This window comes from Flavobacterium subsaxonicum WB 4.1-42 = DSM 21790 (genome assembly GCF_000422725.1).
GTDB lineage: Bacteria > Bacteroidota > Bacteroidia > Flavobacteriales > Flavobacteriaceae > Flavobacterium > Flavobacterium subsaxonicum.
In genome coordinates this window covers 57,672-113,962 of the sequence record NZ_AUGP01000017.1, presented here as the reverse complement: position 1 = coordinate 113,962, position 56,291 = coordinate 57,672, and the positions used below count along the sequence as shown (strand labels likewise).

General features: G+C 42.0%; 57 protein-coding genes, 3 tRNA genes and 1 pseudogene (2 of these 61 cut by a window edge). 26 read left to right on the top strand and 35 right to left on the bottom strand.

The features are described from left to right. Both G509_RS0103220 and G509_RS22730 read right to left on the bottom strand, forming a co-directional pair. Positions 1 to 770 carry the 5' portion of an SRPBCC family protein gene (locus G509_RS0103220; RefSeq protein ID WP_081663232.1) on the bottom strand. It extends 28 nt beyond the left edge of the window, so 770 of the gene's 798 nt are visible here — the first part of the coding sequence; it begins with the start codon at positions 768 to 770; the stop codon falls past the left edge of the window. A 172-nt stretch (positions 771 to 942) separates the two neighbouring features. Further along, complete coding sequence (locus G509_RS22730; protein ID WP_026990206.1) at positions 943 to 2,976, bottom strand: GEVED domain-containing protein; 2,034 nt, start codon at positions 2,974 to 2,976, stop codon at positions 943 to 945. Between the two features lie 300 nt (positions 2,977 to 3,276). On the opposite strand from G509_RS22730, the gene G509_RS0103210 reads away from it, so the two are divergent. Then, positions 3,277 to 3,777 carry a hypothetical protein gene (locus G509_RS0103210; RefSeq protein WP_026990205.1) on the top strand — a complete coding sequence of 167 codons (501 nt, stop codon included), beginning with the start codon at positions 3,277 to 3,279 and terminating at the stop codon, positions 3,775 to 3,777. Positions 3,778 to 3,955: 178 nt separating this feature from the next. Here the strand turns inward: G509_RS0103210 and G509_RS23855 are convergent, their stop codons facing one another. From G509_RS23855 to G509_RS0103195, 4 genes and pseudogenes are all read right to left on the bottom strand, one after another. Then, positions 3,956 to 5,842: a vWA domain-containing protein gene (locus tag G509_RS23855; RefSeq protein WP_242604882.1), complete on the bottom strand. Its 1,887-nt coding sequence runs from the start codon at positions 5,840 to 5,842 to the stop codon at positions 3,956 to 3,958. A gap of 351 nt (positions 5,843 to 6,193) precedes the next feature. Next, positions 6,194 to 6,430 (bottom strand): annotated as a pseudogene (locus tag G509_RS23850) (carboxypeptidase-like regulatory domain-containing protein); the annotation flags it as partial. 568 nt (positions 6,431 to 6,998) lie between these two features. After that, positions 6,999 to 7,517, bottom strand: a complete 519-nt coding sequence (locus G509_RS0103200) for an RNA polymerase sigma factor (protein ID WP_035738440.1) — start codon at positions 7,515 to 7,517, stop codon at positions 6,999 to 7,001. A gap of 639 nt (positions 7,518 to 8,156) precedes the next feature. Further along, complete coding sequence (locus G509_RS0103195; protein WP_026990202.1) at positions 8,157 to 9,002, bottom strand: DUF6929 family protein; 846 nt, start codon at positions 9,000 to 9,002, stop codon at positions 8,157 to 8,159. Positions 9,003 to 9,073: 71 nt separating this feature from the next. Between G509_RS0103195 and G509_RS0103190 the strand changes: the two genes are divergently transcribed. Next, positions 9,074 to 9,955 carry a PPK2 family polyphosphate kinase gene (locus G509_RS0103190; protein WP_026990201.1) on the top strand — a complete coding sequence of 294 codons (882 nt, stop codon included), beginning with the start codon at positions 9,074 to 9,076 and terminating at the stop codon, positions 9,953 to 9,955. Positions 9,956 to 10,045: 90 nt separating this feature from the next. Here G509_RS0103190 and G509_RS23255 read toward each other — a convergent pair whose 3' ends face one another. The 3 genes from G509_RS23255 to G509_RS0103170 form a co-directional block, all read right to left on the bottom strand. Then, positions 10,046 to 10,603 (bottom strand): hypothetical protein, encoded by a 558-nt coding sequence (locus tag G509_RS23255; RefSeq protein WP_131450743.1) that lies wholly within the window; start codon positions 10,601 to 10,603, stop codon positions 10,046 to 10,048. A 43-nt stretch (positions 10,604 to 10,646) separates the two neighbouring features. Next, positions 10,647 to 10,982, bottom strand: a complete 336-nt coding sequence (locus G509_RS0103175) for a hypothetical protein (protein ID WP_026990199.1) — start codon at positions 10,980 to 10,982, stop codon at positions 10,647 to 10,649. A gap of 106 nt (positions 10,983 to 11,088) precedes the next feature. Further along, positions 11,089 to 11,631, bottom strand: a complete 543-nt coding sequence (locus tag G509_RS0103170; protein ID WP_244877495.1) for a hypothetical protein — start codon at positions 11,629 to 11,631, stop codon at positions 11,089 to 11,091. Between the two features lie 196 nt (positions 11,632 to 11,827). Here G509_RS0103170 and G509_RS0103165 point away from each other — a divergent pair, with 196 nt between their 5' ends. Both G509_RS0103165 and G509_RS0103160 read left to right on the top strand, forming a co-directional pair. After that, positions 11,828 to 13,225: an MATE family efflux transporter gene (locus G509_RS0103165; protein ID WP_035738542.1), complete on the top strand. Its 1,398-nt coding sequence runs from the start codon at positions 11,828 to 11,830 to the stop codon at positions 13,223 to 13,225. Between the two features lie 13 nt (positions 13,226 to 13,238). Next, on the top strand, positions 13,239 to 13,469 hold the full coding sequence (locus G509_RS0103160; protein ID WP_026990196.1) for a hypothetical protein: 231 nt from the start codon (positions 13,239 to 13,241) through the stop codon (positions 13,467 to 13,469). A 244-nt stretch (positions 13,470 to 13,713) separates the two neighbouring features. Here the strand turns inward: G509_RS0103160 and mtaB are convergent, their stop codons facing one another. Next, entirely contained in the window at positions 13,714 to 15,087 is a 1,374-nt protein-coding gene (gene mtaB / locus G509_RS0103155) for a tRNA (N(6)-L-threonylcarbamoyladenosine(37)-C(2))-methylthiotransferase MtaB (protein ID WP_026990195.1), read from the bottom strand. A gap of 381 nt (positions 15,088 to 15,468) precedes the next feature. Here mtaB and G509_RS0103150 point away from each other — a divergent pair, with 381 nt between their 5' ends. Both G509_RS0103150 and G509_RS0103140 read left to right on the top strand, forming a co-directional pair. Continuing rightward, positions 15,469 to 16,041 (top strand): hypothetical protein, encoded by a 573-nt coding sequence (locus tag G509_RS0103150; protein WP_026990194.1) that lies wholly within the window; start codon positions 15,469 to 15,471, stop codon positions 16,039 to 16,041. A gap of 337 nt (positions 16,042 to 16,378) precedes the next feature. Continuing rightward, positions 16,379 to 17,617 carry a cation:proton antiporter gene (locus G509_RS0103140; protein ID WP_026990193.1) on the top strand — a complete coding sequence of 413 codons (1,239 nt, stop codon included), beginning with the start codon at positions 16,379 to 16,381 and terminating at the stop codon, positions 17,615 to 17,617. Positions 17,618 to 17,802: 185 nt separating this feature from the next. On the opposite strand, the gene G509_RS0103135 is transcribed toward G509_RS0103140, so the two are convergent. Next, complete coding sequence (locus G509_RS0103135) at positions 17,803 to 19,212, bottom strand: FAD-binding oxidoreductase (RefSeq protein WP_035738438.1); 1,410 nt, start codon at positions 19,210 to 19,212, stop codon at positions 17,803 to 17,805. A gap of 143 nt (positions 19,213 to 19,355) precedes the next feature. On the opposite strand from G509_RS0103135, the gene G509_RS0103130 reads away from it, so the two are divergent. Beyond that, on the top strand, positions 19,356 to 20,807 hold the full coding sequence (locus G509_RS0103130) for a T9SS type A sorting domain-containing protein (RefSeq protein WP_026990191.1): 1,452 nt from the start codon (positions 19,356 to 19,358) through the stop codon (positions 20,805 to 20,807). A gap of 67 nt (positions 20,808 to 20,874) precedes the next feature. Here the strand turns inward: G509_RS0103130 and G509_RS0103125 are convergent, their stop codons facing one another. The 4 genes from G509_RS0103125 to G509_RS0103110 form a co-directional block, all read right to left on the bottom strand. Further along, positions 20,875 to 21,267 carry a DoxX family protein gene (locus G509_RS0103125; RefSeq protein ID WP_242604880.1) on the bottom strand — a complete coding sequence of 131 codons (393 nt, stop codon included), beginning with the start codon at positions 21,265 to 21,267 and terminating at the stop codon, positions 20,875 to 20,877. Between the two features lie 154 nt (positions 21,268 to 21,421). Then, on the bottom strand, positions 21,422 to 22,441 hold the full coding sequence (locus G509_RS0103120) for an App1 family protein phosphatidate phosphatase (RefSeq protein WP_026990189.1): 1,020 nt from the start codon (positions 22,439 to 22,441) through the stop codon (positions 21,422 to 21,424). Between the two features lie 52 nt (positions 22,442 to 22,493). Then, entirely contained in the window at positions 22,494 to 23,702 is a 1,209-nt protein-coding gene (locus G509_RS0103115) for an MFS transporter (RefSeq protein WP_026990188.1), read from the bottom strand. 194 nt (positions 23,703 to 23,896) lie between these two features. Then, positions 23,897 to 24,808 (bottom strand): AEC family transporter, encoded by a 912-nt coding sequence (locus G509_RS0103110; protein WP_026990187.1) that lies wholly within the window; start codon positions 24,806 to 24,808, stop codon positions 23,897 to 23,899. A gap of 136 nt (positions 24,809 to 24,944) precedes the next feature. Between G509_RS0103110 and G509_RS0103105 the strand changes: the two genes are divergently transcribed. From G509_RS0103105 to meaB, 3 genes are all read left to right on the top strand, one after another. Beyond that, a complete protein-coding gene (locus G509_RS0103105; RefSeq protein WP_026990186.1) occupies positions 24,945 to 25,352 on the top strand; it encodes an Rrf2 family transcriptional regulator in 408 nt (135 codons plus the stop codon). Positions 25,353 to 25,405: 53 nt separating this feature from the next. Further along, positions 25,406 to 26,053, top strand: coding sequence for an NAD(P)-dependent oxidoreductase (locus G509_RS0103100; RefSeq protein WP_026990185.1), 648 nt, complete (start codon positions 25,406 to 25,408; stop codon positions 26,051 to 26,053). A gap of 175 nt (positions 26,054 to 26,228) precedes the next feature. Next, positions 26,229 to 27,320: a methylmalonyl Co-A mutase-associated GTPase MeaB gene (meaB, locus tag G509_RS0103095; protein WP_026990184.1), complete on the top strand. Its 1,092-nt coding sequence runs from the start codon at positions 26,229 to 26,231 to the stop codon at positions 27,318 to 27,320. Between the two features lie 55 nt (positions 27,321 to 27,375). On the opposite strand, the gene G509_RS0103090 is transcribed toward meaB, so the two are convergent. The 3 genes from G509_RS0103090 to G509_RS0103080 are packed head-to-tail and all read right to left on the bottom strand — an operon-like array spanning position 27,376 to position 29,125. Further along, positions 27,376 to 28,092, bottom strand: a complete 717-nt coding sequence (locus G509_RS0103090) for a 3-ketoacyl-ACP reductase (protein WP_026990183.1) — start codon at positions 28,090 to 28,092, stop codon at positions 27,376 to 27,378. Positions 28,093 to 28,112: 20 nt separating this feature from the next. Further along, positions 28,113 to 28,397, bottom strand: coding sequence for a GNAT family N-acetyltransferase (locus G509_RS0103085; protein WP_026990182.1), 285 nt, complete (start codon positions 28,395 to 28,397; stop codon positions 28,113 to 28,115). A gap of 2 nt (positions 28,398 to 28,399) precedes the next feature. Continuing rightward, on the bottom strand, positions 28,400 to 29,125 hold the full coding sequence (locus G509_RS0103080) for a pirin family protein (protein WP_026990181.1): 726 nt from the start codon (positions 29,123 to 29,125) through the stop codon (positions 28,400 to 28,402). 117 nt (positions 29,126 to 29,242) lie between these two features. Between G509_RS0103080 and G509_RS0103075 the strand changes: the two genes are divergently transcribed. The 9 genes from G509_RS0103075 to ilvA all read left to right on the top strand — a co-directional run bounded on the left by G509_RS0103075 (position 29,243) and on the right by ilvA (position 39,883). Then, the gene (locus G509_RS0103075; protein ID WP_026990180.1) at positions 29,243 to 29,902 is read left to right on the top strand and encodes an alpha/beta hydrolase; all 660 of its coding nucleotides are present in this window, start codon (positions 29,243 to 29,245) and stop codon (positions 29,900 to 29,902) included. 40 nt (positions 29,903 to 29,942) lie between these two features. Next, the gene (locus tag G509_RS0103070; protein ID WP_026990179.1) at positions 29,943 to 30,833 is read left to right on the top strand and encodes a lytic transglycosylase domain-containing protein; all 891 of its coding nucleotides are present in this window, start codon (positions 29,943 to 29,945) and stop codon (positions 30,831 to 30,833) included. Positions 30,834 to 31,533: 700 nt separating this feature from the next. Beyond that, entirely contained in the window at positions 31,534 to 32,430 is an 897-nt protein-coding gene (locus G509_RS0103065; RefSeq protein WP_026990178.1) for a branched-chain amino acid transaminase, read from the top strand. Between the two features lie 138 nt (positions 32,431 to 32,568). Next, entirely contained in the window at positions 32,569 to 34,248 is a 1,680-nt protein-coding gene (gene ilvD / locus G509_RS0103060) for a dihydroxy-acid dehydratase (protein ID WP_026990177.1), read from the top strand. Between the two features lie 17 nt (positions 34,249 to 34,265). After that, on the top strand, positions 34,266 to 36,020 hold the full coding sequence (ilvB, locus tag G509_RS0103055; RefSeq protein WP_026990176.1) for a biosynthetic-type acetolactate synthase large subunit: 1,755 nt from the start codon (positions 34,266 to 34,268) through the stop codon (positions 36,018 to 36,020). A 192-nt stretch (positions 36,021 to 36,212) separates the two neighbouring features. After that, complete coding sequence (gene ilvN, locus G509_RS0103050; protein ID WP_207382710.1) at positions 36,213 to 36,800, top strand: acetolactate synthase small subunit; 588 nt, start codon at positions 36,213 to 36,215, stop codon at positions 36,798 to 36,800. 24 nt (positions 36,801 to 36,824) lie between these two features. After that, the gene (locus G509_RS0103045; protein ID WP_131450742.1) at positions 36,825 to 37,430 is read left to right on the top strand and encodes a hypothetical protein; all 606 of its coding nucleotides are present in this window, start codon (positions 36,825 to 36,827) and stop codon (positions 37,428 to 37,430) included. A 10-nt stretch (positions 37,431 to 37,440) separates the two neighbouring features. Further along, positions 37,441 to 38,487 (top strand): ketol-acid reductoisomerase, encoded by a 1,047-nt coding sequence (ilvC, locus tag G509_RS0103040; protein ID WP_026990173.1) that lies wholly within the window; start codon positions 37,441 to 37,443, stop codon positions 38,485 to 38,487. Between the two features lie 130 nt (positions 38,488 to 38,617). After that, the gene (ilvA, locus tag G509_RS0103035) at positions 38,618 to 39,883 is read left to right on the top strand and encodes a threonine ammonia-lyase IlvA (protein WP_026990172.1); all 1,266 of its coding nucleotides are present in this window, start codon (positions 38,618 to 38,620) and stop codon (positions 39,881 to 39,883) included. Positions 39,884 to 39,909: 26 nt separating this feature from the next. On the opposite strand, the gene G509_RS0103030 is transcribed toward ilvA, so the two are convergent. Together G509_RS0103030 and G509_RS0103025 are read right to left on the bottom strand one after the other, a co-directional pair. Next, complete coding sequence (locus G509_RS0103030) at positions 39,910 to 40,626, bottom strand: TlpA family protein disulfide reductase (protein WP_026990171.1); 717 nt, start codon at positions 40,624 to 40,626, stop codon at positions 39,910 to 39,912. Positions 40,627 to 40,930: 304 nt separating this feature from the next. Then, entirely contained in the window at positions 40,931 to 41,890 is a 960-nt protein-coding gene (locus G509_RS0103025; RefSeq protein ID WP_026990170.1) for a quinone oxidoreductase family protein, read from the bottom strand. Positions 41,891 to 42,013: 123 nt separating this feature from the next. Here G509_RS0103025 and G509_RS0103020 point away from each other — a divergent pair, with 123 nt between their 5' ends. Then, on the top strand, positions 42,014 to 42,226 hold the full coding sequence (locus G509_RS0103020) for a hypothetical protein (RefSeq protein WP_131450741.1): 213 nt from the start codon (positions 42,014 to 42,016) through the stop codon (positions 42,224 to 42,226). A gap of 2 nt (positions 42,227 to 42,228) precedes the next feature. Here the strand turns inward: G509_RS0103020 and G509_RS0103015 are convergent, their stop codons facing one another. Further along, positions 42,229 to 42,771, bottom strand: a complete 543-nt coding sequence (locus G509_RS0103015) for a Crp/Fnr family transcriptional regulator (RefSeq protein WP_207382709.1) — start codon at positions 42,769 to 42,771, stop codon at positions 42,229 to 42,231. A 126-nt stretch (positions 42,772 to 42,897) separates the two neighbouring features. Between G509_RS0103015 and G509_RS0103010 the strand changes: the two genes are divergently transcribed. Together G509_RS0103010 and G509_RS0103005 are read left to right on the top strand one after the other, a co-directional pair. Further along, positions 42,898 to 43,470: a Crp/Fnr family transcriptional regulator gene (locus G509_RS0103010; RefSeq protein ID WP_026990167.1), complete on the top strand. Its 573-nt coding sequence runs from the start codon at positions 42,898 to 42,900 to the stop codon at positions 43,468 to 43,470. A gap of 140 nt (positions 43,471 to 43,610) precedes the next feature. Beyond that, positions 43,611 to 44,000 carry a RidA family protein gene (locus G509_RS0103005; protein WP_026990166.1) on the top strand — a complete coding sequence of 130 codons (390 nt, stop codon included), beginning with the start codon at positions 43,611 to 43,613 and terminating at the stop codon, positions 43,998 to 44,000. Between the two features lie 58 nt (positions 44,001 to 44,058). On the opposite strand, the gene G509_RS0103000 is transcribed toward G509_RS0103005, so the two are convergent. The 4 genes from G509_RS0103000 to G509_RS0102985 form a co-directional block, all read right to left on the bottom strand. Beyond that, positions 44,059 to 44,970: a helix-turn-helix domain-containing protein gene (locus G509_RS0103000; RefSeq protein WP_026990165.1), complete on the bottom strand. Its 912-nt coding sequence runs from the start codon at positions 44,968 to 44,970 to the stop codon at positions 44,059 to 44,061. A 14-nt stretch (positions 44,971 to 44,984) separates the two neighbouring features. Further along, a complete protein-coding gene (locus G509_RS0102995; RefSeq protein WP_026990164.1) occupies positions 44,985 to 45,788 on the bottom strand; it encodes an SDR family oxidoreductase in 804 nt (267 codons plus the stop codon). A gap of 119 nt (positions 45,789 to 45,907) precedes the next feature. After that, a complete protein-coding gene (locus tag G509_RS0102990; RefSeq protein ID WP_026990163.1) occupies positions 45,908 to 46,501 on the bottom strand; it encodes a Crp/Fnr family transcriptional regulator in 594 nt (197 codons plus the stop codon). Positions 46,502 to 46,636: 135 nt separating this feature from the next. Next, a complete protein-coding gene (locus G509_RS0102985) occupies positions 46,637 to 47,404 on the bottom strand; it encodes an SDR family oxidoreductase (RefSeq protein ID WP_026990162.1) in 768 nt (255 codons plus the stop codon). A gap of 265 nt (positions 47,405 to 47,669) precedes the next feature. Here G509_RS0102985 and G509_RS0102980 point away from each other — a divergent pair, with 265 nt between their 5' ends. Beyond that, on the top strand, positions 47,670 to 48,230 hold the full coding sequence (locus G509_RS0102980) for a hypothetical protein (protein ID WP_026990161.1): 561 nt from the start codon (positions 47,670 to 47,672) through the stop codon (positions 48,228 to 48,230). 90 nt (positions 48,231 to 48,320) lie between these two features. Here the strand turns inward: G509_RS0102980 and G509_RS0102975 are convergent. From G509_RS0102975 to G509_RS0102965, 3 genes are all read right to left on the bottom strand, one after another. Continuing rightward, positions 48,321 to 48,402 (bottom strand) — tRNA-Leu (locus tag G509_RS0102975). A gap of 47 nt (positions 48,403 to 48,449) precedes the next feature. Continuing rightward, positions 48,450 to 48,522: transfer RNA gene (locus G509_RS0102970), tRNA-Lys, on the bottom strand. A 30-nt stretch (positions 48,523 to 48,552) separates the two neighbouring features. Beyond that, positions 48,553 to 48,625: transfer RNA gene (locus G509_RS0102965), tRNA-Lys, on the bottom strand. Between the two features lie 228 nt (positions 48,626 to 48,853). On the opposite strand from G509_RS0102965, the gene G509_RS0102960 reads away from it, so the two are divergent. Then, positions 48,854 to 49,369, top strand: a complete 516-nt coding sequence (locus G509_RS0102960; protein WP_026990160.1) for a shikimate kinase — start codon at positions 48,854 to 48,856, stop codon at positions 49,367 to 49,369. Here G509_RS0102960 and G509_RS0102955 read toward each other — a convergent pair. Together G509_RS0102955 and G509_RS0102950 are read right to left on the bottom strand one after the other, a co-directional pair. Beyond that, positions 49,366 to 49,860 carry a phosphoribosyltransferase family protein gene (locus G509_RS0102955; protein ID WP_026990159.1) on the bottom strand — a complete coding sequence of 165 codons (495 nt, stop codon included), beginning with the start codon at positions 49,858 to 49,860 and terminating at the stop codon, positions 49,366 to 49,368. The two genes, G509_RS0102960 and G509_RS0102955, sit on opposite strands and share 4 nt — an antisense overlap. Positions 49,861 to 49,904: 44 nt before the next feature. Beyond that, positions 49,905 to 50,294, bottom strand: coding sequence for an RNA-binding S4 domain-containing protein (locus G509_RS0102950; RefSeq protein ID WP_026990158.1), 390 nt, complete (start codon positions 50,292 to 50,294; stop codon positions 49,905 to 49,907). An 81-nt stretch (positions 50,295 to 50,375) separates the two neighbouring features. Here G509_RS0102950 and G509_RS21375 point away from each other — a divergent pair, with 81 nt between their 5' ends. Continuing rightward, a complete protein-coding gene (locus tag G509_RS21375) occupies positions 50,376 to 51,302 on the top strand; it encodes an EF-hand domain-containing protein (RefSeq protein ID WP_131450740.1) in 927 nt (308 codons plus the stop codon). An 87-nt stretch (positions 51,303 to 51,389) separates the two neighbouring features. Here the strand turns inward: G509_RS21375 and G509_RS0102940 are convergent, their stop codons facing one another. The 3 genes from G509_RS0102940 to G509_RS0102930 form a co-directional block, all read right to left on the bottom strand. Further along, complete coding sequence (locus tag G509_RS0102940; protein WP_026990157.1) at positions 51,390 to 51,968, bottom strand: hypothetical protein; 579 nt, start codon at positions 51,966 to 51,968, stop codon at positions 51,390 to 51,392. Positions 51,969 to 52,229: 261 nt separating this feature from the next. Beyond that, the gene (locus tag G509_RS0102935) at positions 52,230 to 53,186 is read right to left on the bottom strand and encodes a transketolase family protein (RefSeq protein ID WP_026990156.1); all 957 of its coding nucleotides are present in this window, start codon (positions 53,184 to 53,186) and stop codon (positions 52,230 to 52,232) included. A 100-nt stretch (positions 53,187 to 53,286) separates the two neighbouring features. Continuing rightward, complete coding sequence (locus G509_RS0102930; protein WP_026990155.1) at positions 53,287 to 54,135, bottom strand: transketolase; 849 nt, start codon at positions 54,133 to 54,135, stop codon at positions 53,287 to 53,289. Between the two features lie 240 nt (positions 54,136 to 54,375). On the opposite strand from G509_RS0102930, the gene G509_RS0102925 reads away from it, so the two are divergent. Next, positions 54,376 to 55,326, top strand: a complete 951-nt coding sequence (locus tag G509_RS0102925) for a hypothetical protein (RefSeq protein ID WP_026990154.1) — start codon at positions 54,376 to 54,378, stop codon at positions 55,324 to 55,326. 8 nt (positions 55,327 to 55,334) lie between these two features. Here G509_RS0102925 and G509_RS0102920 read toward each other — a convergent pair whose 3' ends face one another. Both G509_RS0102920 and G509_RS0102915 read right to left on the bottom strand, forming a co-directional pair. Beyond that, entirely contained in the window at positions 55,335 to 55,823 is a 489-nt protein-coding gene (locus tag G509_RS0102920; protein ID WP_026990153.1) for a hypothetical protein, read from the bottom strand. A 45-nt stretch (positions 55,824 to 55,868) separates the two neighbouring features. Beyond that, positions 55,869 to 56,291, bottom strand: the end of a protein-coding gene (locus G509_RS0102915) for a DUF6438 domain-containing protein (RefSeq protein WP_026990152.1). It continues 729 nt past the right edge of the window; the window shows 423 of its 1,152 coding nt (coding positions 730-1,152); its start codon lies beyond the right edge, outside the window — the gene reads right to left on this strand; its stop codon occupies positions 55,869 to 55,871.

Sequence of the window (56,291 nt, the reverse complement as noted above, 5' to 3'; positions counted from 1 at the left end):
ATATATTCTTTAAAATTCTGAATATCTTTTTCAAGCATTTTCTCAAATACCGGGGTAAACCATTTGGCTACCACTTCGCCGGGTTTTCCAAGCGGTGCATGGTACGATATGGTTACTTCAATCTCGGTAGCACTTCCGTTATCAATAAATTTAACCTTACCCGAGTTATCTATGGTAGAACCCGGCATTGAGTGCCAGCTTAGCAACTCGTTAGGCACATCCATTAATATTTCGGCAGTCCATTTAACGGTGCCAATCCCGGCAGGGCCTTTAGCCACCCAGTCCGATTTGTATTGGTCTATAGGTGTAACGCTGTCCAGGTGCATCATAAATTCAGGATGGTCTTCCAGCCTGCGCCATGCGGCATACACTTCCTCCACCGGCTTATTAATATGTAGCGATGCTGTTGCGGTTACGTTACTGCCTTTAAGCTTATCGGTACTGTTTATGGCAGCATAAGCAGGGCAGTAGCCGCTAATACCCCTAAAAAGCATGGTGCCGGCAGTAATGCCTTCGGCCACCTTTTTACTGTCTTTCTTTTTAAGTGCCCTGTATAACAGGTACGATCCGGCGGCTATCATAAGCAAACGCTCTGTAGTGCCTACATTAACCCTAAGCCCGGGAATAATACTTTTTTTGCCTTTATGTAAATAAGAGTCGGCCTCTTTGGTGTTAGATACCGAAGCATAACGGTTTGGATCTGTGCCCGATGCATCATACTTAGAAAAATTTCGTTTGTGGTTTCCTGTTGCAATTATTGTGTTATCCATGATTAGTTAATTTTAGTGTTTATGTATATTTTAAAATTACTCGTTATATGCCTAAGGTTCTTATAATTATATGGTAAAGTATTCTTAACAGACTTATAAAAAACGGTAATAAAAAAGCCACGCGATTGCGTGGCTTTCCTAAAAACTAAACACTTAACTAACTCATATAAAGCTAATTTTTAATGACTTTGTGTAAGGCTTCCGAACCGTTTTCAAAGTCAATTTTTATAAGATACAGGCCTGCTGCCAGGTTGCTAAAGTTTACCTGTGCGGCATTGGCTGTAGTAACCGTGCGGCCATCGGTAGTGTAAACCGTTACCTGTTTAACTGCAACAGCAGCATCTATAGTCAGTATATTGTTAACCGGGTTAGGGTATATGGTAAAGGCTGTTGCAGTAACGCCATTTGCGCCCGCAGTTGGGCCGGCAATTTGTAGCGAATAATCTTCTACCTGGCCGTAATAAGCGTTGGTACAGGCATCAAAATCGCCGGGCTCATATACATTCCATTGGTCTTTGGTAATCCTCATACGGGTTGTGCCTAAAGTGGCGGTTGCCGGAACAGTAATATCTAAAGTTGCGGTTACAGCATCATTGCCCGTTGTATTTTGTATAGACGTAGCATAATACTCGGTATCCATATCAAAAACCTCATTTTGGTTCCAGTCAATAAACACCCTTATGTCGTGCTCAAACAATCCAACCGTGTTACCTTTAACGGTAAGCGTATAGGTTTGGCCTTGCTGCACATTACCCGTAAGGTTAATAAAACTTTCGTAAGGCGGAGTAGCGTTAACTACAGCCGATGTCGCGTTGTCGATACCCGCAAACTGTACTAACGATATAGGCTCTACATCAAAATCTACAACAGCATCGCAATACGGTGCCGCCGAAGCCACATTCTGATTGGTAATTACAATATCTATAGTATCTAAAACCGTAGCATCTTGTACGCTTACGGCCTGTACTGTTACAGTGCCGTTGGCTGTGGCTGACACTAATCCGCTTTCGCTGATGGTTGCAAACGTGCCGCCAGTAATAATTGACCATGTAACGTTCTGGTTAGCTTCGGCAGGTAAAACAGTAGCCACTAATTGCAGTGTACCGTTAAAAAGGCTGATAGCAGCAGGCACATTGTTTAAAGTAGAAATTACAAGGCCTTCGGCAGGAATTATCTGTCCGGTTATAACCACGTCAATCGTATCTAAAACAGTAGCATCTTCTACACTTACCGCCTGTACGGTTACCGTACCGTTGGCAGAAGCAGTAACGAGTCCGCTTTCGCTGATGGTAGCAAACGTGCTGCCTGTGGTGATTGACCATGTTACGTTTTGGTTGGCCGTAGCCGGGGTAACAGCTGCGGTTAGTTGTAGCGTGCCTGCCGGAACTGTAATAGTAGCAGGTGCATTGTTTGCAGGAGTTATTAATAACCCTGTAGGCTGTGCCTGTGGCATTTTAATACAACGTACCGATGAGCCCTGGTCTCTGCCCGCACCTGCACCTGTATTTATAGTAAGGGGAGTAAAGTAAAAGTATTTAGAATAGCTGGGGTCGTTATCGCTAACAGTGCTGCTCCAGTAGTAGCCACGGGCACCCACGCTGCTTAAATTGCCGCTAAAGCCCGACCTGTTGCCGGCAATGGTAAGTTTAAGGTTGCTATCAAAAGCGGCCTGTATGCTGGTTATGTTTTCGGCAGCTACAATGGCTTCCCATTCGGCTTCGGTGGGTAGTCTCCATCCAAGGCCAATCAGGCGGCAAGGGTCGCAGCCATTAGTATCGGTAACGGCGGCAACGGTTGGCGCCTCCCACTTATCGGTAGCTTCGGCAAGGCTCCACCACTCGGCATCGCCAATGTAAAAGTCATCTATGCCGGTACCTAAACCCAATGGATTATTAGGAGTTGGTGCTGTAGCAGATGCTACAGAGGTACGTTTTTGGTGGCCATCGGCCCAACGGCCCCACTGGAAAAGGTCGCCGTAAGCACCATCATCTGTAGATAATACACCTATGTGGCTGCTGCCCAGGTTTTGCTGCATCCAGATGTTGCCATCGGCGGCACGCACGGTAGTATATTCTACAGCTACGCCATCATAAGTAAAAGTTACGCATCCGGTGTCGCCGGGGTTGGGTCCGGGTTCTGCTCCGGTGCATTGTGCTTTGCCAATACCAAAGGTAAGCAGGGCAAAAAACAGGTATAATTTGTTCATGTTTATTGGAATTTATTCGTAGCACAAATGTATTTATTTAGATTAATTAAAAATAGTGTAATAAGATTAATTAAGAAAAATTCATTGTATTTGTGAGTTATTGATGGCAATCAATAAATAATTAACATCTAAATTTTAGTTTGATTTAGCTTCAAATGCAAAAATTGTGTAGTTAACAAACTTTATGATTTTGTCATAAAATATTAATAAAAGAGGGTTAAAGTGTATTACGATACAATTTTAGGTACTAATTTTATCATAAATTAAAATGTGACTTACTACAATTAAAAATTGACTGTTATGAAAAAGATACTACTGCTATTACTGGTAACCCTGCCTGCCCTTGCCCAAAACGGCTTTAAGGTAGAAGGCAACGCCCTGGTTTGGGAGCGTGTTTTTCCGGCTGCGAATTCTGATATTGCCGCAGTGCTAAGCAGAGACCCTAACCTTAAGGTGGCGTCTTTTATGGATAACGTTTACAAAGGCCTTGGCTTTGATATTAAAAATACCTGCAACGGCGAAACCGCGCTTATGAAGAGCAACGTTAAGTTTCAGTTTTTAATTATGGTAAACCATGACAGCTATGTGGTTAAACTTAGGGAAGTGAAATTTTTAGAAAAATACGGACCTATGCAGGCGCGCACGCGTGCCAATGCCTACGAGCAGTATTTTTTAGACGGTACCAAAATTAAAGACGATGCCACCACGCAGCAAAACATGACGTGCCTGGATACGTTTTTAACATCGTTATTTTCGCCGGCACCGGCCACAACCGAATCTAAAGCTATGACATCTAACTAAAGTTAATTGTACTGATAAAGAAAAAGGCATAAGTGATTTTACTTATGCCTTTTTGGTTTAGGATTATTGGATTGTTAGATTTTTAGACTTTTAGAAAGTTCCACAGAGATGAACGACGAGTACTACTTTTAAAAATCTATTGCAGTCTAAAAATCTAATAATCCAACAATCTAATAATCTATTCTACTCGCTCTACCAGCCTTATAAACTCTGCCCTGTAGCCTTCGGGGTCGTTTTGCAGGCCTTGTTTTGCAAGCTCTTTAATGGCTTCGGTAGATTTGTTTGGAACCAGTTTGCTGTCTCTTAGCTTAAGGCCGAACCACGCCACAGCAGCGCTGAATTTAAAGTCGCCCGATGTGCTGGTAAACGGCAGGGCTATATTCGGGATAACTTTTACTATTTCTTTACTAACCTCTTCGTCCGGTTTTTTATGCCTGAATTTTATGGTAGCCAGCTCGTTGCTGTAATTGCCGTTGGCACTTTGCGGTGTGCTGTATTTAAGCTGCGGCGTGCTGTTAAAGTAATCGCTTTTTACGCCGGTAGGTATAATTTCGTAAAGCGCAGTAACGGTGTGGCCGCTGCCCAGTTCGCCGGCATCTATGGCATCATTGGCAAAATCTTCGTCGCGCAGCTTGCGGTTTTCGTAGCCAATTAATCGGTACGACTGCACGTAGTTGGGGTTGAACTCTATTTGTATCTTAACATCTTTGGCAATGGCATACATACTGCCTTTAAACTCTTTATTAAGGTAGCGGTCGGCTTCCTGCATGTTGTCAATGTAGGCGTAGTTGCCGTTGCCTTTATCGGCCAGGGTTTCCAGTTTAGAATCCTTGTAATTGCCCATACCGTAACCCAGGCAGGTAAGGAAAACACCGCTTTTGCGTTTCTCTTCAATCAACGTCTGCATATCAGTATTAGATGACGCCCCAACGTTAAAATCGCCATCGGTAGCCAGGATAACGCGGTTATTGCCTTTTTTTACAAAATTTTCCAAGGCAGTTTTATACGCCAGCTCTATACCGGCACCCCCTGCGGTACTGCCTCCCGATTCCAGCTCATCTAAAGCTGCAATTATTTTGTCTTTTTCGTCTCCGCCGGTAGAAGGCAATACCAGCCCTGCCGCACCGGCATAGACAACAATGGCAATCCTGTCCTGCTTGCGCATTTGTTTAACCAGCACCTTCATCGATTCTTTAAGTAAGGGCAGTTTGTTGCTATCGCTCATAGAACCCGACACATCAATTAAAAACACAAAGTTAGAGGCAGGTAATTCAGCAGCCTGAATATCTTTACCCTGAAGCCCTATTTTAAGCAGCTTATGGTTGGGGTTCCACGGGGCATCGCTGTACTCTGTATTAATAGAGAACGGATCTGACCCTGTGGGCTGCGGGTAATTGTATTTAAAGAAGTTGATCATTTCCTCAACCCTAACCGCATCTTTAGGCACTACCTCGCCATTGTTTAAAAAACGGCGGATGTTGGTGTACGATGCATTATCTACATCAATAGAAAAGGTTGATAGCGGGGTAGTAGCCGGGTTTTCGAACTTATTCTCGTCAAAGGCCTCATACTCTTCCTGGTCTATCTTAATTTTTTCCATCGGTACAAACTTACCGGTGGTGCTATCGGTATAACCCGCCTGTGCATCTTCTTTCAGTGCCTTTTTAAGTTCGCGTTTTTGCTTGCGGGTCAGCTTTTTGGTTTTGATGATGATAACGCCGTTAGCACCTCTGGCACCATAAACTGAATTGGTGGCTGCATCTTTAAGCATTTCGACCGATTTGATATTCTCGGGCTTTAAATTCTTGAGTTGTGCAAAATTAGAAGGTACACCATCTATAATGTACAATGGCTGATTACCGGTTTGTATGCTCGTTACACCCCTTATTGCTACTGTAGGTAATGCCCTGTAGAATATCCTTCCTCCTGAAAGCGTGTCATACTGCACGCCTGTATTTGGGATTATTGCTACCCCCGCAGCTTTGCCTTGTAATGCTTGTGAACCCGGTGCACCACTACCCGTAGTTACGCTTAAAGGAGGTACGTTTCCAGGTAGCGACTGCACAAAAGATTGGTTGGGCGCAGAAGCAACTTCTTTTTCGATATCAAGGTTATCAGATATACCATCTTTGTCGGTACTCTTTGGAACTGTAGCAACAGTTTTATCATTTGCTAGACCAGGAAGTATTTTTATTTTTTTTGCTTTAAAGTAATATTCCGGATTCTTGGTGCTCGTTGTAAAGCGGGCATTTTTCATAAAATATACTTCATCAGAACTCTGCGCAGGTGCCGATGCAACGTTAACAACTGCTGAATTAGCTTTAGCTGCCTTCTCGGCTTTGCGTTCTTCTTTTTTGGCCCTTCTTTCAGCAGCACGAGAACTTTTAATGGTTCCGTAGCCTACAACAACCACTTCTTCAAGGCTCTGTACATCATCCATCATAGCAATAGTCATGTTATTGTTAGATGGTTTAATATCTACTACCTGTTCTTTCATGCCAATATAGCTAATGCTTAATTTGTCTCCGGCTTTGGCTACAAGGCTAAACTTACCGTCAAAATCGGTTTGTGTACCCGTTGCAGTACCGTGAACAGTAACCGTAACCCCCGGTATGGGAAGGCCTGTTTGGTCGTTAACGGTACCCGTAACCATAGCAAAGCCTTTACTGTCTGTAAAAACAGGCAGGGTAGTGGTAACTATAGGTTGCTGGTTGGTAGTTACGGGTTCGCCATTTTTTGTTACTTCCCCAAAAACTGTAAATTCTCCTTTATCCGATATTTTATGCCATACTCTAAGTTTTTTAGTAGTGGGATTGAAGCTAATACTATCTGCCGTTAATAAAGAGGTTACTGCTTCTGGAGATAGCCGTGTGCTATTGGCAGCACCTTTTGGAGCTTCCTCTAAAACCACCTCTTCCTTAACCGTTTCCTTCTCCGGGCTAAAGGTTTCTTTTACCGCCTGTGTGTCTATGGTTGTTACAGTATTTTGAGGGACGGCATTGGGTGTAACAACAGGGGTATCTTGATTGTTCAGGAAAAATAATCCTACACCCATAAATAGCAGGAACAGGGCGGCAATGCCGGTATATTTCCACCACAGGGCAATGCGGCGTTGCTTTTTATTGTCCAGTTTATCTTCTACGCGGTTCCACACGGCTTCCATGCGGGCAAAGTCGGTGGTTTCGGCTTTGCGGGCTGCGTCTTTAAATTGATCGTATAATTTATCTTGATTTTCCATGGCTGCTCGTGTTTTGGTAATAAACATTGTTTACTAATTCCTTCAGTTTTGTGCGGGAGACGTTTAATTGTGATTTTGATGTTCCCTCGCTAATATTCAGCATGGTGGCAATTTCTTTGTGGCTGTAACCCTCTATGGCAAAAAGGTTAAATACGGTACGGCAGCCTTCGGGCAGGTATTCGAGCAGGTTGAGCAGGTCTTCTTCCTCCAGCCCCACGTGTTGGGCTTCCTGAGGTTCGGATGCGCGGCTCATATCCTCAATATAAATATTAAAGTTTACGTTGCGTTTAAGGCTAAGCAGGCAGTGGTTTACGGCAATTTTGCGCGCCCAGGCCTCAAAAGCCTTGCTTTCTTTTAGTTGGTCGAGCTTGGTGAATATAGTATAAAAGGCATCGGCCACAGCCTCTTCTATATGCTCTTCGCTTTTTAGGTACCGTTTGCAGGTATGGTACAGTTTAGGAGCTAAAAGCTCATACACCTGCCTCTGAGAGTCGCGGTGCATCTTTCTGCATGCTGTTATGAGTTTTTCTTCTATCACAATTGGTCTCTTTGTTTATATAGAGCAGAAAAACAAGTAAAAGGTTGGGAGGGGAGTGAAAAAAAGTTTACAGTCATCGGTTTGTAGTGGTCAGTTTTCAGTCTCAGTTTACAGTTAGTCCTCTCCCCAACCCCTCTCCGGAGGAGCGGGACAGCTACACTCGGCTGTTTTGGGTACGTTAATTATTGCTTTCAGGCTGGTTTCCGGTTTACAGTGGTCAGTTGGCAGTTTTTAGTTAGTCCTCTCCCTAACCCCTCTCCGAAGGAGAGGGGCAGCTACACTCGGCTGTTTTGATTATGTTAATTATCATACTAATTATTGCCGTCTAAAATTTACATACTGTGCCCGTTCCTGGCTCCCCTCTCCTTCGGAGAGGGGCCGGGGGAGAGGACTTTGTCAGTTTTCAGTCTCAGTTTACAGTTAGACCTCTCCCCAACCCCTCTCCAAGGGAGAGGGGCAGCTACACTCGATTATTTTAATTTGTGAATAAATTCCAGACTGTACCCGTTCCTGGCTCCCCTCTCCTTCGGAGAGGGGCCGGGGGAGAGGACTTTATGCCGATTTACAACTGTAAACTGAATACTGTAAACTGAACACTGTCAACTATTTACCAATGCTCAGCTTAAAAATATCCGATTGTTTGGCATCGTTATCTGTATCCTCGCACAATAAAAACTCCAGTGCGGTCTCGGTTTCTTTGTAGAGGGTAATGCCTTCAAACTTATTTTTTGTTGATATTATCTCGGTAAATTCCACCTCCATCGATTCGATGTCCAGGCGGCCAATGAGCGATCCTGCTACTTCGCCGTCTTCGTACGTTGAGCCCGATTTTTCGGCGGCAGCAATAAAATACAGCTTCTCGCCAATCTTAACCGCATCGGTAAAGCTGGCCTGTGCGCCATTTATTTTGGGCAGTTTAACTTCGTTGTAAATTATCTGAAAGGCCACATCGGTAATATCGCCATCAAGCGTAAACACGCCGTTCTGGGCTTTGGGGCCGTTGCCGCGGTTAAACAGGTACCAGGTGTCGCCATCGTTAACGGCGGCCTCTATATTGAAATTCTCGGAACTTATCTCGCCAAAGCCCTGCATAACCATGTAAAGGTCGGTTGCATCGATCTTGGGGTATACCAGTCCGGTCTTATAGTTAAGGTTGGTAATGGTGTTGCGGGCTTCGGTTGAGCCAGACCCAAACAGGTACAGGTTGTCTCCCTTGGCGGTAATACTCTCGTAATCGGGTTTGTCGGCCTTGGGTATGTTTTCCAACGGGCCGGTATAGTCTTTACTTTTAAGGGGTGTTTTTTCCAGCTTTTTACTCGTTATATCGTACTGGTACAGCATGTGGCTGCTATCGGATATCAGGTAAAGGGAATTGTTGTTGAAGAATAGTCCGGATGCCGACCCGATGCCGATGATACGGAACAGCAGTTCCAGGTGAAACTTTTGCATAATCTTATGGTTTTGCAGAAAACGCGGTACGCTTTTAATGGTTATATTTATATAAAGATAACGCATTTTTTATGAAGGATGTAAACACCGCCGATTTTAAAATTACCTCAAAATTTTCCATTACCGATACCCCAACTACTATAGATACCGGCTGCTCTGACCTTAAAACACACGATGCCCTTAAAAAGGTGAGCAAAAAGCTGGGCAAGCTTCAGGACAAGATGTATGCCAACAACCGCTATAGTGTGCTGGTGTGCCTACAGGGTATGGATACCAGCGGTAAAGACAGCCTTATACGCGAAGTTTTCAGGAGGTTTAACGCCCGTGGGGTTAACGTGTACAGCTTTAAAACACCATCGGGCGCAGAGCTGGAGCACGATTACCTGTGGCGCCACTACATTGCCCTGCCCGAAAGGGGTAAGTTCTCGGTATTTAACCGGTCGCATTACGAAAATGTGCTTATTACCCGCGTGCACCCCGAATATATTTTGAATGAGAACCTGCCGGGTATTAATTCGGTAGACGATATACCCAAGAACATCTGGAAGCAGCGTTTTGAGCAGATCAATAATTTTGAGAAGCACATTGCCCAGAATGGGGTGGTGGTGTTTAAGTTCTTTTTACATTTGAGTAAGGAGGAGCAGCGCCAACGCCTGTTGCGCCGCCTTAACAAACCGGAACACAATTGGAAATTTGCCCCGGCCGACCTGGAGGAGCGCGAATTGTGGGATGATTATCAAAAGTATTATGAGGATGCCATTAACCATACCTCTAAAGATGATGCCCCGTGGTATGTTATTCCGGCCGATAATAAAGAAACGGCCCGCTACCTTGTGGCTAAGACCATTTATGACGCGCTAAAAAAGTACGACGATATTAAAGAGCCCGAAGTTAACGAAGAAGTTTTGGAGCATATTAATGCGTATAAGAAAAAACTGAATGAGGAGGAGTAAATGGTTGTTGGTTGACGGTTGTTGATTTTTAGATATAGACAGTGTGCAAAAACGCGAATCTCAAAGTCCGAAAGTGAAATATTAAGCTGTTTATTGCACAATTTTCCATTCTTCAACCAAATAACGGTTCCAAATTCCGGGACGTAATTTTAGCTGTATGTTGTAAAAATTTTCTAACTCAAATCTTTCCAGTGATTTTTTATCTGTCTCTACATGTTCTTCCTCTCCTTCAAATTCAAACTTAATTTGGTAAGAAGCATTTTTGTTTCTGTCGTAAGCTTTAAATTCTGTTATGGGTACGGTTATAATTAAGGGTTTATTTTTCCTGGAAGCATTATAATTTACGCTATCAAATATAACAGATGTCATTAGACCCAAAGTAAGGTAAGATACTATTACTGATATAAATAGGTATGTGATTTTATGACCAATACTGTCTAAATGCTTGATATTTAGAAATCTTGATGCGATAAGTATGCCTGCCAAAACCGGAAGAATTAGTATAAAAAACGTGTACATGCCGCTTTCGCCTATAGTTTCTGGTGTCTCTAATGCCATTGCCGTTAGTAAGCAGATGATTACAGCTGCGGTTACTATTTTTATTCCGGATACACGATTGGGCTGTTCCTTAATTATTGGTTTGGCCATGTAACGCTCTTGTGATATTGTTTTAGTTATGATAATCAGGCAATTAGCTCTCCAACAAATCCCTGAACTCTTCTTCAGACAGGCAAATTCCGATGTTAGAAACAAGCTCGTTATCTTCTTCGTTACCGTTTATAAAATAGATTGGGATTGTAGCCGTAAGCTTGCGTTTGTGTATGCTATCGGCGGTCTGTTTGCCGTGCGATGGCTTGGCAGCATAGTTAACCACAATAGCATCGGGTTTTAAAATGCCGGTTTTACGGTAGGCTTCGGTACCGTCAAGTAGTTCAAAACCAATAACTTTGTGCGGAGGATGCTGCTTGCAAAGGTCCAGCAGCGGGGTAGTGGCATCTTTACTCCAGTCTATAACAAATAATTTCATGGGTTGGTTATTGGTGGTACAAATGTAAAAAAACCTGCGGCATAAAGCAGCAGGTTTCTCAAAGGTTAGTTTAGAACACTTAGGTTATATATATACAAAATGGCATTTATAATTTAAAAGCATAGGCAAGGCGCAATGCAATCTGGTCGGTATGAAAATCGTTCATACCCTCGTAGCGTACGCTAATATCTATAATATCAGTAGCATAGCCAATGCCCGGGGCCCATAAAAAGGTAGTCTCATCATAACCGTTGGTAACCGCAAAGCCGGCACCTACTTCGCCCAGTACATAAAACTGGTCTTCCCAAACAAAAGCTTTAAAGCCCGCCTTAGCCGGAATAAAGCCCAGGTCTTTGATGCCATCTTCGGCAAAAAGGTTTGTAAATCCGGTAGTTAGCGTTAACGATGTCTTTTTTGTAAGGTCGTATTGTAGCCTAACATCTCCGCCAAGCGACCAGTTAAAATAATCGCCGGTAGTAATACCACCATTAACACCAAAGCCCAGCCTAAAGCCCTGATTGTAGCTGTTAATAGCCTCGCTGTTAGTGCCTTCTATTTTTTGTGCAAACGCATTAGCGCCTAAAAATAATAATGCTCCCAGCATTACAGATTTTAATTTGTTTCCCAATTTCATGTTTCCCAATTTCATGTTTCCTCGTTTTATGTTAGTGGGGTAAAATTAGTATAATCAAATTGCCAACATTTGTAATTATATGTTAATTAATTACAAATGAAATAATAAAATTAAGAATCGGACTACTTATTATGATGATTTCTAAGTTTTTACGTCGGCTCATAGTACCGTCTGATTGCTTCTTTCTACCTTTGCAAAAAAATTGCGCACCGTGTTTTCTATCTATACCAAAGAATTTAGTACCAACATAAGGCTGGCCTACCCTGTAATACTGGGCATGCTTGGCCACACCCTAATTGGTGTTATAGACAACATTATGGTAGGCAGGCTGGGCGCTACAGAGCTGGCAGCCGTATCTTTAGGCAACAGTTTTGTGTTTATAGCCATGAGTGCCGGTATAGGCTTTAGCACAGCCATAACCTCTATCGTAGCGCAGGGTGATGCCGCTAAAGACAACAAGATGGTGCGTTCGGCATTTCACCACGGGTTGCTGTTGTGCACGGTGCTGGGGCTGTTTTTGTTTGGGGTGGTAAGCATTGCCAAGTCGCTAATGTCAGGCATGCACCAATCGCCAGAGGTTATAGCCCTTGCGGCACCTTATATCGACTGGGTGGCGTTTTCGCTGGTGCCTATGGTAATTTTTCAGGGCTACAAGCAGTTTGCCGATGGTATGTCGCTTACCAAATATGCTATGTATGCCGTGATTTTCAGCAATGTAATTCACGTATTCATTAACTACGTGCTTATTTACGGTGTGTGGTTCTTTCCAAAAATGGGAATGCTGGGCGCGGCATTAGGCACCGTTATATCAAGGCTTGCCATGCTGGCGTATATGCATTACGCGCTGTCGCACAATGCTAAGCTTAAACAATACTTTACCAATTTTAGCTTTGCCGAGATAAAAGCATCTATGCTTAAAAAAATATCGGCGTTAGGTTTGCCAAGCAGCATGCAGATGTTGTTTGAAGTAGCCCTTTTTACAGCCGCAGTATGGCTTTCGGGCTATCTTGGCAAAACCAACCAGGCTGCGAACCAGATAGCGTTAAGCCTTGCAAGCATGACGTTTATGTTTGCCATGGGTCTTAGCGTTGCCGCCATGGTACGCGTGGGTAACCAAAAAGGGTTGCGCGACTACGTACAGCTAAGGGTGGTTGCGCGCTCTATATTTTTGCTGGCCATTATTGTAGAAATTGTGTTTGCAATTTTGTTTATGGCGCTGCATAACTACCTGCCACACTGGTTTGTAAATGCCGATGATGCCCTGCAATTGCAGGATAATACCGAGGTTATTAAAATTGCCGCCACGCTGCTTATAGTTGCTGCGGTTTTCCAGATATCCGACGGTATACAGGTAGTAGTGCTGGGTGCACTGCGTGGTTTACAGGACGTTAAGATACCTACCGTTATTACCTTTGTGGCCTACTGGGTTATTGGTTTCCCTATCTCTTTTTACTTAGGTTTATACACCCCATTAAAAGCTACGGGAATATGGATAGGATTGCTGGCCGGCCTTACTGCGGCTGCATTATTTTTGTATCTTCGCTTTAATTATTTAACCAATAAGTTAATAGCAGGCCAGGAGCCGGCTTTAAAAACTGTAGACATTTAAACCTTTGACCAACATGGAATTACCAAAATTTGTACTGGCCGATAATACCGATTTTCCTGATGATATTTTTATAATTCACCTGGATTACCCACGCTTTATAATTAATCTTAGAGACGATGAGGTGGAAATTATGGAAGAGCCGGAAGACCTTGACGAAAACGAGCTTAATGCCGAAATGGAAAACCTTATTGTACTTGCTAACGAGTTTTACGATAGGGAAGTAGCACGCTACGAGAAGCAGTAATTTAAGTTACAGTGATCAGTTGCAGTTGGCAGGGAGCTGCATTTTAGAATGTAGAATATAGATTTGAGATTAGGTGCACTATATGTCAGTGTAGCGCACCGGAGCCGAAGAATCTCTATCCGATTTATAAAGTACACGAGATTCTTCCTTCGTCAGGATGGAATATAAACCACATTAAAAGATACCCTATACAAGAAAAAGAGAGCAGTAACGCTCTCTTTTTGTTTATATATAGATTTGATTATTAGGCTAATAATGTTTCAAAAGCATTAATAATCCCGGCATCAAATACTTCGGGTTTGTTTACAAATTCGGCTTTAACCATACCATCATCATCAATAGATATAAGGTTTACCTCGTGCAGGGTGTTAACCAGTTCGGGGTTCCAGTGCATTTTTACTTTTACATAGTTTTCTGTAAAGCCATGAATGTAGCCTTCCCTGTTTTCGCTTTCAAACAAAACAGTCCGGGTTGTGCCAAGCTGGCCTTCGTAAAAAGCACGGCGCTTTTTAACCGATAGTCCCCTAAGCATCTTGCTACGTTTAGCGCGCACATTATTAGGTACCGTGCCATCCATAGTAGCGGCGGGTGTATTATCACGCTCGCTGTACGTAAACACGTGTAGGTACGATATATCCATCTCATTTAGAAAGTTGTACGTTTCTAAGAAATGCGCATCGGTCTCGCCCGGAAAGCCCACAATAACATCTACGCCAATACAGGCATGGGGCATTACTTCGCGAATTTTATTAACACGCTCTGTATATACCTCGCGCAGGTAGCGGCGGCGCATTAGTTTTAAGATATCGTTACTGCCACTTTGCAGCGGAATATGAAAATGCGGTACAAAAGTGCGGCTCTTAGAAACAAACTCAATGGTCTCATTTTTAAGTAGGTTAGGCTCAATAGACGATATGCGCAAACGCTCAATACCTTCCACCTTGTCAAGCTCCTGAACCAGCTCGTAAAACGTGTGCTCGTGTTTTTTGTTGCCAAATTCGCCTTTACCGTAATCGCCAATATTAACGCCGGTAAGCACAATTTCGCGAATGTTTTGTGCCGATATCTCGGCAGCATTTTTAAGCACGTTCTCTAACGTATCGCTACGCGAAATACCACGCGCCAGCGGAATGGTACAATAGGTACACTTATAATCGCAGCCATCCTGAACCTTTAAAAAGGCACGGGTACGATCTCCAATAGAGTAGCTACCCACATAAAAGTCGGCTTCAGATATTTCGCACGAGTGTACCTCGCCCATATCGTTCTTACTCAGGTCGTTTATATAATCGGTAATCTTAAATTTTTCGGTAGCGCCAAGCACCAGGTCTACGCCATCTACAGCGGCAAGCTCTTCGGGCTTAAGCTGGGCATAGCATCCTACGGCAGCCACAAAAGCCTTATCGTTTTTTTTAAGCGCCTTTCTAACCATTTGCTTAAACTGCTTGTCGGCATTTTCTGTAACAGAGCAGGTATTAATAACATATATATCGGCCGGGTCTTCAAAATCAACACGGTCAAAACCTTCATCCTGAAAACTGCGCGCAATGGTAGATGTCTCCGAAAAATTCAGTTTACATCCCAGTGTATAAAAAGCGACTTTCTTTCTTGCTTCCATCATATTCCTTTTCTTTAGAAGGCGGGTTGCCCCGTAATCTCCTCCCGCGTACGCGAGCCTGCAAAGTTACAAACAAAAAGCGAGTAAAAAAATGCTGTTTTTTAGAGGATTAGTATTGTTCTCGATTAACTTAAGAGTAAGCAGGTCTGAGTGAAGCTAAGGCCTTAAACTTCGTTGCGTTAAGCAAAATAGAAGCTAAGGCGTTTAAAATCATTTGCTGTTTGAGCGCCAGCGAGTCTGCCTGCCGGCATAGGCAGGTTCAAATGATTTAGCCGAAGCTTTTATTTTGTAGCAAAAGAAGTTAGTGTCTTGAACTTTTGGTTCTTTTGTTTCAAGACAAAAGAACAATGCCTTATATTTGAAACCATTAAATTACCCCTAATGAAAACACCCCTTTTAATTGTAGCCTTTGTAATGGCAACATGCTTTAACGCCATTGCCCAGGATAAAAAGTCGCTGGAAACGCAAACAGCTAAAATGTACCAGAACACGGTAGATGCCAATTATACCGAGATGGTAGAGGATATGTACCCAAAATATTTTGACATTGCCCCTAAAGAGCAACTGGTTGAGGCTTACAAGAAAACCGACAACCCCAACTATAAAATGGACATTATTTACACAATGCCCAATTTTGAGTACGGCCCTATTAAAAAGGTTGGCGAAGGTAGTTACTGCATTATTAAGCACGATCTGCGCATGAAAATGACCTTTAAAACCATTTTGCCTGCCGGCGAAGAAGAGAAGTTAAAGGAGAGTTTTAAAACCAATTTGCAAGCCAATAGCGTTGTGTATAACCCTAAAGACAACTCGTTTACCATAACTAAGAGAGACGAAGTTATAGCTGTAGCCGATAAGCTGACTAAAAACCAATGGAAGTTTGTAAAAAAAGGCCCCACCAGCTTAATGGAAAAACTGCTGGATAAAAAAGTGGTAAAGGCATTAGGCCTCTAACTATTTACAACCCTGTTTTTGGTTTTGTAAGAATAAAGTAGTACCTTTAATACAAGTCACGATTACAAACAATTAAAACATACAGTTATGGCAAAAGGACAAGACGTTAAAAAAGCGGTTAAGAAGGAGCCCTTAAAGACCGCTAAAGAAAAGAAAGAAGAGAAACGCGACAAAAAGAACAGCAAAAAAGATTTTAGCTAATTCTTTATAATTACACAAAAAAGCCCTGTATTTACGGGGCTTTTTGCGTTTTAGGGCACATCCTGATTAGGATTTTAGGGTATTTTTTGTTATGTTTGTGCATATACGCTTACTAAATTATTGTTTTTACCCGCCCATGGAATTATACTATTCACTCTCCGTTCTTATAGTCCTGGCAAGCTTTTTTGCCTACTTAAATGTCCGTTTTTTAAAACTACCATCAACCATTGGTATCATGGTACTGGCTATGGCCGTATCTATATTCCTTGTAATTTTTGGCAATGTTTTCCCCAGTACCCTTAGCCGCATTTCAAGGCTTATACACAGTTTCGATTTTACCGAACTGCTAATGGGGGCCATGCTTAACTTTTTACTCTTTGCAGGGGCCATTCACATCAATATAAAAGATTTACGAGAGCAACGCGGCCCCATTGTGGTGTTCTCTACCGTTAGTGTTATTATATCCACCTTTGTGGTGGGCACAACGGTGTACTACATACCTATTACAGATTTAAACATACCTTATATTTACTGCCTGCTGTTTGGGGCGCTAATATCGCCAACAGATCCTGTAGCGGTTCTGAGTATCTTAAAACAGGCCAAGGTGCGAAAATCGCTGGAAACCAAAATTGCCGGCGAATCGTTGTTTAACGATGGTGTTGCTGTTGTGGTTTTTGCAGTATTGCTACAGCTTGCCCAGGGTACTGCCGAAGACCTTACACCGCTTAACATTGCCTGGCTCTTTATAAAAGAAGCCGGGGGTGCCTTTATACTGGGTATTATATTGGGGGTAACGGCATCGCGCGCCATGCGTAAAATAGACGACTACAAAGTGTCGGTTCTTATAACGCTGTCGGTGGTTATGGGGGGCTATTTAATAGCAAGGGGGCTGCACATATCGGGTCCGCTTACCATGGTAATTGCCGGTATTATAATAGGCAACTTTAAAAGGCGTTTCTCGATGTCGCCTACCACAAAAGACTACCTTGATAAGTTCTGGGAACTTAACGATGAGATACTTAACGCCATACTCTTCCTGTTTATAGGGTTTAACCTTTTGGTTATTAAAAACCTTGATAGCTACTGGTTTCCCGGCCTTGCGTGTATTGTATTAGTGCTGTTTTCGAGGTTTATATCCATCTGGCTGCCCACAAAATTTATACGCTTTCGCGAGAAATTTAGCCCCGGTACCATTAAAATATTAGTTTGGGGAGGCCTTCGTGGTGGGGTATCTATTGCACTGGCACTATCTATAGACGATGGCCCGTATACCAACACTATTATTGCCATTACCTATTTTGTGGTAGTGTTCTCTATTATAGTACAGGGGCTTACCATTGGTAACTTTGCACAAAAGGTTTTAGCGAAAGAATAAGAGCTATATCACAGAGATACACGGAGGGCACACAGAGATTCACAGAGATTTTTTTAAGATACACCTTTAGGTATGAGATCATAAAACTGTATATAAAGCTTTGTGGTCTCTCGCTTTAGCGAAAACTGAATTATTTCTCTGTGGATCTCTGTGCTCCCTCTGTGTATCTCTGTGGGATGTTCCTTTTACAAATTATCCGGCAATATCTTACCCGGATTCAATATATTATTAGGGTCGAATAGCTGCTTAATGCCCTTCATTAATTGCAGGTGTGTGTTGCTAAAGGCAATATCCATATAGTTTTTTTGAACGTAGCCAATGCCATGCTCTCCCGACAGCGTTCCTTTAAGCGATACCGTTAGTTCGAATATCTCGCGTATGCCTTTAGGTACTTCGTTTTTCCAGTTATCATCGGTCATATCGCCTTTAATAATGTTTACGTGCAGGTTGCCATCGCCGGCATGGCCGTAACAAACCGATTGGAATCCATACTTTTTGCCTATAATTTTAATGCCTTCTAACAATGTTGGCAGCTCATAGCGCGGCACAACAGTATCCTCCTCCTTATAAACCGAATTCGATTTTACGGCTTCGGCAACGGTGCGGCGCAGCTTCCAGAGGGCATTTTTTTGCTCCTCAGTATCGGCAAATAAAATCTCATCAACCTCAAAGCGCTCTACAACGCCCATAATTTTTTCGGCCTCGGCAAAAAGCACGTCGGGATAATTACCGTCTACTTCTACAAGCAAATGCGCCTGAACTTCATCTTTAATATCAAGGTTAACAGCATCAAGGTATTTAAGTCCCCAATCAATAGCGTCGCGTTCCATAAACTCCAGGGCGCTTGGCACAATGCCTGCCCTAAAAATTTCGGCAACAGCCTCGCATGCCTGCCCCGCCTTAAAAAACGGAATCAGCATCAATACATTATGGCTGTTTTTAGGCAGCAGCTTCATAACAATTTTGGTAATGATGCCAAGCGTACCCTCACTGCCCACCATAAGCTGGGTCAGGTTGTACCCGGTAGAGTTTTTAAGGGTGTTGGCACCCGTCCAGATAATTTCGCCGTTAGGCAAAACAACCTCAAGGTTAAGCACATAATCTTTAGTAACACCATATTTTACAGCCCTTGCGCCGCCGCTGTTCTCGGCAACGTTGCCACCAATGGTACAACTGCCCTGGCTGCTTGGGTCGGGTGGGTAAAACAGGCCTTTCTCGGCGGCAGCCTCTCTAAAAACCTGGGTTATAACGGCAGGTTCTAAAATAGCCTGCAGGTTTTTTTCGTCTATCTCAATTTTAGTAAAACGCTCCATGCTAAGGCCAATACCGCCATAAATGCTTAACGCACCGCCACTAAGGCCGGTACGCGCACCAATAGGCACTACGGGAATGGAATGTTGGTTTGCCAGCTTCATAATTTCAGCTATCTCCTGTGGCGTACCCGGCTTTACCACCACGCTTGGCGGAAAGTTGTAATCTTCGGTCTCATCGTGACCGTAGTGGGTGCGGGTCTGGATGTCTAAAAATATAAATTGAGCGCCTGTAATGGCTTCTAATCCTGTTACTATATCCTGAGATAGCGTTGTAGTCTGCATAATAAAGCTTGTGCTTGTGAGGCTTCAAAAATAGTGTTTTTAACAACGAAATAAAATAATTGCATTTTTAAAGAAGGTAAGTTGAATTAAATTATATTTACATTGAATTATTTATAAGTAAATTAACTAAATGTATTTTAAAAATGAGAAAAATTACAATTTTTTTTGCTTTATTATTTAATGTTTTTGTTTATGCCCAATCATTTTCATTAGATCCGACATTTAGTGATAATGGCGTTAAAATTAATAGCGATATTAGTTACACACCCAAAGATGTATTGCTAATTAATAATAATTATTACTTTATTTCTTATAACAAGGTTGCTAAGGTGAGTTATGGTGGCACACTTGATACCAATTTTGGTAACGATGGCTTTATAACCTTAGAAAATGGCGGTAATACTTTTGAAATTAAAGGATTTAAAAATATAGGAGATTATCTTTATGTTTTTGGACAAGCCACTAATACATCGGGTAACAAAAATATTTTTTTTTGTAAAATCGATATGGATGGTAGCTTTGATAGTTCTTTTGGAACTAATGGTTTTGCAATAATAGATTTTAACGAATCGGAAGTTTTAAACGATTTTACAACAGATGCCAGCGGCAATTTATTTTGCATTGGCCAAAATGGTAGCGCTACAATTTATTTTAAAATAATGCCTTCCGGAAGTTTGCTTACTACTTTTGATGCTTTAGGGTATAAAATAGCTGCCATCTCTTCAGGTAAGAAGATTTTTAGTTACGGGTTGAATTTTTTAATTGTAGGAACAAATTTTGATGAATTAGCTATCTCCCAAATAGACCCATCCGGTAATCTGGTAACCACTTATGGTACTAACGGAATTGTTACTTCGCCACTTATAACAAATTTTGTAAGTCAAGTTGTTCAGGCCGAGCTTATCGGTACAAATTTATATGTAAATTCTTTCCATAGTTGGTCTTTTAACGCCCAGGAAAGCAGATTGCAAAAATTTGATATAAATACAGGCAGTGTACTAAGCACCTTTACTAATAATTACAAAACTTATTTTCAAATAAAAAATAATAGTATTTATATAACCGGAGCAGATCGTTGCGATATAGGTACCTGTACAAGAGATTACAAGCTAACAAAGCAATCGCTTAACGGTAATAGCGAGCCTCAAAATACAATTAACTATTCGTATAACTTTCCGGCACTTCTATGGTCTGATGATGTATCCGGTACCGTTTTCGTAGATGATAATGGAAAGATATCTCTTGCCGGTACAGGTAAAAAGTCTTATTTTATTGAGGGCCAACCGGTGTATGAATGGGGCTTTGCAATGATACGCCTGGTTGAAGGGCCACTTAGCCTTAATGATGTTTCAACAAAAACGGCAAGCGTCTATCCAAACCCGTTTAACGATTTTGTTACTGTGGAAAGTGGTTCTCAAATTAAAGATATTCAGGTTATGGATGTTAGCGGAAGGGTAATCAGTAACCCAAACTTTACTACGGAAGGAGAAACTGCAAGGGTTAATCTTGAAACGCTACAGCAAAATGGTATGTATCTTATGCAGGTTACTACTACAGATGATAAAACATTTACAAAGAAAATTATAAAGCAATAATTTTAAGTATTATATGTAAACAAAAGCCGCCCCAATTGGGGCGGTTTTTTATATAGTGAAAAGGAGTTTAATACCTCCTTTTCTTTCTCTTATTAATTAAACCATCTATAGAATACCTGCCGCTACCCGTTATAAGCAACAGTACGTAGGCTGCTAAGTAAAGGGCGCCAAGCTCCTGCTTTTCGAGGCCGTCGGGCGCATGCACTATAAAAACTACCACCAGCATAGTTATTATAAGCGGTATAAGCACCAATCTTGTAGCCAGGCCAAGTATCAATAATGCCGAGCATACCACCTCTGCAAATATGGCAAGCATTAACGATGCCGTAGCGCCTAACCCAATCGGGTCAGGAAATTTTATAGGGCCTCCGGCAAGCAGCATATCAAACTTCATAAGTCCGTGGGTAAGCATTAAAACACCCATGACTGTACGAAGTATCAACAGGGCTAAACTGTTCATTTTTTTATCAATGGAGCTCGAAAAAATCCACATGGCGTATAAATTTAGTTGTTGTTACCTGTAAAGTTAAGAAAATAATTACATAACAGGCTTTTAGCTGTAATTGTTTAATGTTAATGTTGGGCAAAAACCATCTAAACAAAATGTGAAGTGCTTAAATAAACCCCTGTTCGCGGGCATGAATTTCGGCTTCCGCCGATGTTTCTACCAGCAATACAGGCGTAACCCTAAAGTTGTCTACAATGCTTTTTACAGTTTGCATACGGCGTTTATGTGTAACGCTGCGCAGGTAAATGCACAAAACCCTGTTAGGGAACTGCGCCGCAATATCGGTGTAGATAGTGGCATCGTGTTCGCCACTGTCGCCAATCAAAATAAAATTCAGGGTAGGGAAAGCATCCAGTATATTTAGTATCTCTTTTTGTTTGTGAGGCTTTTCAGATCCGGTCACTTTCTGGAAAATGCTGTTAAAGCTGCGTAGCAATACAGGCCCTTTCGGGAAACCGTTATGGCCTAAGAATAGCTTAAGGTACTGGTACATATTCCAAGGGCTGTTGCTCAGGTAAAAAACAGGGTTCTTTTCTTTATCGTCAATGCCCTTGTGCAGTTTGCGGTATAAATTGGGCGCACCTTCTAAAGGCATACGGCGGTAGGAATTTACAAACAGCGAATTGCGAATTACTTTCCACTTTAAAAAAGAGGTTACTCCGGTTGTAAGCAGCGTATCGTCAATATCTGTAATCACGCCATAATCGGCCTCGGCTTCGGGTATTAGTAATTCGCCCTGAAAAACCTCTGTAACGGCAACCCCTTCAGAATCCGGAATGCTCAAATCGTAATACAGCCAGCCCTCGGCATCCGATAATTCCCTTAAATTAAGGCCTACATTTATATCGAATAAAAAATATCCATTGGCATCGGTCTTAGCCGTAAAAATCAGGTTATTAACCTTTAACTGTACGCGTATACCGGGAATTTCGTAGGTGTCAAATTGTTTTATGGCATTTTTAATAGTAGCCACAAACGATGGGCTCTCGCTGTATTGCAGCGGAACATTATCCAGCACACGGCCCTTTACATACAGGTGGTTTTGGGTGCCGTAACTCCTGTAGGGCACAATGTGTATGGCGTCTATTTTGTAGTGCCCAAATAGTTTTTTTAACCGTTTTATCATACGTTATCTTCTATCTCTAAGATAGCTTAATGCGGCGTACTGTAAAATGGTTTTAACTTTTTTTCTTTAAATTGGGTAAGAACATGGCTATGATGCCAATAAGTGGCAGGTAAGCGCAAATATCATATACGTGCTCTATACTGGTATGATCGGCAAGGTTGCCCAAAAGAGCCGACCCTAAACCGCCCATGCCAAAGGCAAAGCCGTAAAAAAGCCCCGATACCATGCCCAGTTTTTTAGGAAGCAGCTCTTGTGCATACACTAATATAGCAGGGAATGCCGATGCCAGTAATAGGCCGATGATTACCGATAGTACACTTGTCCAGAACAAGCTGGCGTAGGGCAATAACAATGCGAACGGAGCTACACCTAACACCGAGAACCAGATTACATATTTACGTCCGAATTTATCACCCAGGGGGCCGCCTAAAAGCGTTCCGGCAGCTACCGATATTAAGAACACGAAAAGGTAAAACTGCGCGTCCTGTACTGTAACGCTAAATTTAGATATTAAGTAAAACGTAAAATAGCTTGATAAACTGGCAATATAAAAGTATTTGGAAAATATAAGCACCAAGAGTATTATTACCGAGACTACCACACGTGTTGGCGAAAGGTCGGGCATTTCTATAACCGGTTTCTTTTTAGCGGTAAGGTTCAGGTGGCTTTGGTACCACTTTGCTATACGCCATAAAACCCCCATAGCTATTAGTGCTATCCCTACAAATAAAACAATATATTCCTGGCCATGCGGTACGACAATCCAGGCTATTAATAGCGGGCCAATGGCTGTACCGGTGTTTCCACCGATCTGGAAGATGGACTGCGCTAAACCCCGCTTACCGCCCGATGCCAGGAACGATACCCTGGAAGATTCCGGGTGGAAAATAGACGACCCTATGCCTACAAGTACTACAGATAGTAATATAACTTCGAAATTAGCGGCGTATGCCAAAAGTATGATTCCTGATGTGGTAAACAGCATACCTATTATTTGCGAGTAGGGCTGGGGGTGCTTATCGGTATAAAAACCAACAAAGGGCTGTAATAATGATGCTGCCATTTGATAGGCAAAAGTTATAAGCCCTATTTGGGTAAAGTTTAGTGCGTATTTGTCTTTTAAGATAGGATATGCCGCCGGAATTACAGCCTGCAGCAAATCGTTAAGCAGGTGGGCAAAGGCAATGGAAAATAGTATGGAATATACGGTTTTCTGGGCATTATCTATAGTTAGTGGAGTTTTGGTTTGTGTAGTTTCCATGTAAAAAATTAAAGGTGCAAAAATACGGCACGCTTTTTTGTTATAGCCACGAATAAAATAAATTTTATAGTTTTTGGAGGTAGCCGTACTGAATCTTAGCCACTAATTACACTAATCTCACAAATTTTATTCGCAGTAAACGAAAATCCTGATTGAATAATTTGGGTAAATTAGTGTAATTAGTATCTAAAAATTCACCAAAATTTAAGGATAAAATACCACATTGCCAAGGTTATAAAAGAGAGGGGTATCCCCACGCCAATCATCATACCGGCAAGGCGTGGCTTAAGCCCGTGTGCCGATGCAAGTATGGCGGCGGTTATCATGGGGGCCATAGCGGCCTCCATAATTGATACATCGATAACCTGACCTTCGGCACCAAGAAGTATTTTGTAGAGTATAAAAAAGAAAAGCGGCATAAGCAGCAACTTAAAAAGTAGCCCAATGCCCAAAAAGCCCCAGTACTGGCTCTTACGTTCTATTTTTAACTGAAGACCCACAGCCACCAGCGCCACCGGTGTTACGGTGCTGCCCAGTTTGGTAAACATATTTTGAAGGGTAGATATAAAATCGTAACCAAAAACATTCATGCCCGCGGCAACCACAAAGGCTATAAAGGGTGGGAAGAGCAAAATCTTTCGGGCTATGCCACTACCGCCGCCCGATCCTTTAGAGTATGCCGCCGCCAGTAAAATCCCGAAAGTAGATACCACCACAAACGTGCCGGGCTGGTCTACAATAATGGCAGTTTTAAGTCCGCCTTTACCGTATAAAGCCTCTATAACAGGAAAGCCGATGAATGATGTGTTGGCAAACCCCGCTGTTATGGCAAGGCAGCCCACAAGTTTTTTAGGCCAGTTAAACGCTTTGCCCAGGCCTGCAAAAAACAGCCAGGAAAGTAAAAAGCCTATCCATGCAATGCCAATAGGGTAGAGCAAACCGGCATTGATTTGTATTTTAGGAATGTAGTATAATGATAACGCCGGCAGCGAAATGTAAATTACAAACTGGTTTAACGCGGTGTGTGCGTTGGCAGGAACGGTTTTTACGCGTTGCAGCCCCCATCCGGCAAGCAGGCAAATAAATATAAGGATAATGCTATCCATACTTGTAAAACGTGGTTAATACCCCAAAGATAGGGCATAGTTGCCAATGCCACAGTGCGCTGGCAATAAAATAAATGCTAAATAATTTCGCAATTGCAAAATTCTTATTACTTTCGTAACATATTTTATTACAGTAATGATCTCCGGTAAGTTTGCCATAACGCTCCACATCTTAACGCTTCTGTCTAAATTTCCTGATGAATTTCTTTCGTCTGATTTTTTAGCCGGTAGTATGAATATTAACCCTGTTTTGGTGCGTAAAGAAATTGGCAACCTTAAAAAACACAACATTGTAGAGAGCCGCGAGGGTAAATTTGGAGGCACACGCCTTGCAAAAGCTGCGAAAGATATTACACTTGAGGATATTTTTAAGATGACGTTCGAAAGCGTTTCGTTAGGCTACTCTAAAAACGACCCTAACCCGGCCTGCCCTGTAGGTAAAAAGATTAACCAAAACCTTGATGCATTGTATATGGATATTAACTCGCAAATTAGTTCTAAGCTTAAAGGCATATCGCTTTTAGAATTCAGTAGCGAGTTTTAGATTTTTTTTATCCAAAACTGTCACATTTTTTATTACATATAATTTTTTACATTATGAAAATTGCCATTATTGGAGCCACAGGATTTGTAGGCGCCGCTTTAGTAAACGAATTTGCAACCCGTAACCACACAGTTACTGCGATATCAAGAAATCCGGAGGCGGAAAATACTGATAACGTTAACTACACCAAAGCTGATGTGCTTGATGTTGATGCGCTTGCTAACGTGCTTAAAGGCCATGATGCTGTGGTTAATGCCTTTAACGCGGGGTGGACAAACCCTAACATTTACGACGATTTTATTGCGGGATCTAAAGCAGTACAGGCGGCTGTAAAACAGTCGGGTGTTAAGCGTTATATTACTATAGGTGGTGCGGGCAGCCTTTTTGTAGCTCCGGGCCTACAGGCGGTAGATACACCTGATTTTCCTGCCGAAATTAAAGCAGGTGCTACCGCAGCACGCGATTACCTAAACATCCTTAAAGAAGAAAAAGACCTGGACTGGGCATTTTTTAGCCCGGCTTTCGAGATGCACCAGGGCACTAAAACCAGGCGCACCGGGCAGTACCGCCTTGGCTTGGATAACCCTGTGTTTAACGATGAGCAACGCAGTATACTATCTGTAGAAGACTTAGCGGTTGTTATTGCCGATGAGGTTGAAACACCTAAGCACCACCAGGTACGTTTTACAGCGGCTTACTAATTGGTTGTTGGTTAACGGTTGTTAGTTGTTGGCAAAAGCCAGAATAAACGACAAAGTTATTGGGAGCAGCGGTTACTGCTCCTTTTTTTATTTGTGTAAACCTGCCTGCCGGTAGGCGGGTAATGTCTTCAGTTTAATAAAAAACACTTAATTTTACCCTACAAAGATTTTAATTGTGGATAAGCCCAAAATACCTAATACCGCCCTGCACGAACGCGATGGCATTGCTCAACCTCAAAGCATTAGCAATAAGGCTATTGCCCATGTAATACAGCTACGTAAAAAGCAGCCGTCGGCAATAGAGCTGGTTAACGGTATTTTAGCGGGCGATAAAACGGCACTAAGCAGGGCTATTACTTTGGTAGAAAGTACTAATCCATCGCATCTTGAAAAGGCTACCGCTGTTATAAACAGCTGCCTGCCACATGCTAATAAATCGGTTCGCATTGGTATTACCGGTGTGCCGGGGGTGGGCAAAAGTACCTTTATAGAGGCCTTTGGCAAACACTTAACCGGCCTTGGTAAAAAGGTTGCCGTACTGGCGGTCGACCCGAGTAGTTCGCTTTCGCACGGTAGTATTTTAGGAGACAAAACCCGTATGGAAGAACTGGTTAAAGATGCCAACGCTTACATACGCCCGTCGGCTTCCGGCGATACGCTGGGCGGTGTGGCACGCAAAACCCGCGAGGCCATTATTTTATGCGAAGCCTGTGGTTTTGATACCATTATTATTGAGACTGTTGGTGTGGGGCAAAGCGAAACCGCTGTGCACAGTATGGTCGACTTCTTTTTATTGCTAAAGATATCCGGGGCGGGCGATGAGCTTCAGGGTATTAAACGCGGCATTATGGAGATGGCCGACCTGATTGTTATCAATAAAGCCGATGGCGATAACATTAAAAGGGCTAAGCTTGCTAAGACTGAGTTTAACCGGGCGCTGCATTTATTTCCGGCTAAGGCATCGGGCTGGCAGCCAAAAGTTACCACGTGCAGCTCTATTACCCACGAGGGTATTGCTGAGACGTGGCAAACCATCAGCGAATTTTTTGATCTGACTAAGGCTAACGACTTTTTTGGCTTCCGCCGAAGCGAACAAAACAGCTACTGGCTTACCGAAACCATTAACGAGCAGCTTAAAGCCAACTTTTATAGCCGCGAAGATATTGCGGCACTATTAGAACAAAATAAAAAAGCGGTGCAAAACAACGAGTTATCGCCTTTTGCAGCCGCAAGTATTTTATTGGAAAAGTATTTTGGTTTGAAGTAGGTATAGTCTGTTTTTAGTGCTAACTGAAAACTGCGACTGCCAACTGAGCACTAACCTACGGATTGGTAGACCATATACCGCTATCTTTAATAAACACCCTTTTATTTAGCTTAAGCTGTGCCACAATAAGTTCGGCCACATCTTCGGGTTGCATAACTTTATCAGGATTACCATCGGTAAGGTTAAGGTCTTTAGCCATATCGGTAGCAACGGTGCTTGGTGTAAGCGCAGTAACACGGATGTTATGCTTGCGTACTTCCTGCATAAGCGATTCAGTCAATCCCATAACTGCAAATTTAGAGGCACTGTAAGCACTTGTAACAGCTGCACCCCTAAGCCCCGCGGTAGACGATATATTAATGATATCGCCACTTTGCTGCGCTACCATTCCCGGTAATACGGCACGGGTAGTATAATAAGTGCCCATAAGGTTAACTTTAATAATTTGTTCAAATTCTTCAGGTGTTAAGTCTAAGAATTTTCCAAACTTGCCCATACCGGCATTATTAATAAGTATGTCTATGGTTGTAAACTCAGCCAGGGCTTTTTCTACAGCACTGTTAACCGAAGCTATATCGGCAACATCGGCAGTAACCGCCAGGCATTTTACATTATGTGTTTTAATTTCGGTAGCCAATGCATCAATATCGGCAGCCGTACGGGCAAGCACTATAACATTAGTACCTTCGGCGGCAAGGGCAAGCGCAATGGCTTTACCAATACCTTTACCAGCGCCGGTAATCAGCGCGTTCTTTCCTTTTAAACTTTGCATTATTTATTCTATTGGGTTATTTATAGTCTAATTCCCGGTGGCAGCAGGTCTTTATAGCGTGGGTTTTTCCTAAAAAAAGCTGCTACTTTTGGGTGGGTGGGCACTACCCGAAAACGGCGCTCTTCGGCAATAGCTAAAATTTCTTTAAGCACATCGCTAACGTTAGGCTCTTCGTCCATGCCATCGGGTACATTAATTTTGGTAAGAAACAGCTTTCGCTCCTGTACGGAGTATTCTACTATCATTACTTTGCCATCAATAGTAATTTCAAACTGTCTCGAAAATTCGTTGTCTTTAATATCCATAACTAATCGTTAAATTGCATTGGTACTTCTATCAATAATATTTTGGCAGGCGCTTTAGTGGTAATGGCAAGGCTGTTAAACTCAACAGCGCCAAAAGCATCGCGCTGGTTAACGGTTTGCCCGTTAATGTCCAGCTCGCCTTTTATAACAAAAAGGTAAATTCCGTTACCTTCAATTTTAATATCATAATTAAATGTCCGGCTGGCATCAAACAAGCCCATGTGCAAAAATGCCTGCTGGTGTATCCAAAGAGCGTTGCCATCGTTCTTATCCTGCGGAGATACCACATTTACAAGGTTGTTGCGGTTAACCTCTAAGTCAAAACCTTTCTGGTCGTAACGTGGGGTTACATTCTGTCGTTCAGGAAATATCCACAACTGCAAGGTCTGGGCCTGCTCAGTCTGGCTTGCATTCATTTCGCTGTGCTGTACACCGGTGCCGGCACTCATAACCTGTACTTCGCCAAAGCTAACTGTAGCCTGGTTGCCCATGCTGTCGCGGTGCGTAAGGCCGCCTTCAAGCGGAATGGTAATAATTTCCATATTGTCGTGCGGGTGGTTGCCAAAGCCCATTCCTGCAGCAATGGTATCGTCGTTCAGTACACGCAGCATGCCAAACTGAACCATATCAGGGTTATGAAAGCCACCAAACGAAAACGAGAAGTTAGCCTGTAGCCAGCCGTGGTTAGCGGTGCCTCTTTGGCTTTTAGGGAATAGTCGTGTCCTCATAAATTTATTCATAAATTAAAGCCTGAAGCCCAGCGGTTGGGATAAAAACTTTAATTTTATACAAATTTCGGAATAAAAATTGATTATAAAACGCCGAAGCACGTTAAAACTCGCAGCATGCAAACAATACCGGTATACTTTATGCCCGGGCTGGCCGCCAGCCCGCTTATTTTTGAGAATATACACTTACCGGAACACCTGTACGAGTGCTTTTATTTAGAATGGCTGCTACCTGTTGGTAATGAACCACTGGCCGACTATGCCAAACGTATAGCGCAAAACATAAAGCACGATAACCCTATATTAATAGGAGTATCGTTTGGTGGGGTAATAGTGCAGGAACTATCGAGGGTTATTGAGGCACGGAAGGTAATAATCATATCAAGCGTGCGCTGCAATGCCGAATTCCCCCGCAGGATGCGCTTTGCTAAAATGACGCAGGCCTACCGTTTTTTTCCTACCGGGTTAATGACGCGGGTTGACTGGTTGGCTAAAGTGGCCGTTGGCAATAACGTGATTAGCAGGAGGCTGAATTTATATGAAAAATTTCTGTCGGTCAGGGATAAGAAATACCTGGACTGGGCGTTAAAAAGTATTATACTTTGGGATAGGGCCGTGCCCGATGAAAATGTGGTGCATATTCATGGCGATGCCGATGAGGTTTTTCCGCCAAAGTACCTTAAAAATTTTATTCCCGTTAAGGGCGGCAAGCACATTATGATAATTAATAAGTACAAGTGGCTTAACGAGAACCTGCCGCAATTGCTGGCCGATTAACTAAACAAAATCATCAACTACTATAAAAAAAGAAAAGAAAATGGAATGGATTCGTAAAACAGGCGTTGTGGCCTCTATGGTATTGGTAAGTACCCTGCTGGTGCATACAGCAACAAATAAACCGGCAGAAAGTAAAGAAGCAGCCAATGGCAGTTACTTTCCGGCTGAAATAGATTTTGCAGGCGAGAAAGCACCGTTGCAGCTTAGCGATGTGCGCGAAAGGCTGGACAGGGAGCTGCTTACTAATGCTAACCTGCATGCAACAACCCAACTTATAATTAAACGTGCCAACAGGGCATTTCCGGTTATAGAGCCAATTTTAAAACGCTACGGCGTGCCAGACGATTTTAAATATCTTGCCGTAATAGAGAGCGGATTGGTAAATGTGGTGTCTCCGGCAGGGGCAAGGGGTATCTGGCAATTTATGCCCGAAACCGGCAAGCAATATGGACTTGAGGTAAACGACCTGGTAGATGAGCGTTACCACCTTGTAAAATCTACCGAGGCAGCGTGCCGCTACCTGTTAGATTCTAAAGCTAAATTCGGCTCGTGGACGCTGGCTGCTGCATCATACAACGGTGGTGTTGGTGGCGTAAACAAACAAATAACCTTTCAGGGCGTAGATAATTATTACGATTTACTACTAACTGAAGAAACGGCCCGCTACGTTTTCAGGATACTGGCGCTTAAAGATATTATGCAAAACCCTGCTAAATATAACTTTAACCTTCAGCCGACTGACCTTTATCCGGTTATACCGGTAAAAACGGTAAGTGTGTCAGCAGCTGTGCCAGACCTGGCTGTATTTGCTAAAGAACAGGGTATTAATTATAAGATACTTAAAATACACAACCCATGGCTGCGCGACCGTAGGCTTGATGTTGCTTTAGGTAAAAGCTATACACTCGATATTCCGCTATCGGGATATTAATTAGGTTTTTGGAATATTAGATTTTAAGATGATAGACAAGAGATAATAGACTGAGCCTGCTGTATAGCAGGCTTTTTTATTACTTAATACAGAAGAAAGGGTTGTTGTAATAAGCACCGATTGTAGCTACACCCCTCTCTTTTGAGAGAGGGCTGGGGCTAAGGATATTTGTTATTTGTATTTTGCTTTTTGGAATTTGAACAATTGTATTTTTTCGAATTCCGAAAATTACCCTCTTAAAACAAAGGCTTTTGAAATTAAAATTCAGGGTTTTAATCTATAAATTGTATAATGTGTAATTATATTAACTAAAATTGTATTATATATTCATAACTATTTCGGTTTCGATGAAAAAAAATCAACAACGGACTTGGTTTGTTGAAAAAAATCCCTAAATTCGTCTTATCAATATGAAAGCAAACAATATTATACATGTCATTCTCATCAGCATTATTGTCATTAGCAATAAGGCCTGAGGGTATATGTATATTTATATAAACTAAAATTATAAATAGCCGTTCCCCTCAAAAGGAGCGGCTTTATTTTTTAAAAGTAAAAGCGTTATGAAAGCACTAAACATTATTTATGTCATCCACGTCATTCCCTTGCAAATGTGAGAAGGAACTTCCGGCACCATACAAACCGGCCCTTTCTCACCACGAGTAAGGGCCTTTTTTATACCATTACAAATTAACCAGCTATGTACTTTAACGATAACACAATTATTTATTTTAACGGCAACTTTGTAAAAGCAGCCGAAGCCAATACCAACCTTTACGGGCAGTCTTTACATTATGGTTATGCTGTTTTTGAAGGAATTAAATCGTACAAAACCGAAAACGGAACCAAAATATTTAAGGCTCAGGAGCATTACGACCGCCTGCGCCGATCGGCAGAATTAATGCACATGCCATTTAATTATACAACCGAAGAGCTTACGGCATTATCGTATGAAGTATTAGAGCGCAACGGCTTTAGCGATGCTTATTTGCGCCCCATTGTTATCTGTTCGCCCAATATGTCGCTTTCTAAAGGTAAAGAAAGTTACCTGGCAATAGAAGCGTGGGAGTGGAGCAACGGATACATGGCCAACAAAATGCGTATAACGACGTCGAGCTACCAACGCCCAAACCCCAAAGCTTTTAAGATAGAAGCCAAGGTTAGCGGCCACTATGTTAACTCTATACTTGCCTGCCAGGAAGCTAAAGATGCCGGTTATGATGAGGCCCTGGTGCTTGATGGTAATGGCTTTGTAGCCGAAAGCAGCGGTGCCAATGTGTTTTACGAGAAAGACGGAACCCTTTATACTCCCGCAAAGGGCAATATACTGCCGGGCATTACCCGCGCTACAGTATTAGATATATGCAAAGAACTGGACATACCAACGCAGGAAACTTTTTTTACCCCCGATGAAATGCGTGGTGCCGATGCCGCCTTTTTTTGCGGTACCGCCGCCGAAGTGCTGGCATTAGACTCTTTAGACGATGTACCTTTTACAAAACAATGGGATACCACCCTAAGTGCCACCGTGCAAAAAGCCTATCAAAATTTGGTGTTAGGCAAAACACTGGAGGAGTTTAAGTTGCAACTGGGGTAAGTTGTTGGTTGATGGTTGTTAGATTCGTTCGGGCAGCTCATCCATCGGCAAAATAACTTCAATAAATAATAATATAAGTCAGTTGCAAGGGTATGGAAGCTATCCAACAACCGACAACTATCAACTAATAACCATTTAATGGAATTAAATAAATATTCAAAGGTTTTTACCCAAGACGATACACAACCCGCTGCACGTGCTATGCTTTACGGCATAGGCTTTAGCGACGATGATATGAAAAAAGCACAGGTGGGCATAGCCAGTATGGGCTACGATGGCAACACCTGCAACATGCACCTTAACGATTTAGCTCAGGTAGTTAAAAAAGGCGCCTGGGATACCGGCCTTGCCGGCCTGGTGTTTAACACCATTGGCGTAAGCGATGGTATGAGCAACGGAACCGATGGTATGCGCTACTCGTTAGTAAGCCGCGATGTTATAGCCGATAGTATTGAGGCCATTTGTGGTGCACAATACTACGACGGACTTATAACCCTGCCGGGCTGCGACAAAAACATGCCGGGCAGTATTATGGCTATGGGCAGGCTTAACCGCCCTTCTATAATGGTGTATGGCGGTACAATTGCGCCGGGTTGCTATAAAGGCGAGACACTAAATATAGTTTCGGCATTTGAGGCTTTGGGGCAGAAGATAGCCGGAACAATGAACGAAGAAGATTTTAATGGCGTAATACGCAACGCCTGTCCAAGTGCTGGAGCCTGTGGCGGTATGTATACAGCCAACACTATGGCAGCAGCTATAGAGGCGCTGGGCATGAGTTTGCCGTATTCGTCGTCCAATCCGGCGCTAAGCCCGGAGAAGCAACAGGAATGCCTGGATGCTGCAAAACACCTTAAACTTTTACTGGAAAAAGATATTAAGCCAAGCGATATCATGACGCGTAAAGCCTTTGAAAATGCTATGCGAATTGTAGTGGTATTGGGCGGTAGTACCAACGCCGTACTGCACTTTATTGCCATGGCAAAAAGTATAGGCGTGGAGGTAACCCAGGACGATTTCCAGATGATGAGTGATAAAACACCTGTTCTGGCCGATTTTAAGCCAAGCGGCAAGTACTTAATGCAGGATTTGTACAACAACGGTGGTATTCCTGCCGTTATGAAGTATCTGCTTAAAGAAGGATTGCTTCATGGCGACTGCCTTACCGTTACCGGAAAAACCGTGGCGGAAAACCTTGAAGAGGCAGCCGACCTGGATTTCGAAACACAAAAAATCATCAGGCCACTATCTGACCCTATTAAACCAACCGGACATTTAAGGATATTATACGGTAACCTTGCACCGGGTGGGAGCGTAGCAAAAATTACAGGTAAAGAAGGCGAGAAGTTTACCGGCCCTGCGCGCGTTTTTGATGGCGAGAAAAATCTTATTGCCGGAATTTCTGATGGAAAGGTACAGCATGGCGATGTAATTGTTATTCGTAACGAAGGGCCTAAAGGCGCACCCGGCATGCCCGAAATGCTTAAGCCTACCAGCGCCCTTATTGGTGCAGGCCTTGGCAAAAGCGTTGCCCTTATTACCGATGGCCGCTTTAGCGGAGGCACTCACGGCTTTGTAGTGGGGCACATTACCCCCGAAGCGTTTGATGGCGGAACTATTGGCCTTGTAAACGACGATGATATTATTGAAATAGATGCTGTAAACAATACACTTGTACTTAAAGTTTCGGATGAAGAACTGGAGCAGAGAAGACAGGCATGGGTACAGCCAAAATTAAAAGTTACAAAAGGATTGCTTTATAAATATGCCCGTACAGTTTCATCGGCAGCAGAAGGCTGTGTGACTGATGAGGCATAAACCAAAATAGTAGGATTATGGAAAAGACATTGGAACAAAAAGCCCCGGCTGCAAAAGCACAGGAGTCGGTTACCTTAACAGGCGGGCAGGTATTGCTTGAGGCATTTATACAAGAGGGGGTAACCACCATTTTTGGATATCCGGGTGGTGCTATTATGCCCATTTATGATGCCCTTTACGATTATAACGAAAAGCTGCAGCACATACTGGTACGCCACGAGCAGGGTGCCATACATGCGGCTCAGGGTTTTGCAAGGGTATCTGGTAAAACGGGTATTGTGTTTGCCACCAGCGGCCCCGGTGCTACCAACCTGGTTACAGGCCTTGCTGATGCCATGATAGACAGTACACCGCTTGTGTGCATTACCGGGCAGGTGTTTGCGCACCTTTTGGGTACCGATGCTTTTCAGGAAACCGATGTAATAAACATAACCACCCCCGTAACTAAATGGAATTACCAGGTTACCGATGCCGAAGAAATTCCTGCAATATTGGCCAAGGCCTTTTATATAGCGGGTTCTGGTAGGCCGGGTCCGGTGCTTATAGATATCACGAAAAATGCCCAGCTTCAAAAAATGGAGTTCAGCGGCTACACAAAATGCAATTACATAAGAAGCTACAGACCAAAACCTGTGGTTAGAAACGAATATATAGAACAGGCTGCCGCCGCTATTAATGCTGCCGAACGTCCGTTTGTGGTGTTTGGTCAGGGTGTTATTTTAGGCAAAGCCGAAGAAGAGTTTAAAGCCTTTCTTGAAAAATCGGGCATTCCCGCAGCGTGGACTATCTTGGGCATGAGTGCCATTCCAACCGACTATCCTTTAGGGGTAGGCATGGTGGGTATGCATGGTAATTACGGTCCTAACCGTTTAACTAACGAATGCGACGTGCTGATTGCCATAGGTATGCGTTTTGATGACCGCGTTACCGGCCGATTAGATAAATACGCCACTCAGGCTAAGATCATCCACCTGGATATCGACCCGGCCGAGATTGATAAAAATGTAAAAGCCGATATACCGGTGTGGGGCGATTGTAAAGAGACGCTTCCGCTGCTAACGGCTTTAGTCGACAATAAAACACACGAGGCCTGGCATCAGAAATTTAAAGACTGCGCCGAAAGAGAAAATGAGAAAGTGATACAAGATGAGGTATATCCAACATCGGATGCGCTTACCATGGGCGAGGTTATCCGTAACCTTAACGAGCTAACCGGTGGCGATGCCATAATTGTAACCGATGTAGGTCAGCACCAGATGGTGGCCTGCCGTTACGCCGAATATATTCACTCTAAAAGTAATGTAACAAGCGGTGGCCTTGGTACTATGGGCTTTGCACTGCCCGCAGCTATTGGTGCTGCGTATGGCGATCCATCACGTCAAACCGTTGCCATTATTGGCGATGGCGGCATCCAGATGACCATTCAGGAGCTGGGTACAATTATGCAGTTTAAGCCAAATGTGAAGATTATGATACTTAATAACTGTTTTTTGGGTATGGTACGCCAGTGGCAGCAACTTTTTCATGAAAAAAGATACTCGTTTGTAAACATCGAAAGCCCTGATTTTGTTCAGGTGGCAAAAGGCTACGGCATACCGGGCAATAGTATTTCTACAAGAGATAAGCTTCGCGATGCGCTAACAACCATGCTAAACCACGACGGCAGCTACCTGCTGGAAGTTATGGTGGGTAAAGAAAATAACGTATTCCCAATGGTACCGCAGGGCAAAAGTGTTAGCGAGATAGTGCTTTGCAGGGAAGATATGGGGTAAGTTTATAAAGTCTTAAAGTTGAAAGTTTATAAAGTTTCCACGGTTGCTGATAGATAAGTGAACAGAACCGATTAAAGCCACAAACTGAAAGGGACTACATATTAGCCTGCAGCATCGCCTTAGGAGCACGCCCAAATAAATTGTCAGAAAAAAATAAGCGATGATGGCATCATCATCCTGAATATAGATATTATGAAAAAGGAATTCACCATAACCGTATATACAGAGAACCATGTGGGTTTATTAACCCGCATTGCGATAATTTTCTCGCGTCGGAAAATAAATTTAGAGTCGGTTAACGTTGGCCCAAGCGAAGTAGAGGGCATAAGCCGCTTTACGCTTGTTATTAACGAAGCCGAAGAGGTGGTGCAAAAAGTAGCCCGACAGATAGAAAAGCAGGTTGAGGTATTAAAAGTATTCTTTAATACCGATGAGGAAATTGTATGGCAGGAAATGGCCATGTACAAAGTGCCTACTAAGGTTATTGCAGAGCAGGTAAAGGTAGAAAGGCTGCTTAGGCAGTATGGCGCTAACACGGTAGTTATCCGTAACGATTACACGGTGTTTGAAACCACAGGCCATAAAGAAGAGATCGACGCTTTAGCCGAAGCTTTAGCGCCGTGGGGACTTATAGAGTTTGTGCGCAGTGCCCGTATTGCTATAATTAAAGCCAGCGAAGGCATGCACAAAGCTGTACTGGAATTTGAAGCCGCAGAGCCAAGCGAACCCGCAGTAGAAAATGAGTTTCTTGATAAGAGAGATGGTGTTTTTACGATGTAGATTATGAAGTATGTTTTTCAAATTATGGTGATACTGCTTTGTGGTAGTTTACACGCACAAGTGGAAATCGACAGCGGTAAGACGAAAGGTTTGCTGGAAGAGCAACCTATTGATACCATAGTATTGGGAGACATTAATAACGACAAAATTGTAGATACTGCTTTTGTATATACCCCACCTGTATTGTCGAGTTATGACGAGAGGGGTGAACTGATTTACTCTTTTGGTTGCAAGGAAAATAAATGCTATAACAACGTTACTTTTTCTTGTAACATGCCCAACCTGTTATTTGATGAATCAGTATGGGGGAAGGTAGCTGCGGTAGATGATATTGATGGAGATGGGACCAAAGAGTTGCTTTTTAATACAAGTTGGTTTATAGGTACATCTACAGGACTTTACCTATACCATTTTAATGGTAATGAATGGCAGGAAATTGAGCGGGTTACTATAAGGGGATGTATTAATGAAGAAGGCGAAGAACAAACGCCAGTTAGTAATTATTTTTATAAAAAAGGCAAACGTTATTACCTTAAAGGAATTACTCTCAGACGAGGTGATGAAGTTCCGCAGGTAAAGCGGATTAAGCTTAAAGAATTAAAACGAAACAAAAAATCAATAAAAAATTAAACGAATAAACATGGCAAAATTAAATTTTGGAGGAGTAGAAGAAAACGTAGTAACCCGTGAAGAATATCCGTTAGATAAAGCACAACAAACATTAAAAGACGAAGTAGTTGCCGTAATAGGCTACGGCGTTCAGGGGCCGGGCCAGGCACTAAACCTTAAAGACAATGGTATTAGCGTGATTGTGGGTCAGCGCCAAAATTCTAAATCGTGGGATAAAGCTGTTGCCGATGGTTTTGTACCGGGCGAAACCCTTTTTGAAATTGAAGAAGCCCTGCAAAAAGGCACCATTATATGTTACTTACTTAGCGATGCTGCACAAATAGAATACTGGCCACTGGTTAAAGAAAACCTTACTGCCGGTAAAGCATTATACTTTTCGCATGGGTTTGGCATTACGTTCAACGACCAGACATCAATCGTTCCACCGGAAAATGTCGATGTATTTTTAGTGGCTCCAAAAGGATCGGGCACATCATTGCGCCGTATGTTCCTCCAAAACCGTGGATTAAACAGTAGTTATGCTATTTTTCAGGATGCTACAGGCAAAGCGTTTGACAGGGTAGTATCTTTAGGTATTGCTATTGGCAGTGGTTATTTATTTGAAACCGATTTCCAAAAAGAAGTATACAGCGACCTTACCGGAGAGCGTGGTACACTTATGGGGGCTATTCAGGGTATTTTTGCGGCTCAGTACGAAGTGCTTCGTAAAAAAGGCCACAGCCCATCGGAAGCGTTTAACGAAACGGTTGAAGAACTTACACAATCGCTTATGCCATTAGTGGCAGAAAACGGTATGGATTGGATGTATGCCAACTGTAGTACTACAGCACAGCGTGGTGCATTAGACTGGTGGAAGCGTTTTAGAGATGCTACAGCCCCAATTTTTGAAGAATTATACGATAGCGTTGCCACGGGTAAAGAGGCTGGCTATAGCATAGAAAGCAACAGCAAACCGGATTACCGTGTAGACCTGGATGCAGAACTGGCTGAACTTCGCGATAGCGAAATGTGGCAGGCAGGTAAAACCGTGCGTAGCCTTAGGCCGGAAAACAACTAAATTAAAAATAACGTCCGGCTCTGTCATTGCGAGCGGAATGCAATGGAGCGCGGCAATCTCATAATTAAGATTGCCGCGGTCGTGCCTCTCTCGCAATGACAGAAACGGGTAGCGTTTTGCAACATAAATTATGAATACCCATCCTATAACGTACTTTCCTGCTCTTGATGATGTTAAACGTGCTGCCGAAAGGCTTAAACACGTGGTACATAAAACGCAGCTTACGCCTAACCGCACGGCATCTGAAATGTATGATGCCAACATTTTATTTAAGCGCGAAGATTTGCAGCAGGTTAGGTCGTACAAAATTCGCGGGGCCTATAATAAAATGGCTACTTTATCTGCCGCAGAACTTGCCCATGGGGTAGTTTGTGCCAGTGCGGGTAACCATGCCCAGGGTGTGGCACTTGCATGTAATAAAATGCAGTCGCACGGTACTATTTTTATGCCAACACCAACGCCCAACCAAAAGCTGGACCAGGTAAAAATGTTTGGCGGCGAATTTGCTGAAGTAGTTTTAGCCGGCGATACCTTTGATGAAGCTAAAGAAGCCGCACTGTTATATTGCGCAGAGAAAGGCGCAGTGTTTATTCACCCATTTGATGACCCGCATATTATCGAGGGCCAGGCTACTATTGCTTTAGAAATACTGGAGCAGGCGCAGCAGCCTATAGACTACGTTTTTGTTCCTGTTGGCGGTGGCGGACTTGCGGCGGGGCTTAGCAGTGTTTTTCAACAACTGTCTCCTAATACAAAAATTATTGGTGTAGAGCCAACCGGTGCCCCGAGTATGAAACGTGCACTGGAAAAAGGTGAGACTGTACATCTGGAGCGTATTAATAAATTTGTAGATGGTGCTGCAGTACAAAAAGTAGGCAATTTTACTTTTGATATTTGTAGGCAAACCCTGCATGATATGCTTTTAGTAGATGAGGGCCGTATTTGCGAGGTTATACTATCGTTATATAACAAAGATGCTATTGTTATTGAACCCGCAGGGGCATTATCGGTAGCGGCATTAAGCCAGTATAAGGAGCAAATTAAAGGCAAAAACGTGGTATGTATTATAAGCGGCAGTAATAACGATATTACCCGTATGGAAGAAATTAAGGAAGGTGCACTTTTGTATGCCGGACTTAAGCACTATTTTTTAGTAAAGTTTCCGCAAAGGCCGGGAGCACTTCGTGAGTTTGTAATGAATGTATTGGGGCCAACCGATGATATTGCCCATTTTGAATACACCAAGAAAAACAGTAAAGAAAAAGGTACGGCGGTAGTGGGTATTGAAGTTAAAGAAGCAGCCGATTTTGATGTGCTTATTGCAAACATGAAAAACCTTGGATTTTATGTAGACTACCTAAACAACCAACCCCATTTATTAAACCTGTTGGTGTGATGAATAAATGCTTGTAATTAAATGTGTTATTTGATAACAAGCATTTCTTTTTCCAGTTCTTTGTTTAACAGGAAAGGTACCATGCCTTCTAAAAAAGCATTGTAGTTTAAGGCGTAGCCTTTTTGGTAGTTGGCTTTTTCTAACGATACCTGCACGCCACAACGCTTAATATCAGATACTTTTAGGTTTTCGTCTAAGAAAAAGGTGTTTGGCAAGCCTAATGTGTGTTTAAGTATGCCTATTGTTTGCGAATCGTTTCTATAGCTCTCATGTGCATAGCATACTATAACACGGTGGTTAAATTTTTTAGCCAGTTTTTTCATCTTAGCCCTTCTGTCCCAAAACACTACCACAAACTGTACGTCTTTACCGTATTTCTGGGCAAGCTTGTTAAGTGCAGGTATTTCGCCCTGGCTGGTTACACACCATGAGGCATACGTAACAAGCACAATGGGCTTTTGTATGGAGCTTAGCTTTATTTTAGAGTTGTTTACTTTTTTAAAGGTAAAATCGTCAAAACGGGTACCTGTAAGGCGGTTTTGTACTAAAGAATCGAATAAAAATTTACTTCTCTCAAAATCTCCGGTGCGGTTAGCATGGGCACATTCGGTTTTATAACGGGCAAGATTTATACGAATGGCATTACTAAACTGGGTGGTATCATTCAATACAAGAGAGTCGCTCTGGCTATAAAGGAAGAGTGGAAACAGCAGCGCAACAAGGTATAGTAATGATTTATTCATTTCATATAAATAAGTACTATAAATTTATAAATTATAATTTAAACAACCATCTAATTATAAGATTATTATGTATTAAATAAACGTTATAGTAATTTAAAGAAGAATGCGTACATAATAATCTTATTCCTTAATAAATCATTTAATATTCTTGTTAAATTTTATTGATTTGATAGTGCTGATTACTTGAAATTTGTAAGAAAATGACTGAAGGCGATGTATGAATTGCGCTAATAATTACACTATTGGTATAAAAACTGCGCAAAAATTTCTGCATATACAATGGGCAGAGGTTAATTAGATGGTTTTACTCCATTATAATCACATTACGTTTTCCGGAGGTTTCGTCGCGGCTCCAAACGCTTTCAATTTCTGATAAAGGAAATGTAGCTACCTCCATTACCAATTTGCCCTGTGCTGCAAGACTAAAAATAGCCGGGAGTTCGGTTTCTAAATAATCGGCTATATCTTTCTTAGAAAGGCTGCCAATACCCGAGCCTAACAGTTGCACCATCCTGCTCCTCAATATACCTGATGGCAGGTTAATGGTGCTGCCGGCCATTTCGCCAACGGTTACAATGGTAATTTTATAGGGCGGCAAGCCATTAATAGCTTTTAAAATTAATTCTACAGGATGGCCCCACAAATAATCGATTACAATATCTATAGGTGTAGCTTTAAAGCTCTCCTGTATCTGGTTAATGATAGTTTCATCATCCTGCATTAGCGGAATAATTTCATCGGCACCTAAAAGCAGCAAATCATTTAAAACAGCTTGATTTCGGCCGGTTACAATAACTTTTTGAGCGCCACGGTATTTTGACATCTGTACGGCAATTTTCCCTGTTGCGCCTGTAGCACCATTTATAAGCACCGTTTGCCCAGCCCTAATTTGTGCACGATAGAGCAAAGCCATGTCAGACCCTACCAAAGCATTGGGCAATGCAGCTGCAAGTGCAAAATCGAGTCCTTTTGGGAGTGGGGTGTACCTTCCGTCTTCAATAACGGCCTGCTCCGCAAACATACCGGTAAGGCCCCAGGCATAAACGGCATCGCCATTTGGTAATGTTCCTACACCATCTATACCGGGTACTACGGGCAACGATGCAAAAGTAGTGTAATGCCTGCCTGCTACCTTAGAGCGGTCTACCTGCTTAATGGCAGCGGCTTTTACATTTACTATTAACTGGCCTTGTTGTGGCTGTGGATTTTCAAAATCGCCGTAAATGGGGTTGGTGCCTAATTGGTGTAGTATACCTGCTTTCATACTGTTTATTTTTAAGCAAAATTAAGTAGCAGGGCAGGTGTAAAGCGATAACAATTGTTAACAAACAACTGCTGCCAGATAATAATATTTGAAAATATAACGGGATTTATTTACATTTACCAAATGATGAAAGATCTTAAAAACCTGTATGTGGCCCAGCAAGGCAACAAGGTTATTGTTTTTGGCACTAATTTAAAAGACTTTGTACTATCGTTAAGCAGCGTAGTGCCCAACTTAAAACCCTACATGTTTTACTACCGTGCCTTTAAAAAAATAGACTATATAGAGCACAAACGCTTAGACGGTTCTATTATTTACATACAAAAAATACTTTAAGGCTACACCTTTCGGTTACGTATGCGGCTTAACGACACAGGCGTTATACCTAAGTAAGACGCTATATAATGCTGGGGCACACGCAAAAATATTTGCGGATGGCTTGCCAACAGCTCATTGTAACGCTCCTGCGGTTTATTTTTAAGATATGACAAAATGTGTTTTGAATAATAAAAAAAGCGGTTGAGTATCAGCTTGTCGTACCACGACTTAAAATTAACGTCAGAATTTATTAATTCGAAAAACTGCTCCTTTGGCATTACGTATAGTGTGCAGGGTTCCAGCGTTTCCAAAGTAAAATCGCTTGGGTTATTGGTTAGAAGGCTCTCTATAGAGGCAATTACATTACCCTCGAAAAAAAACTGTGTGGTAATATCTGTACCGATATTATTAAACCACATGCGCAGGCAACCTTTTTCAATAAAATAAATGCGGTCGGCTTTCTGACCTTCGTTTAACAATATGGTGCGTGCTGCAACTTCTATTTTTTCGAGGTTATAGGGTGCTATTAATTGCAGGGCATCGGGTTGTGGTAGTTGGCTCAAAATTCGGGCGGGTTTATCTCATCAAAGATAAAAATAAAGTAGCGGTTAAAGTATTGAGCAACCAAATTGCATTTATATTTGCAAACAACGGTTCGTAAATGTCTCTACCAACAAAGGCTATAATTTATGATGGATGCAACATCAAAACTAAGAGAGCATATAGAAAAAATAGTTCCGCTTAGCGATGATGAGTTTGCATTTGTGCGCTCTCATTTTACTATTAAAAAGTATAAGAAACACCAGTTCCTTATTCAGGAAGGCGATGCTGTAAAGTATGCTTACTTTGTTGTGTCCGGGCTTTTAAAGCTTGTGTTTACTGATGATATGCTAAAGCAGCACATTGTTTCGTTTGCGATGGAAGACTGGTGGGAAAGCGATTATTATGCCTTTTATACCCAGGCAGAGGCTACAATGGCGCTTATATGCCTTGAAGATACCGAGGTTTTATGCCTGTCGTTCCAGGACTATAAAAAGTTATGTGATGGCCTCCAAAAGATGGAACGTTTTTTTCTCGAAAAGTCAAATTTTGGGTTTCTGGCCGCACAGCGCCGCATAATATCCTGGTTAACATCCGGCGCTAAAGAGCGTTATGAGCAGCTTTTAAAACAATACCCCTTACTTATTCAGCGTGTACCAAAAAGCCAGCTGGCTGCTTATCTTGGTGTTACCCGCGAAACCTTAAGTAGGATATCCGATTAGCGTGATATACATCACCTTGTAATCGTGAGGTTTATCAACACCCATTTCCATGTGTTATTTGCAACTTTGCAATGTAAATTTTTAGAATTTATAATACTAACTGTTGCGCTTGTAGTGCATAAACTAAAGAAGTAAAGCAAATGGAAAAACAAATAATTAACCCGTGGCAATGGCAAAATGAGCGTAGTTATGTACAGGCTGTTGAAGTAAAACACGCCGAAGGCACACTCTATGTTTCCGGGCAAACCGCTATAAGCGCTGACGGAATATCGAGTGACGCCGATATGAAAACCCAACTGACTGAAGCTATAAAAAACCTGGAGCTGGTTATTAGCCAGGCAGGATACGAATGTAAAAATATTGTAAGGTTAAATATCTACACAACATCTACGGCAGAGCTTTGGCCTAACTTTTCTGTTTTACAGGACTGGATAGCCAAACATGGCATTAAGCAGGCAACTACGTTATTAGAGGTTACAAGCCTTTTTGAAACTTTAAAAGTTGAGTTAGAAGCTACCGTTGTAAAATAATTGGAAGCTATATTTTTCATTAAAGAGAAGCCTGCAAATATTACTTGCAGGCTTTTGTTTAATTAAATGTTTGCCTGAACTCCAGAGGCGAAATATTGGTTTTCTTTTTAAAAAGCTTGTTGAACGATTGCGGATATTCAAACCCTAACTGGTAGGCAATCTGCGCAACCGATAAATTGGTAGTGCTTAGGTATTCTTTGGCTTTTTCTATCAGCTTTTGCTGCATGTGCTGCTGGGCGCTTTGCCCTGTTAACGATCGTAGCATATCGCTTAAATAATGTGGTGACAGATTAAGTTCTTTCGCTAACAGCTCTACTGTAGGCAGGCCCTCTTTAAGGGTTGTTTCTTCATCAAAATATTCAGCTAAAAGGTTTTCCATCTTAGTCAGCAAATCGTGGTTAACTGCTTTTCGGGTAATAAACTGCCTTTCGTAAAAGCGGTTGCTGTAATTAAGTAACAGATCGAGCTGCGAAAGGATAATATCCTGTGTGTGCCTGTCGATATGCTGGTATTCGTCGGCTATTTTGTTGACGATCTCAATAATGTTCTTCTCTTCTTTTTCGGACAGATGCAGTGCCTCATTAACTGCATAAGAAAAGAACCCATAATTTTTGATGGTTACAGCAAGCGGATGTTTAAACAAAAAATCAGGATGGATGAGCAGCGCATAGCCTGTACCGGCATCAGGCCCCAGTAGTTCTTCGTGAGGGGCATCGAGCGACTGTATTTGCCGAGGTGCAATAAAAGTCATTAAGCCTTTGTTGTAATCGTAGTATTGCTGGCCGTATTTTACCTTGCCGGTTATATCTTTTTTTAAAGATATGCAGTAAAAGTTTAACGAGAACTGTTCCCATATCGCTGATTCAGTAAAGCGCATATCCTGCACGCGCACTACGCTTACCAGCGGATGCAAAGGCTCCGGTAAAGAGACTAAGCTATGAAACTGCGATATGGAGTTAATGATGTTCATTTCCGATTCTTTATTTATCCTAATATCTGTGTGCGTATCTCTTTTCTAAAATCTTCGCTGCCTATTTCTAAACGCCTTGCATATAGTGCGTTTGCATCCTGTCCGGCAACGTAACGAATCTGGTCTTTGCCATCGGTTGCAGCCTCGTACACCACCTGGGCAATTTGATGTGCCGGTGCAGCAGCATCCATCATAGCATCGGTAAGAGAAAACAGTTTATCTTCTAAACCGGTATATGCAGGGTGTGTATTTCTGTCTAACGACCTGCCTAAAAATTCGGTAGCAGTGCCACCGGGTGCCAGGGTTTTAATGCCTATGTTATGCAGTCCCAGTTCAAACGACATACCTTCAGACCAGCCTTCTAAAGCAAACTTGGTAGCATGGTAAATAGAGTGTAGCGGAAACGTTAAAAATCCACCCATAGATGTAGTGCTTATAAACAGCCCGCTTTTCTTTTCTCTAAAGTACGGAATAAATGCCTGTGTAACGCGCAACACACCTATAAGATTGGTATCAATTTGCTTTAGCATCTGTTCGTCTGTAAAGGCTTCCATAGCACCCATCAGGCCGTAACCTGCGTTGTTAAAAACCACATCTACGGTGTGCGTGGCAATAGCTTTTGCAACGGTAGTTTTAATCTGCTCAGGGTTGGTAACGTCTAAAGGTAAAAGAGTAACGTTTTCTAATTGTGTAAGCTCGGTTTCCTTTTCGGGGTTACGCATGGTGGCAATTACATTCCAGCCATTAGCCTGAAATAACTTGGCTGTAGCTTTACCTAAACCTGCCGATGCTCCTGTAATAAAAATTGTCTTTTGCATTGTGTAATGTTTTTAAATTCTACAATGCAAAGGTGGGGCGGTTAAAAATGGATGGTGTTTCCAAATCGTGGTTAGTTGTTTCCAAATTGTGGAAAAGGGGTAGGGATGTCTATAATAAACTACATAATCTTACTTTCTGTTTTTGCATACTGGCTACGTACGCGGCTTAATGTTTCGCGGGTAAGGCCTATATATGATGCTATCATGCGCAGGGGCACACGATTAAATACATCAGGATATGCTTTTACAAACTTTTCATAACGTTCTTCGGCGGTATCGCTAATGTTGCTAAGTATGCGGTTCTGGCTGGCAGTATAGGCTCTGTTTTCAAGCCTTTGCACAAAATCCTGAAGTTTGGGTATGGACATTACCAACTCATTAAAGTGTTCTTTGTCAATCAGCAATACATCGCTGTCTTCTAAAGCATCAATATAATTTTTAGATGGCGTACCTGCATTAAAACTTTCGTAGTCGCTCATCCACCAGTTTTCTATGGCAAACCTTAAAATATATTCGGTACCATTGCTGCCCACATTATAGAGGCGCAGGCAGCCCTTAGCCACAAAACAATTAAAGTTGCTTATGTCGCCTTCCTGTAATAAGTATTGTTTTTTACGTAGCTTTTTGTGCAGGGAATGGGCACGCACCTGTTCCAGTTCTTTATCGGTTAGTGCAGCGTTTACTCTTAAATAGTCAGCTAAAATTTCAAACATGGCTGTAAGCTTTAAGGCAAAGCTATATAAAAATAATGTAGCTGAAATATAATAGTGCCTGAAATGCCTTAGTAAACCTCAATCATAAATAAGCCCCATTACAAAATGAGGCTTCTAACAATTACTGTTTGTTATTTATTTTAGGATTGTAATGTTGGATACGCCACCATCGGATGTAATTTCGGTACCGATTATAAAAGAAGATTCGTCGGATGCCAGGAATACCGCTGCCTTTCCTATATCGGATGGCTGGCCTATCCGCCCTACAGGGATTAGATCGACCCATAGGTTTTTAACATGCTCAACATGCTCTGCCGGCAGAAATTTACCAAAAACGGGAGTGTCTATAGTTCCGGGAGAAAGTACATTGACCCTAATTTTTCTATCCAGCAGGTCTAACGAAAACCCACGTGCAAATGATATTACCGCAGCCTTGGCCCCGGCGTAAAGCGATTGCCCCGGAAATGCCTGATGCCCCGCAATAGAGCCTATAAGTACTATAGAGCCGCCATCGTTTATATAGGGCAGTGCTTTTTGTACTGTAAAGTATACGCTCTTAAGGTTAAGATCCATTCCCTTATCATAGTCTGATTCGCTGGTAACAGCAACCGACCCCATTGCTACGCCCTCTACAGCGCCACCTGCATTTACAACCAGGGTATCAATCTTGCCAAATTTTTCAGATGTATCTTTAAATATACGTTCAAGGTGGTCCATTTTGGTTACATCGGCTTTAATGCCTATAAAATTTTCGCCCAACGCAGTGACTGATCTGTCTAAGGTTTCCTGGTTTCTGCCCACTATGGCGCCAACGGCTCCTTCGTTTTTAAATGCTTCTGCAATGCCAAACCCAATACCACTATTACCTCCGGTAATTACGGCAACTTTATTTTTTAATTTCATATTGTAGTTATTTTATCAAGGCAAAGGTCTGTAAATACACCTGCTGTTAGCGAGGACATTTATTACATACTTTGCGTGATAAAAATCACAGGGTTTGGAGATTTATGCGAAAAAAACCGTAAAAACACCTGATTGCACCCAATAGATTACTATTAAATTGCACTATCAGTTAATCTTACTATTAGCGGGTTACAATGTTACGTTTGATAGTTGATAAGATAAAGACTGATCTAAATTTTTAGTATAAACTTTAAATCTTATTATCATGGCAAGTAACAACGAATTAAATTTTACATTCGATTTTAACGGATGGACTTTGGAAGGAGGCACTTTTACGGTTACAGATTTTAGTGTATCTTCAGGACAAAATAATGATCTTGAAAAAGGGCAGGTTAAAAAATTTTCCAGCGACGGCAGTTTTGCTTTTGCTGTAGACAGGCATGGTACCTCTGAAGTTGCCAGCTGGTTCTCCGACAAAATTGCTAATGATCAAAACACGTTTAACCATGCTCCGGGCGACCTGAATTTTGCAATTTTAGGCGATTTGACTTTTACTATAAGTAGTTATGATATTCCAGATGGGCAGGACACTTATACCTTTAATAATGTAATGCTTGCGCAGGGTCATTCTTTCCAATCGAATAATTGGTGGTTTGGCGGCGAAAGCGCAACATGGCAAGGGGATAATACGGTAAGTTGTACAGGTCAGGGGGCATCGTCTGGTACAGAAGCTACCATTTATTTTTACAGGGCTGAAAATATTCAAAACAAAACCGACGTAAACGAGATTAAAATAGTACAGGTATCAATAAGCTCAACCGACTAAATAATTGCTTACTTAGATATCTAATCTTAACAATATAGATAGTAAATAAAAAATGGGATAAAACAGTTACAACTGTTTTATCCCATTTTGTGACTACGATGGGATTCGAACCCATACGCCTTGCGGCACCACCCCCTCAAGATGGCAAGTCTACCAGTTTCTCCACGTAGCCAAATTGCACTAAACAAAAAAAGTTAAGCTGCGAAGCTTAACTTTTTGTGACCCGACTGGGATTCGAACCCAGGACCCCATCATTAAAAGTGATGTGCTCTACCAGCTGAGCTATCGAGTCGTAGCTTTAAGGGATTGTTATGTTATTTTGTGACCCGACTGGGATTCGAACCCAGGACCCCATCATTAAAAGTGATGTGCTCTACCGGCTGAGCTATCGAGTCATTAATGTCAATCCCTTAATGCGGGTGCAAATATACGCATGTATTGTTGATATTTCAAAGCCATTTGAGGATAAATTTGACTTTATTTTTAATTATTTATTCAACGCCTTAGTTTGTAGGGGTTTATTGCGTTAAAAAAATGTTGCCAAATAATTAATTTTAAATAAAAGTAGCCTGTTTGCGCCATATTGCGTTACTTTATATCAAAATTACGCTTATCCTATTTACATGATAAAAGTTATATTATGCGGCTATATGGCCTCTGGAAAAACTACAATTGCAGGATTATTGTCTGAGGCATCTCAAATTCCGTACCTGGATCTGGACGAAGTTATAGAAAAACAAACCGGTAAAACCGTTGCTCAGATATTTGAGCAGGATGGCGAAATTAAATTCCGCAAGCTGGAGCATGATACCTTAAAAGGATTACTGGCCGTAAATGATAACTTTATACTTGGGCTTGGCGGCGGCACGCCCTGCTATGCTAACAACCACGAAATGCTGCAGCGCGACGATGTAGTGTCGGTTTACCTAAAAACGGGCATACAGGAGCTTATCAGGCGTATAAATGCACAGGACAAACTTCGCCCGTTGGTAAATAACCTTCATGGTGCCGAAATGGAAGAGTTTGTTGCCACCCATCTTTTTGAGCGCAGTTATTACTACCACAAAGCAAAACACGTTGTGGTAACAGATAATAAGGCACCGGAGCTGGTGGCAACCGAGATTATGAGCCTGTTTTAATTAAGGCATGCGTAAGGCTCTGCGCCTTCTAAAACCACCTCTATATGCTCTAACATAGATGTAGAGAGCGAGAGGCCTTTAAAATCGGCCTTAACGGGGTATTGCTTGTGGTTACGGTCTACCAGTACGGCTGTTTTAAACTTTTTAAGCGGTACCTCTAAAAAATGCTTAACACCATATATAAGAGTGGTGCCGCTGTTTAGCACATCGTCTACCAATACCAACGCCTTATTGGTGTATTCTTCGGCAGGTAAAGATGTAGTTACGGCGTCTAAAGGCTGTGCCTTATTAATGGTAACTTCGCAAAGGGTAACTTTAATATCGCTTATCCTTTCAAGCTCGGCGGCAAGCATTTTTGTAAACAAGTAGCCGTTGCTGGCAATACCTGCAAGTACCACTTCGGTTTCATCCGGAAAAGTTTCGTAGATCTGGTAGGCAATACGCCTGGTTTTATATTCTATTTCCTGTTTGGTAAGGATTATGTTTTTCATGGTCTTTAGTTTATTAATGTAAAAGCAAATAGGGCAGGAGCAGGCTATTCGTCGTCATCGCTATCTTCAATTTCATTACCATATTCGTCCAGGTCGCGGCGGTCTTTTTTAGTAGGCCTACCGGTGCCCTGCGCACGGTAATGCTCTTTGCTAAGGCGCAATAATTCTAAATGCTCAAAAGATTCGGGCGGCGTTTCGTCCTTACGGTAAATATCAACCAGCTTAGGGCCCACGCGGCTTTGCGGTACATCCAGCACCGTTAGCAGGTACTTAATCTGGTCGCGGCGCACGGTTATCTTATCAGTAGGGTAAACCTCTCTCGATGGTTTAGCCTGCTGGCCGTTAACGGTAATATGCCCCTTTTGGCAGGCCTGTGTGGCAATGCTACGCGTTTTATAATAACGGGTACACCACAAATATTTGTCAATTCTCATACTAATAGTTAAAAATCGCTGTTATAAGCACTACAAAAATAAAGTAAAATTGTATCTTGCACCCCATTAAAAAAAATTAAAATGAAGAGATGTTTAATGGCTTTCGGGCTTATTGCACTTATTGCTTTTTTTGGCTCTTGTAGTAAAGATGATGGTGCTGCCGTAGTGCCGCCACGTGATTATACCGTACAATATGCATCAGAAAAAGATAGTATAGAAAAATACCTTAAAAACCATTACATAGTTAGTGTAGATGCCGATTTTAATCCTGTTTTTGCTACAATTACCGATGCCGGTACACAAACTTCTATTTGGGATCAGACCGTTTATCCACTAAAAAACAAAGTGGTAACAAGTACTAATGCAGCAAACAATGTATTGTATACGGTATACTATCTTACGTTTAACCAGGGTGTGGGCAATGCCCCTACAAGGGGAGATAATGTATTGATATCTTACAACGGTATGACATTTGACGGTGTTTCGTTTGAAAATACACCATTTCCTACAGCGTCTTTTTCGCTTGGCGAAACTATTGAAGGGTGGCAAAATATAATACCTAAGTTTAACGCAGGTACGTATGTAGATGTACCTAATAACCCTAACCCGGCAACTTACCAGGATTATGGAGCAGGTGTAATGTGGCTGCCCTCAGGCCTTGCTTATTATAACAGCCCTAATTCAAGCCTAATATCTGCTTACGAGAGCTTAATGTTTACCTTTAAGCTGTATAAAGCAGAGTTTGTAGACAGCGATGGCGATGGTTTACTTAATAAAGACGAAGTTGGCTGGGATGGCGATTTAACCAGCATTGATACTGATGGTGATGGTATATACAACTACCTTGATACTGATGATGATGGCGATGGTTATTTAACAGCTACCGAAATTACAATACCAGGCACAGGTACCGGTACTAATAACCCGGCGCAGTATTATAGCTTTGCTGATATACCAACATGCAGCAGCGGTACAAAAAGACATTTAGATGCTACCTGCCACAACTAAAAAATGGCGTTAGAGATATAAAAAAATCCCAATCGTAACGGTTGGGATTTTTTGTTTTTAGTGATAGCTTGTAATGTGTTTTAAGCATTAAAGCAGGTGCGTGTACTTATCTAATACTCCAATAATATTATACAGCAGTATGTAGTTTTTATTAAAATTCCTGTCCTGTTCGGTAATCCATCCTAAAGGCGATACGTAATATGTTTTTATTTTATTGTCGTATTTTACTATAGCCATGGCCATAGCACCGTTGCTTTTTGTTTCAGTACAATGGGTGTAATAACTTTCGGTATCCAGTTTTTTTAAAAGCGACTCCAGTGTTTTTATATCGTCGGCATATAGGGTAGAGTTGGTTTTCTTTTGAGTGTCGCGGCCGGTGTGTTTGTATACCTTATCGTCTTTTATAAAAATATGCAGTGTGGCCGATTGTAGCGTATTGCTGGTTTTAAAAAGCAATACTCCGGTTTTTGCGTTGTTTTTAAAATCTTCAATATCAGCTTCAAAATATTTGTAAGTCTCCAGTGTGTTATAGGTTGCAGCCAGTTGTTTACTGTCTTTTACAATTTCTATAGGGCAGGGGGTAGTTTCGGTTTGGGCGGTGCAGTAAAGGGTGCTGGCAAGGCTAAAAACAGTAATTAGCCTGCGGCTTAAAGGGGTAAATTTCATTAAAAAAGGTATTATTATTTGCCTGTAAAGGTAAGGCGGTTTCTTAAAGAGGCAATCGCATTAGAGTAAAGTATTTTTGGGATGCTGAATTGGTTTGGTATTGCTGTGTCACTCTAAAAAACAGAGCGCTCTGGCAATTTCGTGTAAAAATGTTAATAATGAGATCGCTTCGTGCCTCGCGATGACAGGGCGCATGAGAATAATAAAGTAAAAAATCCCGAAGCTTTCACTTCGGGATTTGATATATTTAAGCAAGAAAAATTACTTTTTTCTTGCAATAACTTTCTCGGCTGCAGCCTCGATAGCCTGGTTGTTTAGCTTGTATTTTTCCATTAGCTGGTCTGGAGTTCCAGATTCGCCAAAGCTGTCCTGTACGGCAACAAACTCCTGTGGTGCAGGATTGTTTAAAGATAGTACACGGGCAACGCTTTCGCCAAGTCCGCCAAGTATATTGTGCTCTTCGGCAGTAACCACACAACCTGTTTTAGCGATAGATTTTAAGATAGCCTCATCGTCAAGCGGTTTAATAGTGTGTATGTTGATTACTTCGGCAGAAATGCCTTTAGCCTCAAGAGCTTCGGCAGCAATAAGGGCTTCCCAAACAAGGTGGCCTGTGGCAATAATGGTAACATCGGTACCTTCGTTTAAAAGCACAGCTTTACCGATTTTAAACTCGCCATTCTCCGGCGTAAAGTTAGCAACCGACGGACGGCCGAAACGTAGGTAAACCGGACCGTGGTATTCTGCAATTGCAATTGTAGCTGCTTTGGTTTGGTTATAATCGCAGGTGTTGATAACCGTCATGCCCGGAAGCATTTTCATTAACCCTATATCTTCTAATATCTGGTGGGTAGCACCATCTTCGCCCAGTGTTAAGCCGGCGTGAGAGGCACATATTTTTACGTTTTTGTCTGAGTAAGCTACAGACTGGCGAATTTGGTCGTACACCCTTCCTGTAGAGAAGTTGGCAAATGTACCCGTGTACGGAATTTTTCCGCCAAGGGTAAGGCCTGCCGCCATACCAATCATGTTAGCCTCTGCTATACCGACCTGAAAGAAACGCTCAGGGTGGTTCTTTTTAAAATCGTCCATTTTTAACGAACCTATAAGGTCGGCACAAAGCGCCACCACATTTTCGTTAGTCTGGCCCAGTTCGGTTAGGCCCGCCCCAAAACCAGAGCGTGTATCTTTATTTCCTGTATTTGTGTATTTTGTCATTTGTTTAGAATTGAGTAGTCAGACTTGAGTATTGAGAAAGAAGCGTTAAAGTGGCCCGAAGCTGTCTAACATCTATTATCTAATATCTATCATCTAAAAATTAATAATCGGCAAGCGTACTAATGTTTTGTGCAAAAGCGGTTTCAAGCTGCGCATCGTTAGGTGCTTTGCCGTGCCATGCGTGGGTGTGCATCATATAATCTACGCCGTTACCCATTTCGGTATGTAATAATACACAAACCGGCCTGCCTTGTCCTGTTTTTGCTTTAGCCTCTGTCATGCCGGCAATAATAGCCTCCAGGTTGTTACCAAGCTGAATTTCTACCACATCCCAGCCAAAAGCAAGAAATTTGGCACCAATGCTGCCCATGTTAAGTACTTCGTCTGTAGGGCCGTCAATCTGTTTGCCGTTAACGTCTACCGTAGCAATAAGGTTGTCTACTTTGTAGGCTGCTGCATACATAATAGCCTCCCAGTTCTGGCCTTCCTGTAGTTCGCCATCGCCGTGCAGGGTGTATATTAAATGGCTGTCACCGTTTAGCTTTTTAGCCTGTGCAGCACCAATTGCAACGCTTAAGCCCTGGCCAAGAGAACCCGATGCAATACGAACGCCCGGCAGGCCTTCGTGCGTTGTTGGGTGGCCCTGAAGCCTTGAATTTAGCAGGCGGAAGGTAGCAAGCTCTGCCACCGGAAAGTAGCCGCTGCGCGCCAAAACGCTGTAAAATACAGGTGAAATGTGTCCGTTAGAAAGGAAGAACATATCCTCGTTAAGGCCATCCATGTCAAAGCCTTCTTTGCGCTCCATTAAAGCCTGGTAAAGGGCTACCATAAATTCTGTACAGCCAAGAGAGCCGCCCGGGTGGCCGGAGTTTACGGCATGTACCATGCGCAAAATGTCTCTCCTTACCTGGATAGTTAAGTCGTTTAATTGTTGTATGTTAGGCTTCATTGTATAGGTTAAAGTTAAACTGAGGTAAAAGTAATTCTATTTTTTACTACTGGCAAATTATTTTACCGCGGGTTGTAAGTAAAGTTATTAGCATTGGTGCGGGTTTAAGTGTGTTTCGAACACTTAAGAGAGATGCTGAGGTGCTTAGGGAATTAGATGCTGGGATTTTAGATTGAAAGTTTTTTAGCTGTAGCCGAAAGGGTAAATTAAAATACTATTTTTGAGCATAATTAAACTTGTATGAAATTAAGAAAACTACTCCTGTTTACCTTTTTACTATTGGCGTGCAATGCCATTGCGCAATCTGGTGCGTTTATAGACTTGCAATGGAGATTAGGTAAAAACGATTCTATTAGCTATAAAACTACTATGGAGCCGTTTTTAACTGATACTGCCGCTGTGGAGTCTCCTTTTAAAGGAATGATGAAGGGTTTGGCAAAAATGAGCGAAGGACAAACCTACAGGACAATTTTAAAGCCTAATTTAAAAAACATTTCGGCTATTGATATTGCAATGTGTTTAGAAGCAGATAAAGATACTTTAGGTAGCAAAGGGCAGGATGATTTTACTAAATTATTTGCCGACAGAGACCAGGAGAACGCTACAAAAAAAGAGAAGCGTAAAGATAAAAAGAAGAAAGAAAGGGCAAGAGCTGAACCCGATAGCCTGGTGATGAGAAATTTATTTAGGAGCATGGCAAGCCTTAATAAAAATGTTGTTTTAAGGGGACGAATTTCTAAAGGGGGAGAAATTTTAAGTACTTATTATAAAAACGGTCAGGTAAACCTTATTGCTGTATTGTTTGAATTACCAAACAAGCCGGTTAAAATTGGTGAATTCTGGAAATTAAATGTACACTTTATAGAAATGGATCAGAACTTTGTGGCAGACTCTGCCTACAGCTACAATAAAGTGTTTATTGAAAAAATAGAAGAAGTTGGTGGTAAGAAAATAGCTGTAATTAAATACGATATAACTGAATATGTGTCTGGCGATTTTAATAATCCGCTTGGGGGGATGATGGGTGCTGTTAATGAGGGTAAAGCATTTATGAAATTGTCTCACACAGCAACAGGCAGGTTTTCTGTAACTGATGGCCGATGGGAAAGTTACGACGGGGTAATGAAAACCGAAAGTAATATGGGTTTTTTAGGAGGTAAAGGCGGTACTGTATTTAAGCTGGAGTTGTAGGCTAATCTTTACTCTCTGCTATAAATAATTATTTCGCATGACAATGCAACAATAAAGCTATTGCCGGTATCAGAAAACCCCAAAGCCCTTAACTCGCAGGGGCCATCGTTGGTAATAAAAATGCGATCTGTTTTATTGGGCGAGACAAGGTAGATTTTTTGAACTAAATAATTTTCAAAAGGCATATAGTCAGGTTCGGGTTCAGATACTTCCAGTGTCCAGCCATCCTGTGTTATTTTTAAAAGATTATCAGGATTGTATAATCCGCAAGTATGTATCTTAATATTTTGCAGGCAATCAAAGCCGGCAATGGTATTTGTAGTCTGGTTATAATTATCCCACCAGTCGCTTTTATAATCACTGGCAACTTTAAGGCCTGTGGTACAGTCAAATATACCCTGCCCCTGTGCAGATAACACCAATATCAAATCCCTTCCAGAAGCAAAGCCAACGTTGTATAACCCGCTAACTGTATAAGTGCCATTATTTTTCCACATTCTTTTTATTGAGTCTATTTGTCCAAATTTATAGCGTGATATAATTTAATCGATTTTTTTCTTGTTTTTAAATTTTTGAAGCAGGTTGTTTTGCTCTAAAAAATTATAGCCCAAATCTATTGTTTTACTTTTATTTTTAGTTGTGAAGGTAAAACATCTTCCGTCGGTAAAAATATTTTGCTTTTTATCGCCGTCCCAATATTCTATGGTATATTTAGGTGCAAATTTTACATTGGTTAAGTTGCCCTTTAAAAGTTCTGTTCCAAGAAAAAAACTTTCAGACTTGGTTAAGTAGCAAACTTTTGTTGCGGTTTCAAATTCCAATTCCCATTTAAATGTTTGTGGAATTTCTGGAACCTCCGTTTTAAGACCTTTTAAATTAAGATGCTGATGTAAAAATATAACAGGCCTGTAAGCCCACTGAAATTCTGCGGGGGACTCACTTCCGTAATCGCTTATCGTTTTATA

Coding starts and splice junctions, on each gene's coding strand:
- G509_RS22730 (WP_026990206.1), bottom strand. CDS start 2,976: ATGAACAAATTATACCTGTTTTTTGCCCTGCTTACCTTTGGTATTGGC.
- G509_RS0103210 (WP_026990205.1), top strand. CDS start 3,277: ATGAAAAAGATACTACTGCTATTACTGGTAACCCTGCCTGCCCTTGCC.
- G509_RS0103200 (WP_035738440.1), bottom strand. CDS start 7,517: ATGCACCGCGACTCTCAGAGGCAGGTGTATGAGCTTTTAGCTCCTAAA.
- G509_RS0103195 (WP_026990202.1), bottom strand. CDS start 9,002: ATGCAAAAGTTTCACCTGGAACTGCTGTTCCGTATCATCGGCATCGGG.
- G509_RS0103190 (WP_026990201.1), top strand. CDS start 9,074: ATGAAGGATGTAAACACCGCCGATTTTAAAATTACCTCAAAATTTTCC.
- G509_RS23255 (WP_131450743.1), bottom strand. CDS start 10,603: ATGGCCAAACCAATAATTAAGGAACAGCCCAATCGTGTATCCGGAATA.
- G509_RS0103175 (WP_026990199.1), bottom strand. CDS start 10,982: ATGAAATTATTTGTTATAGACTGGAGTAAAGATGCCACTACCCCGCTG.
- G509_RS0103170 (WP_244877495.1), bottom strand. CDS start 11,631: ATGAAATTGGGAAACATGAAATTGGGAAACAAATTAAAATCTGTAATG.
- G509_RS0103160 (WP_026990196.1), top strand. CDS start 13,239: ATGGAATTACCAAAATTTGTACTGGCCGATAATACCGATTTTCCTGAT.
- mtaB (WP_026990195.1), bottom strand. CDS start 15,087: ATGGAAGCAAGAAAGAAAGTCGCTTTTTATACACTGGGATGTAAACTG.
- G509_RS0103150 (WP_026990194.1), top strand. CDS start 15,469: ATGAAAACACCCCTTTTAATTGTAGCCTTTGTAATGGCAACATGCTTT.
- G509_RS0103140 (WP_026990193.1), top strand. CDS start 16,379: ATGGAATTATACTATTCACTCTCCGTTCTTATAGTCCTGGCAAGCTTT.
- G509_RS0103135 (WP_035738438.1), bottom strand. CDS start 19,212: ATGCAGACTACAACGCTATCTCAGGATATAGTAACAGGATTAGAAGCC.
- G509_RS0103130 (WP_026990191.1), top strand. CDS start 19,356: ATGAGAAAAATTACAATTTTTTTTGCTTTATTATTTAATGTTTTTGTT.
- G509_RS0103125 (WP_242604880.1), bottom strand. CDS start 21,267: ATGAACAGTTTAGCCCTGTTGATACTTCGTACAGTCATGGGTGTTTTA.
- G509_RS0103120 (WP_026990189.1), bottom strand. CDS start 22,441: ATGATAAAACGGTTAAAAAAACTATTTGGGCACTACAAAATAGACGCC.
- G509_RS0103115 (WP_026990188.1), bottom strand. CDS start 23,702: ATGGAAACTACACAAACCAAAACTCCACTAACTATAGATAATGCCCAG.
- G509_RS0103110 (WP_026990187.1), bottom strand. CDS start 24,808: ATGGATAGCATTATCCTTATATTTATTTGCCTGCTTGCCGGATGGGGG.
- G509_RS0103105 (WP_026990186.1), top strand. CDS start 24,945: ATGATCTCCGGTAAGTTTGCCATAACGCTCCACATCTTAACGCTTCTG.
- G509_RS0103100 (WP_026990185.1), top strand. CDS start 25,406: ATGAAAATTGCCATTATTGGAGCCACAGGATTTGTAGGCGCCGCTTTA.
- G509_RS0103090 (WP_026990183.1), bottom strand. CDS start 28,092: ATGCAAAGTTTAAAAGGAAAGAACGCGCTGATTACCGGCGCTGGTAAA.
- G509_RS0103085 (WP_026990182.1), bottom strand. CDS start 28,397: ATGGATATTAAAGACAACGAATTTTCGAGACAGTTTGAAATTACTATT.
- G509_RS0103080 (WP_026990181.1), bottom strand. CDS start 29,125: ATGAGGACACGACTATTCCCTAAAAGCCAAAGAGGCACCGCTAACCAC.
- G509_RS0103075 (WP_026990180.1), top strand. CDS start 29,243: ATGCAAACAATACCGGTATACTTTATGCCCGGGCTGGCCGCCAGCCCG.
- G509_RS0103070 (WP_026990179.1), top strand. CDS start 29,943: ATGGAATGGATTCGTAAAACAGGCGTTGTGGCCTCTATGGTATTGGTA.
- G509_RS0103065 (WP_026990178.1), top strand. CDS start 31,534: ATGTACTTTAACGATAACACAATTATTTATTTTAACGGCAACTTTGTA.
- ilvD (WP_026990177.1), top strand. CDS start 32,569: ATGGAATTAAATAAATATTCAAAGGTTTTTACCCAAGACGATACACAA.
- ilvB (WP_026990176.1), top strand. CDS start 34,266: ATGGAAAAGACATTGGAACAAAAAGCCCCGGCTGCAAAAGCACAGGAG.
- ilvN (WP_207382710.1), top strand. CDS start 36,213: ATGAAAAAGGAATTCACCATAACCGTATATACAGAGAACCATGTGGGT.
- G509_RS0103045 (WP_131450742.1), top strand. CDS start 36,825: ATGGTGATACTGCTTTGTGGTAGTTTACACGCACAAGTGGAAATCGAC.
- ilvC (WP_026990173.1), top strand. CDS start 37,441: ATGGCAAAATTAAATTTTGGAGGAGTAGAAGAAAACGTAGTAACCCGT.
- ilvA (WP_026990172.1), top strand. CDS start 38,618: ATGAATACCCATCCTATAACGTACTTTCCTGCTCTTGATGATGTTAAA.
- G509_RS0103030 (WP_026990171.1), bottom strand. CDS start 40,626: ATGAATAAATCATTACTATACCTTGTTGCGCTGCTGTTTCCACTCTTC.
- G509_RS0103025 (WP_026990170.1), bottom strand. CDS start 41,890: ATGAAAGCAGGTATACTACACCAATTAGGCACCAACCCCATTTACGGC.
- G509_RS0103020 (WP_131450741.1), top strand. CDS start 42,014: ATGATGAAAGATCTTAAAAACCTGTATGTGGCCCAGCAAGGCAACAAG.
- G509_RS0103010 (WP_026990167.1), top strand. CDS start 42,898: ATGATGGATGCAACATCAAAACTAAGAGAGCATATAGAAAAAATAGTT.
- G509_RS0103005 (WP_026990166.1), top strand. CDS start 43,611: ATGGAAAAACAAATAATTAACCCGTGGCAATGGCAAAATGAGCGTAGT.
- G509_RS0103000 (WP_026990165.1), bottom strand. CDS start 44,970: ATGAACATCATTAACTCCATATCGCAGTTTCATAGCTTAGTCTCTTTA.
- G509_RS0102995 (WP_026990164.1), bottom strand. CDS start 45,788: ATGCAAAAGACAATTTTTATTACAGGAGCATCGGCAGGTTTAGGTAAA.
- G509_RS0102990 (WP_026990163.1), bottom strand. CDS start 46,501: ATGTTTGAAATTTTAGCTGACTATTTAAGAGTAAACGCTGCACTAACC.
- G509_RS0102985 (WP_026990162.1), bottom strand. CDS start 47,404: ATGAAATTAAAAAATAAAGTTGCCGTAATTACCGGAGGTAATAGTGGT.
- G509_RS0102980 (WP_026990161.1), top strand. CDS start 47,670: ATGGCAAGTAACAACGAATTAAATTTTACATTCGATTTTAACGGATGG.
- G509_RS0102960 (WP_026990160.1), top strand. CDS start 48,854: ATGATAAAAGTTATATTATGCGGCTATATGGCCTCTGGAAAAACTACA.
- G509_RS0102955 (WP_026990159.1), bottom strand. CDS start 49,860: ATGAAAAACATAATCCTTACCAAACAGGAAATAGAATATAAAACCAGG.
- G509_RS0102950 (WP_026990158.1), bottom strand. CDS start 50,294: ATGAGAATTGACAAATATTTGTGGTGTACCCGTTATTATAAAACGCGT.
- G509_RS21375 (WP_131450740.1), top strand. CDS start 50,376: ATGAAGAGATGTTTAATGGCTTTCGGGCTTATTGCACTTATTGCTTTT.
- G509_RS0102940 (WP_026990157.1), bottom strand. CDS start 51,968: ATGAAATTTACCCCTTTAAGCCGCAGGCTAATTACTGTTTTTAGCCTT.
- G509_RS0102935 (WP_026990156.1), bottom strand. CDS start 53,186: ATGACAAAATACACAAATACAGGAAATAAAGATACACGCTCTGGTTTT.
- G509_RS0102930 (WP_026990155.1), bottom strand. CDS start 54,135: ATGAAGCCTAACATACAACAATTAAACGACTTAACTATCCAGGTAAGG.
- G509_RS0102925 (WP_026990154.1), top strand. CDS start 54,376: ATGAAATTAAGAAAACTACTCCTGTTTACCTTTTTACTATTGGCGTGC.
- G509_RS0102920 (WP_026990153.1), bottom strand. CDS start 55,823: ATGTGGAAAAATAATGGCACTTATACAGTTAGCGGGTTATACAACGTT.